This is a genomic window from Streptomyces sp. NPDC090442 (assembly GCF_044769405.1).
Classification (GTDB): domain Bacteria; phylum Actinomycetota; class Actinomycetes; order Streptomycetales; family Streptomycetaceae; genus Streptomyces.
In genome coordinates this window covers 1-56,504 of the sequence record NZ_JBIVXW010000046.1, presented here as the reverse complement: position 1 = coordinate 56,504, position 56,504 = coordinate 1, and the positions used below count along the sequence as shown (strand labels likewise).

At 69.2% G+C, this 56,504-nt stretch carries 49 protein-coding genes and 3 pseudogenes (1 of these 52 running past the window's edge); 26 read left to right on the top strand and 26 right to left on the bottom strand.

Features of this window, described 5'->3' with window-relative positions; all coding sequences use genetic code 11:
• From ACIQU6_RS28695 to ACIQU6_RS28685, 3 genes are all read left to right on the top strand, one after another.
• A protein-coding gene (locus tag ACIQU6_RS28695; RefSeq protein WP_403484583.1) for a DUF2180 family protein crosses the window boundary here: on the top strand, positions 1-130 show its 3' portion. It extends 107 nt beyond the left edge of the window; 130 of the gene's 237 nt are visible here — the last part of the coding sequence; its start codon lies beyond the left edge, outside the window; it ends in the stop codon at positions 128-130.
• A gap of 269 nt (positions 131-399) precedes the next feature.
• On the top strand, positions 400-762 hold the full coding sequence (locus ACIQU6_RS28690) for a DUF488 domain-containing protein (RefSeq protein ID WP_403484582.1): 363 nt from the start codon (positions 400-402) through the stop codon (positions 760-762).
• Positions 763-822: 60 nt separating this feature from the next.
• On the top strand, positions 823-1,410 hold the full coding sequence (locus tag ACIQU6_RS28685; protein ID WP_403484581.1) for a MarR family winged helix-turn-helix transcriptional regulator: 588 nt from the start codon (positions 823-825) through the stop codon (positions 1,408-1,410).
• Positions 1,411-1,458: 48 nt separating this feature from the next.
• Here the strand turns inward: ACIQU6_RS28685 and narI are convergent, their stop codons facing one another.
• The 4 genes from narI to ACIQU6_RS28665 are packed head-to-tail and all read right to left on the bottom strand — an operon-like array spanning position 1,459 to position 8,144.
• Positions 1,459-2,208, bottom strand: a complete 750-nt coding sequence (narI, locus tag ACIQU6_RS28680) for a respiratory nitrate reductase subunit gamma (protein WP_403484580.1) — start codon at positions 2,206-2,208, stop codon at positions 1,459-1,461.
• Positions 2,205-2,798 (bottom strand): nitrate reductase molybdenum cofactor assembly chaperone, encoded by a 594-nt coding sequence (gene narJ / locus ACIQU6_RS28675; RefSeq protein WP_403484579.1) that lies wholly within the window; start codon positions 2,796-2,798, stop codon positions 2,205-2,207. The genes narI and narJ overlap by 4 nt, the downstream gene beginning before the upstream one ends.
• Positions 2,798-4,441, bottom strand: coding sequence for a nitrate reductase subunit beta (gene narH, locus ACIQU6_RS28670; RefSeq protein WP_403484578.1), 1,644 nt, complete (start codon positions 4,439-4,441; stop codon positions 2,798-2,800). Before narH ends, narJ begins: the two co-directional genes overlap by 1 nt.
• Before the next feature lie 4 nt (positions 4,442-4,445).
• On the bottom strand, positions 4,446-8,144 hold the full coding sequence (locus tag ACIQU6_RS28665) for a nitrate reductase subunit alpha (RefSeq protein WP_403484603.1): 3,699 nt from the start codon (positions 8,142-8,144) through the stop codon (positions 4,446-4,448).
• Between the two features lie 511 nt (positions 8,145-8,655).
• Here ACIQU6_RS28665 and ACIQU6_RS28660 point away from each other — a divergent pair.
• Positions 8,656-9,168, top strand: a complete 513-nt coding sequence (locus ACIQU6_RS28660; RefSeq protein WP_403484577.1) for a DUF488 domain-containing protein — start codon at positions 8,656-8,658, stop codon at positions 9,166-9,168.
• 87 nt (positions 9,169-9,255) lie between these two features.
• Positions 9,256-9,522, top strand: a pseudogene (locus ACIQU6_RS28655) (SRPBCC family protein); the annotation flags it as partial.
• A 1-nt stretch (position 9,523) separates the two neighbouring features.
• Here the strand turns inward: ACIQU6_RS28655 and ACIQU6_RS28650 are convergent.
• On the bottom strand, positions 9,524-9,949 hold the full coding sequence (locus tag ACIQU6_RS28650) for a heavy metal-responsive transcriptional regulator (RefSeq protein WP_403484576.1): 426 nt from the start codon (positions 9,947-9,949) through the stop codon (positions 9,524-9,526).
• A gap of 130 nt (positions 9,950-10,079) precedes the next feature.
• Here ACIQU6_RS28650 and ACIQU6_RS28645 point away from each other — a divergent pair, with 130 nt between their 5' ends.
• Positions 10,080-11,231, top strand: coding sequence for an alkylmercury lyase family protein (locus tag ACIQU6_RS28645; RefSeq protein WP_403484575.1), 1,152 nt, complete (start codon positions 10,080-10,082; stop codon positions 11,229-11,231).
• Positions 11,232-11,351: 120 nt separating this feature from the next.
• Here ACIQU6_RS28645 and ACIQU6_RS28640 read toward each other — a convergent pair.
• The 6 genes and pseudogenes from ACIQU6_RS28640 to ACIQU6_RS28615 form a co-directional block, all read right to left on the bottom strand.
• Positions 11,352-12,341, bottom strand: a pseudogene (locus ACIQU6_RS28640) (PLP-dependent cysteine synthase family protein); the annotation flags it as partial.
• A gap of 284 nt (positions 12,342-12,625) precedes the next feature.
• Positions 12,626-13,420 carry a VC0807 family protein gene (locus ACIQU6_RS28635; RefSeq protein WP_403484574.1) on the bottom strand — a complete coding sequence of 265 codons (795 nt, stop codon included), beginning with the start codon at positions 13,418-13,420 and terminating at the stop codon, positions 12,626-12,628.
• Between the two features lie 184 nt (positions 13,421-13,604).
• Positions 13,605-14,078, bottom strand: coding sequence for a DUF3291 domain-containing protein (locus tag ACIQU6_RS28630; protein WP_403484573.1), 474 nt, complete (start codon positions 14,076-14,078; stop codon positions 13,605-13,607).
• 32 nt (positions 14,079-14,110) lie between these two features.
• Positions 14,111-14,755 carry a helix-turn-helix transcriptional regulator gene (locus ACIQU6_RS28625; RefSeq protein ID WP_403484572.1) on the bottom strand — a complete coding sequence of 215 codons (645 nt, stop codon included), beginning with the start codon at positions 14,753-14,755 and terminating at the stop codon, positions 14,111-14,113.
• Between the two features lie 217 nt (positions 14,756-14,972).
• Positions 14,973-16,103 carry an FAD-dependent oxidoreductase gene (locus ACIQU6_RS28620; protein ID WP_403484571.1) on the bottom strand — a complete coding sequence of 377 codons (1,131 nt, stop codon included), beginning with the start codon at positions 16,101-16,103 and terminating at the stop codon, positions 14,973-14,975.
• 488 nt (positions 16,104-16,591) lie between these two features.
• Positions 16,592-17,329, bottom strand: coding sequence for a phosphotransferase (locus tag ACIQU6_RS28615; RefSeq protein WP_403484570.1), 738 nt, complete (start codon positions 17,327-17,329; stop codon positions 16,592-16,594).
• Positions 17,330-17,767: 438 nt separating this feature from the next.
• On the opposite strand from ACIQU6_RS28615, the gene ACIQU6_RS28610 reads away from it, so the two are divergent.
• Positions 17,768-18,325, top strand: coding sequence for a GNAT family N-acetyltransferase (locus ACIQU6_RS28610; RefSeq protein ID WP_403484569.1), 558 nt, complete (start codon positions 17,768-17,770; stop codon positions 18,323-18,325).
• A gap of 322 nt (positions 18,326-18,647) precedes the next feature.
• Here ACIQU6_RS28610 and ACIQU6_RS28605 read toward each other — a convergent pair whose 3' ends face one another.
• Positions 18,648-19,475, bottom strand: a complete 828-nt coding sequence (locus ACIQU6_RS28605) for an ATP nucleotide 3'-pyrophosphokinase (protein WP_403484568.1) — start codon at positions 19,473-19,475, stop codon at positions 18,648-18,650.
• Positions 19,476-19,840: 365 nt separating this feature from the next.
• Here ACIQU6_RS28605 and ACIQU6_RS28600 point away from each other — a divergent pair, with 365 nt between their 5' ends.
• Positions 19,841-20,794, top strand: coding sequence for an aminoglycoside phosphotransferase family protein (locus tag ACIQU6_RS28600; RefSeq protein ID WP_403484567.1), 954 nt, complete (start codon positions 19,841-19,843; stop codon positions 20,792-20,794).
• Between the two features lie 94 nt (positions 20,795-20,888).
• On the opposite strand, the gene ACIQU6_RS28595 is transcribed toward ACIQU6_RS28600, so the two are convergent.
• Together ACIQU6_RS28595 and ACIQU6_RS28590 are read right to left on the bottom strand one after the other, a co-directional pair.
• Complete coding sequence (locus tag ACIQU6_RS28595; protein ID WP_403484566.1) at positions 20,889-21,251, bottom strand: VOC family protein; 363 nt, start codon at positions 21,249-21,251, stop codon at positions 20,889-20,891.
• A gap of 414 nt (positions 21,252-21,665) precedes the next feature.
• Positions 21,666-22,454 (bottom strand): thioesterase II family protein, encoded by a 789-nt coding sequence (locus ACIQU6_RS28590; protein ID WP_403484565.1) that lies wholly within the window; start codon positions 22,452-22,454, stop codon positions 21,666-21,668.
• 1,084 nt (positions 22,455-23,538) lie between these two features.
• Here ACIQU6_RS28590 and ACIQU6_RS28585 point away from each other — a divergent pair.
• The 6 genes and pseudogenes from ACIQU6_RS28585 (at position 23,539) to ACIQU6_RS28560 (ending at position 29,453) form a co-directional block, all read left to right on the top strand.
• Positions 23,539-24,357, top strand: a complete 819-nt coding sequence (locus ACIQU6_RS28585) for a class I SAM-dependent methyltransferase (RefSeq protein ID WP_403484564.1) — start codon at positions 23,539-23,541, stop codon at positions 24,355-24,357.
• A 19-nt stretch (positions 24,358-24,376) separates the two neighbouring features.
• Positions 24,377-24,547 carry a hypothetical protein gene (locus tag ACIQU6_RS28580; RefSeq protein ID WP_403484563.1) on the top strand — a complete coding sequence of 57 codons (171 nt, stop codon included), beginning with the start codon at positions 24,377-24,379 and terminating at the stop codon, positions 24,545-24,547.
• A 78-nt stretch (positions 24,548-24,625) separates the two neighbouring features.
• A complete protein-coding gene (locus tag ACIQU6_RS28575) occupies positions 24,626-25,750 on the top strand; it encodes a SagB/ThcOx family dehydrogenase (RefSeq protein ID WP_403484562.1) in 1,125 nt (374 codons plus the stop codon).
• Positions 25,751-26,360: 610 nt separating this feature from the next.
• A pseudogene (locus tag ACIQU6_RS28570) lies at positions 26,361-27,484 on the top strand (lipid II:glycine glycyltransferase FemX).
• A 506-nt stretch (positions 27,485-27,990) separates the two neighbouring features.
• Positions 27,991-28,839: an oxidoreductase gene (locus ACIQU6_RS28565; protein ID WP_403484561.1), complete on the top strand. Its 849-nt coding sequence runs from the start codon at positions 27,991-27,993 to the stop codon at positions 28,837-28,839.
• The gene (locus tag ACIQU6_RS28560; RefSeq protein ID WP_403484560.1) at positions 28,836-29,453 is read left to right on the top strand and encodes a TetR/AcrR family transcriptional regulator; all 618 of its coding nucleotides are present in this window, start codon (positions 28,836-28,838) and stop codon (positions 29,451-29,453) included. The genes ACIQU6_RS28565 and ACIQU6_RS28560 overlap by 4 nt, the downstream gene beginning before the upstream one ends.
• A 172-nt stretch (positions 29,454-29,625) precedes the next feature.
• Here ACIQU6_RS28560 and ACIQU6_RS28555 read toward each other — a convergent pair whose 3' ends face one another.
• Complete coding sequence (locus ACIQU6_RS28555) at positions 29,626-30,426, bottom strand: alpha/beta fold hydrolase (RefSeq protein ID WP_403484559.1); 801 nt, start codon at positions 30,424-30,426, stop codon at positions 29,626-29,628.
• Positions 30,427-30,524: 98 nt separating this feature from the next.
• On the opposite strand from ACIQU6_RS28555, the gene ACIQU6_RS28550 reads away from it, so the two are divergent.
• The 3 genes from ACIQU6_RS28550 (at position 30,525) to tpg (ending at position 34,540) form a co-directional block, all read left to right on the top strand.
• The gene (locus ACIQU6_RS28550; RefSeq protein WP_403484558.1) at positions 30,525-31,517 is read left to right on the top strand and encodes a MerR family transcriptional regulator; all 993 of its coding nucleotides are present in this window, start codon (positions 30,525-30,527) and stop codon (positions 31,515-31,517) included.
• Between the two features lie 200 nt (positions 31,518-31,717).
• Positions 31,718-33,973 carry a telomere-associated protein Tap gene (tap, locus tag ACIQU6_RS28545; RefSeq protein WP_403484557.1) on the top strand — a complete coding sequence of 752 codons (2,256 nt, stop codon included), beginning with the start codon at positions 31,718-31,720 and terminating at the stop codon, positions 33,971-33,973.
• Positions 33,974-33,982: 9 nt separating this feature from the next.
• Complete coding sequence (gene tpg / locus ACIQU6_RS28540; protein ID WP_403484556.1) at positions 33,983-34,540, top strand: telomere-protecting terminal protein Tpg; 558 nt, start codon at positions 33,983-33,985, stop codon at positions 34,538-34,540.
• Positions 34,541-34,699: 159 nt separating this feature from the next.
• On the opposite strand, the gene ACIQU6_RS28535 is transcribed toward tpg, so the two are convergent.
• Entirely contained in the window at positions 34,700-35,665 is a 966-nt protein-coding gene (locus ACIQU6_RS28535) for an Lrp/AsnC family transcriptional regulator (RefSeq protein WP_403484555.1), read from the bottom strand.
• 131 nt (positions 35,666-35,796) lie between these two features.
• Here ACIQU6_RS28535 and ACIQU6_RS28530 point away from each other — a divergent pair, with 131 nt between their 5' ends.
• Complete coding sequence (locus ACIQU6_RS28530) at positions 35,797-37,233, top strand: FAD-dependent monooxygenase (RefSeq protein WP_403484554.1); 1,437 nt, start codon at positions 35,797-35,799, stop codon at positions 37,231-37,233.
• A gap of 180 nt (positions 37,234-37,413) precedes the next feature.
• Here the strand turns inward: ACIQU6_RS28530 and ACIQU6_RS28525 are convergent, their stop codons facing one another.
• A complete protein-coding gene (locus tag ACIQU6_RS28525; RefSeq protein ID WP_403484553.1) occupies positions 37,414-37,581 on the bottom strand; it encodes a hypothetical protein in 168 nt (55 codons plus the stop codon).
• An 86-nt stretch (positions 37,582-37,667) separates the two neighbouring features.
• Here ACIQU6_RS28525 and ACIQU6_RS28520 point away from each other — a divergent pair, with 86 nt between their 5' ends.
• Positions 37,668-38,003 carry a cyclic-phosphate processing receiver domain-containing protein gene (locus ACIQU6_RS28520; protein ID WP_403484552.1) on the top strand — a complete coding sequence of 112 codons (336 nt, stop codon included), beginning with the start codon at positions 37,668-37,670 and terminating at the stop codon, positions 38,001-38,003.
• A gap of 139 nt (positions 38,004-38,142) precedes the next feature.
• Here the strand turns inward: ACIQU6_RS28520 and ACIQU6_RS28515 are convergent, their stop codons facing one another.
• From ACIQU6_RS28515 to ACIQU6_RS28500, 4 genes are all read right to left on the bottom strand, one after another.
• Positions 38,143-39,093: an NADP-dependent oxidoreductase gene (locus ACIQU6_RS28515; RefSeq protein ID WP_403484551.1), complete on the bottom strand. Its 951-nt coding sequence runs from the start codon at positions 39,091-39,093 to the stop codon at positions 38,143-38,145.
• 288 nt (positions 39,094-39,381) lie between these two features.
• Complete coding sequence (locus ACIQU6_RS28510; protein ID WP_403484550.1) at positions 39,382-39,972, bottom strand: snapalysin family zinc-dependent metalloprotease; 591 nt, start codon at positions 39,970-39,972, stop codon at positions 39,382-39,384.
• 297 nt (positions 39,973-40,269) lie between these two features.
• Positions 40,270-40,689, bottom strand: a complete 420-nt coding sequence (locus ACIQU6_RS28505) for a hypothetical protein (RefSeq protein WP_403484549.1) — start codon at positions 40,687-40,689, stop codon at positions 40,270-40,272.
• A gap of 199 nt (positions 40,690-40,888) precedes the next feature.
• Complete coding sequence (locus ACIQU6_RS28500) at positions 40,889-41,518, bottom strand: DUF1963 domain-containing protein (RefSeq protein ID WP_403484602.1); 630 nt, start codon at positions 41,516-41,518, stop codon at positions 40,889-40,891.
• Positions 41,519-42,073: 555 nt separating this feature from the next.
• On the opposite strand from ACIQU6_RS28500, the gene ACIQU6_RS28495 reads away from it, so the two are divergent.
• Positions 42,074-42,832 (top strand): amidohydrolase family protein, encoded by a 759-nt coding sequence (locus ACIQU6_RS28495; RefSeq protein ID WP_403484548.1) that lies wholly within the window; start codon positions 42,074-42,076, stop codon positions 42,830-42,832.
• Positions 42,833-42,989: 157 nt separating this feature from the next.
• Positions 42,990-43,265 (top strand): hypothetical protein, encoded by a 276-nt coding sequence (locus ACIQU6_RS28490; protein WP_403484547.1) that lies wholly within the window; start codon positions 42,990-42,992, stop codon positions 43,263-43,265.
• 201 nt (positions 43,266-43,466) lie between these two features.
• On the opposite strand, the gene ACIQU6_RS28485 is transcribed toward ACIQU6_RS28490, so the two are convergent.
• From ACIQU6_RS28485 to ACIQU6_RS28465, 5 genes are all read right to left on the bottom strand, one after another.
• Positions 43,467-44,900 (bottom strand): FGGY-family carbohydrate kinase, encoded by a 1,434-nt coding sequence (locus ACIQU6_RS28485; protein ID WP_403484546.1) that lies wholly within the window; start codon positions 44,898-44,900, stop codon positions 43,467-43,469.
• A 147-nt stretch (positions 44,901-45,047) separates the two neighbouring features.
• Entirely contained in the window at positions 45,048-46,505 is a 1,458-nt protein-coding gene (locus ACIQU6_RS28480) for an FAD-binding oxidoreductase (RefSeq protein ID WP_403484545.1), read from the bottom strand.
• An 88-nt stretch (positions 46,506-46,593) separates the two neighbouring features.
• Positions 46,594-47,370, bottom strand: coding sequence for an SDR family oxidoreductase (locus tag ACIQU6_RS28475; protein WP_403484544.1), 777 nt, complete (start codon positions 47,368-47,370; stop codon positions 46,594-46,596).
• A gap of 47 nt (positions 47,371-47,417) precedes the next feature.
• A complete protein-coding gene (locus ACIQU6_RS28470; RefSeq protein WP_403484543.1) occupies positions 47,418-48,680 on the bottom strand; it encodes a nitrate/nitrite transporter in 1,263 nt (420 codons plus the stop codon).
• 276 nt (positions 48,681-48,956) lie between these two features.
• Positions 48,957-49,523, bottom strand: a complete 567-nt coding sequence (locus tag ACIQU6_RS28465) for a glycerol-3-phosphate responsive antiterminator (RefSeq protein ID WP_403484542.1) — start codon at positions 49,521-49,523, stop codon at positions 48,957-48,959.
• Between the two features lie 407 nt (positions 49,524-49,930).
• On the opposite strand from ACIQU6_RS28465, the gene ACIQU6_RS28460 reads away from it, so the two are divergent.
• The 5 genes from ACIQU6_RS28460 to ACIQU6_RS28440 all read left to right on the top strand — a co-directional run.
• Positions 49,931-51,412, top strand: coding sequence for an alanine/glycine:cation symporter family protein (locus tag ACIQU6_RS28460; protein WP_403484541.1), 1,482 nt, complete (start codon positions 49,931-49,933; stop codon positions 51,410-51,412).
• Positions 51,413-51,894: 482 nt separating this feature from the next.
• Positions 51,895-53,334: a condensation domain-containing protein gene (locus tag ACIQU6_RS28455; protein WP_403484540.1), complete on the top strand. Its 1,440-nt coding sequence runs from the start codon at positions 51,895-51,897 to the stop codon at positions 53,332-53,334.
• On the top strand, positions 53,331-53,588 hold the full coding sequence (locus ACIQU6_RS28450) for an acyl carrier protein (protein ID WP_403484539.1): 258 nt from the start codon (positions 53,331-53,333) through the stop codon (positions 53,586-53,588). Before ACIQU6_RS28455 ends, ACIQU6_RS28450 begins: the two co-directional genes overlap by 4 nt.
• Positions 53,585-54,811, top strand: coding sequence for a beta-ketoacyl-[acyl-carrier-protein] synthase family protein (locus tag ACIQU6_RS28445; protein ID WP_403484538.1), 1,227 nt, complete (start codon positions 53,585-53,587; stop codon positions 54,809-54,811). Before ACIQU6_RS28450 ends, ACIQU6_RS28445 begins: the two co-directional genes overlap by 4 nt.
• A 731-nt stretch (positions 54,812-55,542) precedes the next feature.
• On the top strand, positions 55,543-56,504 hold a 962-nt coding region (locus ACIQU6_RS28440), incomplete at its 3' end, for an aminoacyl--tRNA ligase-related protein (protein ID WP_403484537.1).

Genomic DNA, 56,504 nt, shown 5'->3' with positions numbered 1-56,504 from the left:
GCCCGGTCACCGGCTGGCCGGCGTCGGTCAGTCGACGCTCTCCCGACCGGCCCGCGAAGTCACCTGCCTGACCTGTCATGCCTCCCAGTCGCTACCTGCTCGGGTGGCTACCAAGGGAAACGCGCGGTGACGCTGCGGAGGGACTGGCGAGCGGAGGCACCCGGTCGCGAACGCCAGTCACCCCGGGCGTCCCCCGCGCGCCGACAGGCCAGGCAGGCGCATGCTCGGACAGTGGTCAGAGGACTGCCACCGGGCCGGCTGGCGTCGACGATCCCCGATAAAATGAGCCCTCGTAGCTGTCGCACCCGAACGTGCACGGGTAGTTGCCGGCGCGGCGCGGAGCAAGGCATGGCTGGCCTCCGGGGGTAGGCCCGTGGCGGCCGGCCGGGAAGGACACCGATGGCCACACAGATCACCTGCCGCAGGGTTTACGAGGAGAGCACGGCACGGGACGGCAAGCGGGTGCTGGTCGACCGTGTCTGGCCGCGCGGCATGCGCAAGGAGGACCTGCACCTCGACGAGTGGCTGCGCGAGGTGGCCCCCTCCACCGAGCTGCGCAAATGGTACGGCCACGACCCGGACCGCTTCGCCGAGTTCCGCCGCCGCTACCTCGGCGAACTGCGCGATTCCGAACACCGGGAGGCCGCTGTGCACCTGCGCGACCTCGCGACCCACGACACCGTCACGCTGCTGACCGCCACCAAGGACATCGAGCACAGTCAAGCGGCGGTGCTCGCAGAATGGCTGGCCGAGAAGCGGTGAAGTAGCAAGAACCTCGGCAAAGCGGATCACCGCGGAGGATCGGACGGTATAACGGTCCCCATGTCTCCGCACCCACCGGCATCACCCGAGCCCGCCGATCAGCCTGCCGACCCGCCCGCGACGGGTCGCCTCGACGAGGAGGCGGAGGAGGTCACGGTCGCCGTCATGGCGGCGTCCCGCCTGATCATGGCCGTCTCGGCGCGCGCCCTGGCCTCGATAGACGACGCCATGACGCTGCCGCAACTGCGGGCCCTGGTCGTGCTGGAGAGCTGCGAACCCCTCAAACTCGCGGCCATGGCCGCTACATTGGGCGTCAATCCCTCGACCGCCATGCGGATGGTCGACAAGCTGGAAGCCGTCGGACTGGTCGACCGCAAGCCCAACCCGGAAAACCGCCGCGAGGTCGTGCTGCGCCTCACCGCGGAGGGACGGACCATGGTCGAACGGGTCCTGGCACACCGCAGGGCCGAGGTCCGCACACTGGTCGGCCGGCTGCCGAACCAACAACGGGCCGAGCTGGTACCGGCGTTGCGGGCGCTCATCGAGGCCGCCGGCGAGCTGGCCGTCGACCCCTTCGACGAGGTGCGGCGGATAGGTGGGATCGTGGCGGACCCGCTCGCCCCGGGCGGCCGCGACGGTCTGGTGTGACAAGCGCGACCGGCCCCGCCGACGGAGCGGGACCGGCCGTCGTCTCGGTCAGCGCGGGGCGCCGGCCCGCCTCTGCCGCGTGGCGGGGCGGGTGGTGGCGGGATGCCGATAGGGGGTGGTGCGGGCGCGGGAGCGGTACACGACGTACGGCCGGATCAGATAGCCGACGGGTGCGGTGAAGGCGTGCACGAGTCGACTGAACGGCCACAGGGCGAACAGGACCATGGCGAGCAGGGCGTGGCACTGGTACACGAGCGGGGCGTGCGCCATCGCCGGGACGTCCGGGTCGAGTTCGAACAGGCTGCGGAACCAGACGGCGACGCCCAGTCGGTAGTCGTAGGGGTTGGCCACCGAGGACGCGGTGGCGGTGAGGCCGGCCACCAGGACCAGGGTCAGCAGCGGGTAGACCAGGCGGTCGCTGCGGCTGGTCGCCTGGCGCACCGCGGGCACCCGCAGCCGCCGCCACAGCAGGATGCCCAGACCGCACGCGGCCGCGATGCCGGCCGCGCCACCCATGGTGAGGGCGACCGAGTGGTACATCTCCTCGCTCACCCGGAACCGTTGGGTGAGCGATTCGGGCACCAGGAGCCCCATCACATGACCGCCGGCGACGAACAGCAGCGCGTAGTGGAACATCGGGCCGCCGATGCGCAGCAGCCGGGCCTCGTGGAGTTGACTGGAGCGGGTGGTGAAGCCGAAGCGGTCGTGGTGGTAACGCCAGAAGGTGCCGGCCACCAGGATGGTCAGGGAGAGGTAGGGCAGTACGCCCCACAGGGCGATGCGGAGGTGGGTGGTCACCGGCGGACTCCTTCGTCGCCCGGGGTAGCGCGGATCGGGAATGGCACGGGGGGCGCCTCGCTGGGTACGGGGGCCGGCCGCGGTCCGGCGGCGGGCAGGGTGTGTTGGAGGGCGCGCAGCACGTCGGCGTACGGGCTGCGGTAGTCCGCCAGTGCCCGGGCGAGCAGGTCCACGGCGCCGCGGTAGTGATGGAGCACCGGGATGCCCGCCTGGGGACAGCGGGCGGCGAACTCCAGCACGACGGGCAGGAAGTCGGGCAGCTCGCCGTCGTCGGGTTCCCAACCGTGCTCGCGGTAACGGGACTTGAGCGCGGCCAGGGCCGCCCCGCGGCGACGGGTGTCGCCGTCGGTGTAGTGGGTCAGATGGAGGGTCCGGCGTCGGCTGCGGTCGAAGGTGATGACATAGCGCGAGGCCAGGTCCAACAGCGGGGCGCTCGCCGTCTCGACGCAGAAGCCGAGCAGTAACTCGACCTCCGGACCCTTGAGTTGGGTGAGTGCGGCGGCAACCTGGGGGAGCCGCTCGGCCCAGACCGGGTCCGGGTAGGACAGCAGCAGGGCGGTCGCCTGGTGAACGGCGCGGTGACGGTTCATCAGCTGCTGCCCTCCCCCTGCTGCCGCGGCGGGAAGAGGCCCTGCGGCTTGCCGCGCCCGTTCCAGTTGAACAGGTTGACCCGGTCCCGGAGCCGACCGGTGGACGCCGCGGTCCCGGCCAGGGGAGGCGCATGGAACGCCTCCGGGTCGTACATGCCCGGCCCGCCCTGGCCCTCCAGGCTGCACCCGTGCGCGGTCGCGTCGTCCTCCCGGTCCCGGCCGACGGCGTAGCCGGTGGGAATGACGTAGCGGTCCTCGTACTTGGCCACGGCCAGCAGCCGGTACATCGCCTCGATCGAGTGCTCGTCCAGGCCGACGCCGCGCGCGATCGCCGGATCCTGCTCCTCGCCGAGGTTGATCCGGCGCATGTGCGCGCGCATCGCGGCCAGTCGGCACAGCGCGTCCTCCACCGGCGCCCGGTCCCCGGCGGTGAACAGGCCGGCCAGGTAGTCCAGGGGGATGCGCAGGGTGTCGATGGCGCCGAAGAGGTTCGCCGGGTCCTCGCCGTCGTGACCGCCGCGGGTTAGGGCCTCGACGACGGGGGAGAGCGGCGGGACGTACCAGACCATGGGCAGCGTTCGGTACTCCGGGTGCAGCGGTAGGGCCACCCGGTACCGGGTGATGAGGTCGCGCACGGGCGAGCGGCGGGCCGCCAGGATCCAGTCGTGCGGGATGCCCGACTCCTCGGCGGCGCGGACCACCTCCGGGTCGTTGGGATCGAGGAAGCAGTCGAGTTGGGCCTCGTAGAGGTCCCTCTCGTCCGGGACGGCCGCGGCCCGGCCCGCCTTGTCGGCGTCGTAGAGCATGACGCCGAGGTACCGCAGCCGACCCACACAGGTCTCCGAGCAGACGGTCGGCTCACCGGCCTCGATGCGCGGGTAACACAGGGTGCACTTCTCCGCCTTGCCGGTGGAGTGGTTGAAGTACACCTTCTTGTACGGGCAGCCGCTGACGCACATCCGCCAGCCGCGGCACCGGTCCTGGTCGACCAGGACGATGCCGTCCTCGATGCGCTTGTAGAGCGCGCCGGAGGGGCAGACCGCCACGCACGTCGGGTTCAGGCAGTGCTCGCAGATCCGCGGCAGGTAGAACATGAACGCCTGCTCGTACTCCAACTGCACCTGCTCGTTCATCCGGCGCAGCACGGGGTCCCCGGCCAGGTGGTCGGGGCCGCCGCCGAGGTCGTCGTCCCAGTTGGGGCCCCAGGTCACCTCGGTGGGCCGCCCGTCGATCAGTGAGCGGGGCCGGGCGGTGGGCAGGTCGTCGCCCAACGGCGCGGAGATCAGCGTCTCGTAGTCGTAGGTCCAGGGCTCGTAGTAGTCGCTGAGGGTGGGGAGTTCGGGGTTGGCGAAGAGGCGGGCCAGGCGGCGGGCGCGGCCGCCGGTGCGCGGAACCAGGCGGCCGCGCCCGTCCAGGCGCCAGCCGCCCTTCCACGTGTCCTGGTCCTCGTGGCCGCGGGGGTAACCCTGGCCGGGACGGGTCTCGACGTTGTTGAACCAGGCGTACTCGGTGCCCTGCCGGTTGGTCCAGGTCTGCTTGCAGGTGACCGAACAGGTGTGGCAGCCGATGCACTTGTCGAGGTTCATGACCATCGCGACCTGTGCCATGCAGCGTCCGATGGAGGTGGCTTTGCGACGGGGCATCTCTTCAGTACTCCACGTGCTGGTCGCGACGGCGGATGACGGTGACCGCGTCCCGCTGGTTTCCGGTGGGACCGTAGTAGTTGGGCGCGAACGACAACTGTCCGTAGCCGCCGATGAGGTGGGTGGGCTTGATCAGGAGGCGGGTGAGGGCGTTGTGCACCCCGCCGCGGCGCCCGGTTGCCTGGGAACGGGGGACGTTCACCAGGCGTTCCTGCACGTGGTACATGAACACCGTGCCGGGCGGCATGCGGTGCGAGACCACCGCCCGCGCGGTCACCACGCCGTTGGGGTTGACCGCCTCGATCCAGTCGTTGTCCGCGGCACCGATGGCCTCGGCGTCGGCCAGGCTCATCCAGATCACCGGCCCACCACGCGCCAGGGTCTGCATCAGGAGGTTCTCCTGGTACTCGGAGTGGATCGACCACTTCGAGTGCGGAGTGATGTAGCGGACCGTCACCGAACGGGCGTCGTCGTCGACCGGATCGCTGCCGTGGACCATGGCGCGGTCCAACGGGGGCCGATAGACGGGGAGTTGCTCACCGTATTCGGCCATCCAGTCATGGTCGAGGTAGAAGTGCTGCCGCCCGGTGAGGGTGTGCCAGGGTTTGCGGTGCTCGGTGTTGACGGTGAAGGGGGCGTAGCGCCGGTCAGGGGCCTCCTTGCCGGACCACTCGAAACTGGTGCCGACCTGGACCGGCCGGTTCTGGGTGTCGGAGAACACCACCCGGCGTTCGTGGACGGAGGCGGCTAGCTCGCTGAACCCGGCGACCGGCCCACAGCGCTCGGAGAGCTGGTCGAAACCCTCGGCGGCCAGGCGCCCGTTGGTGGTGCCCGACAACGCCAGGATCGCCTCGCAGAACTTCACGTCGGTGTCCAACAGCGGACGACCGCGCGCCGGACCGGACAGGGCGGTCCCGCACCGCTCGGCCAGCCAACGGGACTCCGGACCGGGGTGGACGGTGAGCCCCTTGACCGTCATGCCCTGCTGCTCGGCGAGCGGGCCGAACGACGCCAGCTTGGCCGCCACCGCGGTGTAGTCCCGCTCGACCACGCTGAACAGGGGCATGTTGCGGCCCGGCTCCGGACGGACGCCGGGCTCCCGCCAGTCACACACCGTCCCGCCGGGCTGCGCCGTCTCCCCGGGCGTGTCGTGCTGCGGCACGGTGGCCACCAGGTCGTAGGCGGTGTCCAGGCGTCCCGCCGCCAACTCGCTGAACTTCGCGGCCAGTCCCTGGAAGATCTCGAAGTCGGTGCGGGCCTGCCAGGGCGGGTTGATCGCCGGCGAGAAGGCGTGCACATAGGGGTGCATGTCCGTGCTGGACAGGTCGTGCTTCTCGTACCAGGTCGCCGCCGGCAGGACGAGGTCGGCCATCAACGTGGTCGAGGTCATCCGGAAGTCCAACGCCAACAGCAGATCGACCTTGCCGCGCGGCCCGTCCTCGTGCCAGGCAAGGTCACGCGGCCGACTCCCGGGCGGGACCTCCTCCGCACGGGCGTTGTCGCTCGCCCCCAACAGGTGCCGCAGGAAGAACTCGTTGCCCTTGGCCGAGGAACCGATCAGATTGGCCCGCCACACGGTGACCACCCGCGGCCAGTTCGCCGGATCGTCCGGATCCTCACAGGCGAACTTCAGGCGCCCGGCCGCGAGTTCGGACGCCGCCCAGTCACCCGGCTCACGCCCCGACTCGTGCGCCTGCCGACCGAGCTCCAACGGATTGGCGGTGAACGCCGGAGCGGAGGGCATCCACCCCAACCGCATCGACTGCGCCACCAGGTCCGCGGTGTGCCGACCGGCGAACGCACCCTCGCCGGTCGGAGCCGTCAACGCATCAGCGTCCTGCGCGTCGTACCGCCACTGGTCGGTGTGCAGATACCAGTACGGCGTACCGGGCACCTGCCGGGAGGGGCGCACCCAGTCCGCGGCCGACTGCAACTGCTGCCAACCGGTATACGGGCGGACCTTCTCCTGCCCGACATAGTGCGCCCAGCCACCGCCGTTGACGCCCTGACAGCCGGTGAGCAGCAGCAGGGTGAGAAACGAGCGGTAGATGGTGTCGGAGTGGAACCAGTGGTTGGTGCCCGCCCCCATGACGATCATGCAACGGCCGCGGGTCTTCTCCGCCGTGTGCGCGAACTCGCGCGCCGCACGCACCACGGCGCGGGCCGGCACCGAGGTGACCGTCTCCTGCCACGCCGGGGTGTAGGGGAGCGAGGCGTCCTCGTAGTCCTCCGCCCAGTCACCCGGCAGCCCCGACCGCCCCACACCGTACTGGGCCAGCAGCAGATCGAACACGGTGGTCACCCGACGCCCGCCGAACTCCCGCACCGGCACACCACGCCGCACGGTGCCCGGCGCATCGAACCGCGGCAACAACACCGTCACCCCGGTGCCGTGCTCCCGGTGGAAGGTCAACGCGGGCTCGATCCCGGCCAGATCCAGGTTCCACCGCCCGGTGCCGCTCTTGGACCAGCGGTCGCCCAGCGTCCCGTTCGGCACCACCGGCCGGTCGGAAACCGCGTCGAGCAGCACCGGCTTCCACGCCGCGGTCGCCTCCTCCTCCGACGCGATCCCCAGATCCGCGGCCGTCAGGAACTTCCCCGGCACGAACCCCTCTTCCCGCTCCTCCAGCGCGACCAGGAACGGCAGGTCCGTGAACTGCTTGACGTAGTCGGTGAAATAGGGGACCTGGCGCTCGACGAAGCACTCCCGCAGCACCACGTGCCCCATGGCCATCGCCAGCGCACCGTCCGTCCCCGGATGCGGATGCAGCCACTCGTCCGCGAACTTCGTCGCGTCCGCGTAGTCCGGCGAGACCACCACCACCTTCTGCCCCCGGTAGCGCGCCTCGGCCATCCAGTGCGCGTCCGGGGTCCGGGTCACCGGCACGTTCGAGCCCCACAGCATCAGGTAGGCGGCATCCCACCAGTCACCCGACTCCGGCACGTCCGTCTGGTCCCCGAAGACCTGCGGCGAGGCGATCGGCAGATCCGCGTACCAGTCGTAGAACGACACCATCGGCGCGCCGATCAACGACATGAACCGCGCACCGACCGCATGCGACGCCATCGACATCGCGGGGATCGGCGAGAAGCCGGCGATCCGATCCGGCCCGTGGGCGGCGATGGTGTGCACATGGGCCGCCGCGGCGAGCTCCAGTGCCTCGTCCCAACCGATGCGCACCAGGCCGCCCTTGCCGCGCGCCGACTGGTACCGCCGCCGCTTGGCCGGATCGGTGGTGATCTCCGCCCAGGCCGCCACCGGGTCCCCCAGGCGCTGACGCGCCTCCCGGTAGAGCTCCAACAGGACCCCGCGCACATGCGGGTAGCGCACCCGGGTCGGCGAGTAGGTATACCAAGAGAACGAGGCCCCGCGCGGACACCCGCGCGGCTCGTACTCCGGACGGTCGGGCCCCACCGACGGATAGTCGGTCTCCTGCGTCTCCCAGGTGATCACGCCGTCCTTGACGTACACCTTCCACGAGCACGAGCCAGTGCAGTTCACTCCGTGAGTCGAGCGAACCACCCGGTCGTGGGCCCAACGCTCCCGGTACGGCGCGTCGTTCACACCTTGATCGGTCCGGAAGACCGCCCTCAGGTCCGGTGTGGTGGGGGCCCGCCGCAGGGCCGTACCCACTTGCAACAACTGATCTGCAGCCTTCGCCGCAACGCGCTCGGCTTCTTTCCGGGCGCCGCCTCGTACCACCACCGTCGCTCCTTTCACAACACGCGATGAGCGGCACCGACCTCTCGGGGCCCCGTACCCGGGCGGTCGCGTTCCACCGGAACCAGCTTCACCATGCGGAGTCCCTGCTGACACACCATCACGACAGGCTTGATGAGAGTTATACGTAGTTTTTCTTGCGCTTTGCAATACTTGCCAATGGCATGCACTTCGCTGTGAGTGACGACCCGTCGGTCACCCGCACAAAGACCGGCCTGACAAGGCGCAATCCTCCAGAGGACGGAGAGCGGGGGAGGTGTTCCACGAGGCGAACGGGGGCCGCTCGACGCCCGCCACGGTCGCGGAACCGCCGCGAAACGGGCGCCGATCGGCGAGCGGAGGGAAGGTCCTTCGGCGAGCGAAACGGAAGCTGTTCGATGAGTGGGGAGGAAGCGGTTCGACGGGCGGAACGGAACGGGCATCACGAACGTCACCGGCGGGACCGGCGGGCCGGACGGCCGACGCGGCACCGCACGGAGTCCGGACGGAATCGGTGTACGGGTCCGGACGCCCCTGGCCCGGCACGCGCGTACTGGTCGACCGAAGACTGACGCTGACGTGCGTGCCCCTGATCGTGCGCCCCGACATCTGGATGCCCGGGGTCGCCCCCTCCGCCGCCCTCTGGCGCTGGTACGACCTCGACGAGGCCAACTACCCAGCCTTCGCCCGCCGCTACGCCCGGGAACTCGCCGAGGATCCGTCACGCGCCGACGCCCTGCGCCGTCTCCGCCAACTCGCCCGCACCGGACCGCTGATCCTCCAGACCGCGGCGACACCGCTCCACCTCGGCCACGCCAGAGTCCTGGCCCGCCAGTTGGCGACCGACACCACCGACCGTCCGCCCGAGGGCGCCGGCGACGCGGCCTGCTGGCTGAGGGCGGTCTGCCCCCCACTGCGGCCGGGTCCCGGACGAACCGATGAGCGTCTGCCCGTCCTGCGGGATGCCGCTGCCACGGCCGGGGGAGGGGTATTGACGGTCGTCGGAACGGCCGCCGCTACTTTTTAGTCCACTGGCATATGTGTCGGCGGCGATCGTTCGCAAGACTGCGGGCGTTGGCCGCGTCGGCCGGAAGCCGGATGTGAACTCCCCCTGCTGGGAAGGGTGGTCGTCACCTTCGCCCCGCCCAACGACCTGGGCGTACTCGACCACGACGGCACACCGCCCACCGGGGAGACCGTCCACAACCCGCTCCGCGCGATCACCGACAGCACCGGGAGCGGCAGCGAGGTGGTGTTCACCCTCCGCCGTCAACCGGGCATGAGCGACGCCGACTTCGAGCGGGACGACGCCGGCATGGTCGCCGCCGACCTGGCCCGGCTCAAGGAGTTGTTGGAGTCCTCCGCCCGCCGGCAACGGTGAGTCAGCCGGACTCCTCGCTCGCCTCCCCTTCGGCCCGGTTGATGATGCGGCAGATGTGGGAGCCGGTGCAGGTGGCCGGTTCGGTGGTGGCGGCGCGTCGGGCGAGGACGCGGAGGGAGGCGCGGGTCTCACGGAGCTCGGCCATCCGGCGTTCGATCTCACCCAGGTGCTGCTGAATGAGCGCGCCGACGTGGTCACACGGGGCGTGCCCGCTGTCGCGCAGGGTGAGGATGCCGCGGATGTCGGCGAGGGTGAGCCCGGCGCGCTGGGCGTCGCGGATGAACGCGAGGCGGGTGACGGCCTCGGGCGGGTAGTCGCGGTAGCCGCCGGGGGTCCGCGGTGGTTCCAACAGGAGACCGGCCTGTTCGTAGAAGCGAACGGTTGTGGTGGTCACCCCGCATGCCGCGGCGAGCTCCCCGATGCGCATACCCCCAGGCTAACCCTTGACCTTCCAGTGCACTGGAAGGTCTACCGTCATGGCATCGGCACAGGCATCCATCGCCGGCACAGGCTTGGACGCACTGCGAGACGGGCGTGGGAAGGGAAGGGTGACTGCGATGCGGATCACGGTACTGACCGTGCCTGAGTGTCCCAACGGCCCCGTCGCGCACGAGCGGATCCAACGCGCGTTGGCTGGGCGTCGGGTCGAGGTGACATCGGTGACGGTCTCCGACGAGAGGGAAGCGGCCCGGTGGGGCATGACCGGATCACCCACCGTCCTTCTCGACGGCATCGATCCTTTCGCCCCGTCTGCGGCGCCGCCAAGCGTGTCGTGCCGCCTCTACCACCATGGCGACGGCACCACGGACGGCGCCCCGAACGTCACCGAACTCCGCCGGGCACTCAGCGCGTTCGAACTGGACGGACCGGATGGACCGGGCGGACCGGTCGGACCGGACGCGCTCGGCGGACTGAAGGGACTGGCCGGAACGGAGGAGCGGGGCGAGGAGCAGGGGCCGGCCGACGCCGATGACGACGCCTGCTGCGAGAGCGACGCGTTGGACCTGGTAGGAAGGGGCGGACGCGGCCGGTTGGCGCCGGAGGAGCGGGGCTTGCGGGCCGTGCAGCAGGCGGTGCTGCGCCACTTCGCCACCACCGGCCGGGCGCCGGACACCGCGAGGCTGGAAGCGGCGACAGGCGGCGCCGCAGACACTGCCCTCCGTCCCGTGAACGAGGTGCTGGCCGAACTGGCACGGGAGGACTTCCTGACCCTGGACGAGAACGGACGGATCGCGGCGGCCTATCCGTTCTCCGCCACGCCGACCCGCCACCGAGTGGTCATCGATGGCGGGACCCGGGGAACCCAGGGGATTCACGCCTGGGCGATGTGCGCGATCGACGCCCTCGGCATCCCCGCGATGCTCGGCAAGGACGTCGTGGTCCACTCCTCGGACCCGGTCACCGGCGAGCCGATCACCGTCACCCTCGCGGCGACGGACACGGCGACGGGCACCAACCAAGACAGTCACGCTATTTGGGAGCCGTCCACGGCGGTGGTGTTCGTCGGCCGCCGCTCCTACTCGGGCCCGGCGGCCGCGGTGTGCTGCGACGCACTGAACTTCTTCGCCTCCGGCGCCACCGCCCGCGCCTGGAAGGCGGACCACCCCGACGTGCACGGCCGACTCGTGGACCAGTCCCAGGCCGAGCACATCGGGCGACGCGTATTCGGTCCGCTGCTATCGAACGTCCCCCGGTATGACGGAAATTGAGGGGACGTCAGCGGGCCGAAGCGGCGTGTTGGACCTGTCCAGCGCCGCGCAGTCTTCGCCCCCAACGGCCCCAAGCCGCCGTACCGGTCGTGTCGTTGCCGGATCGGCCTATTGCGCTCCGCCGGCCGGAAGGTGGTCGCCGACCTGCTCGCGCAGCCACTCGTCGTCGAACACCTTGCTCAGGTAGTTGCGGCCGGAGTCCGGAATGACCACGACCACCAGGTCGTCCGGGCCGAGCTCGGCGGCGACGCGTAGCGCTCCGGCCACCGCGGTGCCTGCCGAGGCGCCCACCAACAGCCCCTCCTCGCAGGCCAGTCGGCGGGTGGTCAGCAGCGAGTCGCGGTCGCTGATCCGTTCGAAGTGGTCCACCACATCGGTGTGGAACGACTGCGGCCAGGAGTCGTCCACCGTCTCGGGGTGGCGGAACAGGCCGATGCTCTCGACGGCGTACGCGGTGCCGGGCCCGCCCGAGTAGACGGATGCCTCCGGGTCGGCACCGATCACCCGGACCCGGCCGTCGCTGACCTCCTTGAGGTAGCCACCGGTGCCGCTGATCGTGCCGCCGGTGCCGACGCCCGCCACCAGGTGCGTGATCCGGCCCTCGGTCTGCCGCCACAGCTCCGGACCGGTACTGCCCTGGTGCGCACGGGGGTTGGCGGGGTTGTTGTACTGGTCGGCCAGCCACGCGCCGGGAGTGGTCCGGGCGATCCGCTCCGCCGCGGCCCTCGGGTGCTCGGGGTGTTCGCGGGGTACGTCGCCGGGGCAGATCACCACTTCGGCACCGTAGGCGCGCAGCACCGACACCTTCTCGGCACTGCTCTTGTCCGGCAGGGTGAAGACACAGCGGTAGCCGCGTTGCGCCGCCACCATGGCCAGGCCCACCCCGGTGTTGCCCGAGGTGGTCTCCACGATGGTGCCGCCCGGCCGCAGCAGCCCGGCGTCCTCGGCGGCCCGCACCATGGACAGCGCGATGCGGTCCTTGACGCTGCCGCCCGGGTTGACGTACTCCAACTTCGCGTAGATCGGGGTCGAAAGGCCCGTGGTGATCCGGTTGAGCCGTACCAGCGGGGTGTTGCCGACCACGTCGACAAGGGATTCGTAGACGTCCATCGCAGCAGTCTGCCGGAAAGATCGAGGCCCGGGAGCAGCCTCCCGGGCCTCGGACCCGAAACGCGTCAACCGCGCCGCGTCGACAGCGCGGTACGGCGACGCAGTCGCGTCGGGGCGGCTACGTTGTCACGGCGTTCCACATTTGAATCGCGTACCCGTACGGCCACGGGGCCGTGGCAAGTAGGCCGCCCTGGAGCGGTGTTGACCGCGAGCACGGGATGGATGCCCCGTCGGTGCGGCGGTCCGTGGCGTCAGAGGGGGCCCGGTGGTTGCGGTGGCCTCGCTCATCGTGTGGCACCGTTCAACGCCTCGTCCGCCTTGCGTGCCTCGTTCATCCCGTGCGCCTCGTCCGCCACGGTGTCGGGCTGGTCGGCGTCGGGGCGCGGGCCGATGACGCCCTCGGCGGCCAGTTGGTCGTGGACCGCGTCGACGAGCCCGTGCAGCACCCTGATCTGGGACTTGGTGAACAGCAGCACCGCCACGATCAGCACGATGCCCGGCAACTGGGACAGCAGGAACGACTCGTTGAACCTGTCGACATCGAAGCTGTAGACGACGATCACGCGCAGCACGGAATCGACCAGCGCGGCGAGTCCGAACGCCGCCGTCACCATGCGCTCCCGGGTCCGGAACGGCCGGGAGCGCTCCCACGCCTGCTCGTAGGCGACGGTGCGGTCGGGATCGCCGTCGGTGGCCATCGGGGTGGCCGCCACATAGACCAAGGGCCGTCCCGCGACGCAGGTGAGGAGCAGGTAGACGGCCGCGAGCAGGGTGTAGAAGGACGGCTTGGCGGCGACCAGGCGCGGGTCGTCGGAGACGAACAGCAGGGCGACGGTCAGCGCCATTTCGAGGACGACGAGCAGGCCGATGACGTCCAGCTTGCGGCGCCGAATGGTGTGTATCAGTGCCCACAGGCCGCCCGCGGCGCCGGCGAGGGTCAGCGCCCAGACCTGGCTCAGGCCGACCAACTGGTGCAGGACGTAGAAGCCCGCGATCGGGATGACCAGGTCGAGCACCATCGGGGCAAGGGCCCGGAACTTCTGTGTCGGGCCCGGGGACTTGACTGCTGGGGTCTTCACGCGAGGGCTCCCTTGATGAGTGTTTCTGGTGGCAGGCTGCGGCATATCCGGAATGCGCAGTCATTACCTAGAGTTATCACGGAAACCTGCTGGTCAGAGCCGTGCGAGCGCGTGAGGGGCGTACCGGGACCGGGCCCAACGCCGAGGGGAGGAGGCGCGGCTGAGTGCCCGTCGGACGCTTCGGCTAGACCTGTGCGGCCCCGACGCCCGGTGCCGGGTGAGGGTCGCGGAAGGTGAACGCCATGGGCCCGGGGCCGTGTTCGCGCACCCGCGCGACCCGTTCCATCGCCTCGGCGATGCTCGGGCGATGGCCGACCGGGATCCACCACAGGGCCTGGTGCGCGTCGGTCATGCGGTGGAACCACTCGCGACGGCGGCTCAGTACGCGAAGGTGGTCGGTGTGGTAGGTGAAGTTCCGCAGATCCTCGACCGACTCCCAGACCGAGCAGTTGATCAGGAGCAGGTCGTCGCCCTCGTCCGGGCGGAACCCGGTCGCGTCCTCGCCCGCGTCGTCGACCATGCGCCAGACGAACCCCGGGCTGGACTCGGCGAGCGCGTTGATCTCGGGAAGCTGAGCGACGAAGCCGGCCAACTCCGGCCCGTCCAGCGGGCCGACGATGCGGCCGATGTTGACCTGCGCGAGGTGAAAGTCAGTCATGAGCCCAGCATGGCCCGGCCCGACTTCTATCGTCAATGTGTTTTGTTTTTAGAAAGCGCCACGCAACACCCGCCGGGACACGGGTCCATCGACGGCGACCACTGCTCCGGCGCCAACCCCTCCAGCAGCGCGAGATTCATCCCGCAGACCAGGGCCGGAAACTCCTCGGCCAGCGCGTGGAAGGGGCAGTTGCGCAGCCGCAACGTCCCCCCGTCCCAGAAGGGCTGATAGCCGCGGGCCCGCAACACCTCGACCAGGTCGTCGGCGGTCACATCCGGATGCGCCGCGCCCGCGGCCCGCGCCGCCGCCTGCAACTCCCGGTCCAGGCCAGCGTTCTCCACCACCTCGGCCAGCAGCCGACTGGCCGCGTCGTACGACCGGGGCGGAACGGACACGACATGCTCACCCTCGGCACGCCGATACACCTTCGCCGGCCGCCCCGCTCCCGGCCCCGTGCGCCCGGAAAGCCGCCGGAAGGACACCGCCAGCAGACCCGCCTCGACCAGCTTGTCCAGGTGGAAGGCGGCCAACGACCGGGAAATCCCCACCGCTTCCGCGGCCGCATCGCGCCCCACCTCCTCCGGAGCGGCGGCAACGTGTCGATAGAGCCGGCGGCGCACAGGGTCACCCAACACACCCAGCACCGCGAATGCGGAATCGGAATCCTCAGCAGTCACGCGCCGAGTCTATGACCAATGAAAGTACGCAGAACAGCGCCGAGCCCTCGCCGCAAGGCCCCCTGCCCACGGCCCCTGACGAAGGCCGTGAGCAGGGTCTTTGCCGAAGCCCGGCCCGGTCGCGCGGCGGCGGCCCCACGGAACCACGCGCCCCGGCAGGCGACACCGGGCCCGGCCGGCGTACCGATCCCCGCAGGCCCCCGCGACGAGCGACCCCTCACCTCTCCTTCAGCTCACCAAAGATCTCGATCAGCCGCTGGGCCGCGTCGTCGTCGAAGACGGTCTCGTAGAAGAGGGCACCCTCGGCGGCGGCCGCGGCGCTACGCGGGAACATGGCCTGCTCGTACTCGCTGAGCGCGGCCTCGACGTCGCCGGGGTACGCGGCAAGGGCCTTGCCGAGTTCGGCGCCGTCGAGCATGGCGAGGTTGGCGCCCTCGCCGTTCGAGGCCGTGAGGTGGGCGGCGTCGCCGAGCAGAGTCACCCCCGGCACCCGATCCCACCGGTGCTCGTTCGGCAGGGCGTTGGCGGGGCGCAGGACCGGTGCGGTGTCGCCGTCGGTGATCAACGCGGTGAGCTCCGGCGCCCAACCGTCGAACTCCTGCGCAATCCGCGCGGCCGCGGAAACGGGATCGGTGAAGTCGATACCGGCGAACCACTCCAACGGCTTGAAGAGCATCACATAGCTGTGGAGCGTCTCGCCGCTCTCCCGGTGCGCCCCGAGCAACTTCCCCGCCGCTGGCGCGAACATGCCCCCGCCGCCAACTGCCTTGGCGGTAGCGGGGTGGCGGGTGTCGCTGTCGAACAGATAGGTCTCGACGATCGACACACCAACGTACTCGGGTACCGCATCGGACAGCAGCGTCCGGACCCGCGACCATGCGCCGTCCGCGCCGACCAGCAGACGCGTGGCGACGGTGGTGCCGTCGGCGAAGGTCACCTCGTGACGGCCCTCGCCGAGGGCACGGACGCCGCTGACCTTGTGCCCCCACCGGACGGTGCCGGCCGGGAGCGAGTCGAGCAGGATCTGCCGCAGGTCGCCGCGCTGCACCTCGGGGCGCCCACCCGTGCCGTCGTCGGCCACGTCCAGCAGCACGGTCCCGTCCGGGTCGAGGACCCGGTACTGCTGGTGGCCCTCCAGGATGAGGCCGCGGAACTCGTCCATCAAATCCGCGTCCCGGAGCGCCAGTTGGCCGTTGTAGTCGTGGATGTCGAGCAGTCCGCCCTGCGCGCGTGCCGTGGGGGAGGACTCCGCCTCATAGACGGTGGCAGGGACGCCGTGGAGGTGCAGGACGCGGGCGAGCGTGAGTCCGCCGAGTCCGGCGCCGATGATCGTGACATGAGTGGTCATGGTGATTCCTTGCAGATCGCACGCCTGCCGAGCGGGCACCCGGCAGGAACCCTGACAACGTGCCAGCCCCCGCCGACAACCCACCGACATCGGACCGACAGCTCTCCGATCCACGCCTACAACTTCTTGCCCGTTGTTCTTTCCTTGCTCCTTGCTCCTTGCTCCTTCTCCTGTTCCTTGCCGTGCTGCTTGCCGTGGCGCAACGTCGTGTCGGCTGGGCCCAGTTGTTGGCGCAGGCGAGGCCGATTCGGATTCATGGAGGCCGGGACGCTCGTGCATGGCAGGATCGCGTCATGGGTGCCGCGACTCCGGCCTGCCGGACGCCGCACCGCCCCGGATCGCCACGGGAGTCGTCCCACCGACCGTCAGCCGCATCTCACTCGAAGTCGGCTCCACGAAACCCGAGTTGACGCTCCCCTCGGCCCCGCCGCACTCGCCGTCCGGGGCCGCGTCAAGCAGGGGTGAGGCGGATGGTGCATGCCTCGCGGTCAACGCAGGGCGCAATCCAGTTCGCCCCGGTGCTCGTTGACCCACCGATACGCCGCCTGTACCTCACCCACCGCCCCGGCCGCCCGGAGACGGGTCATCGCGGGTTCTCCGGAGTCCGCAGCCGCCTCAATACCGCGCCAACACCTGTCCTGCCACCACAAAATCACGGACACGAGATCACGCCGTTCGGCCAGCCCGTAACTGTCGGCGATCAACCTCAACCGCCGCGCAGCCTCGGGGACATCTTCGACACCCGGCCCGAGCCCGAGATACTGCCAACACGCATGGGCGACGTCATGCATGCGCGCACCCGGCGCGGCCAAGTCCCAATCGATAAAGGCCACGGGGCGCAGGGCAGCGCGCACGGTCCGGTAGACGGTGTTCTTGGGCGCAAGGTCGTTATGACACACGACCTCATGTGATCCGGCCAGTCCCGTGCCTGCCGTCAGGTCGTGGAACTCCCGCACGAGTTCGGCAACCCGCACCAGACTTTCGTCGGAGTACACGGCCGGTGGCTGCTGGGGTTCCCAGGCCACATGCCCTGCGAGATAGGTGAGAACCTCGCGCCCCTCCTCGTCGATACCGCGATAGCGCGGCGCACCACCCCATCCTGCGGCCTCAAACATCCGCAGCAGGTCACCGACGAAGCCAGTACGGTCCGACACGGGCCGACGCACGGTGCCGCCAACACGCACAACGCGACCATCCGACCCGCCAGACAAGGAAGCCTCCGACATCCCTCCATCGTGCACGATCGCCACGTCGAATCTCAGCACTCAGCACTCGGCAATCAGTACTCGGCACTCGACGCGCTGCTCAAGGCGTCCGCGCCCGTGCCACGAAAACGAGCCGGAAGCCTGCAACGGGCGGCGCTGGTTCGCCCCAGCGGACGGTGTGTGCAGTCGCCGGTGTTCGATGCCGGATGAGCGTCGACTGGCGTGCCGAGCTCCTTGGCGGACCTGGGCACCCCGCCCATGCCCTGGGGTGCGGCACGAAGGCCGCATCAAAATCGGATGCCGTGTACCGCAAGCGGGCGTAATGTGCGCTCCTTGGCAATGTCTATTACTTGGCTGGTGATGCGGCCGCTGTTTCGGGAGGGCTTGATGGTTGCGGACATAGTCAGGACCTGGGTGGCGGGCTGGGCTGTGTCACGGCGGACTCCTCCGCCGGTCGACATGCCCTGGGGTCTCTACATCGAGGTGGCCGATAGCCCCGCCGAGAGGGGACGCCATGTTCTGCCGGAAGTTGACGAGGCGTTGGTCCGCAGCGCCGCTGCCTCGGTGGACGTGCCGCGGACTTGGATGAAGATGCCCGCGGAGCCTGAGGAGATCGAGCCCTGGCTACCGCAAGGGTGGGCCTGGGAGGAGAGCGGGCATCTGATGGCCGTTGACTTGGTGGCCTCGGCCCCGGTCGCACCTGAGGGATACACGGCAACCGTGGAGGTCATCGGCGCTGTCGTGTACGTCCGGGTGTTGGACGCGACGGGCGAGCCGGCGGCCCAGGGACAGATGGCGCTCCTCGGGGAGGCCACGGTGGTGGACCGGGTGGTGACCGAGGAGGCTCATCGGCGGCGCGGACTGGGCAACTTCGTGATGCGCACGCTCGCCGACCACGCCTTGGACCAGGGCGCGGTCCTGGGCGTTCTCGGCGCGACCGACGCCGGACGTGCGCTGTACGAAACGCTGGGGTGGAAGAAGCACGCGACGCTCGCGGAGTGCGTCTACCGGCCCTGAGAAACAGAAGCGTTGGCCGATCGAGAGGCCGGTGCGTGGACCGCCCCACCGGCCGTTCTTCAGAGGCTCCGGCTGGTGCCACGGCGCCGCCGTATGACGCGTGGTGATCTGGACGATGGCGAAGGGGAGTTGACCGGGTCGCATCTCCCGCTGGGGGCGTCCGGGCCAATTCCTGACCCGTGCGGCTCCTTCAACGCGGCGATGTGAGGGTTCCGCCTCGGCAGCCCCTGGCGGGAGCTGCCGAGGCGGCGGCACGGTGCGCACCGGGCTCTTTCGGAGCGCAGGGCCACTTGGCGTGCGGCGCCGAGCCGTCTCCTGAGGGCTATGCGGTTGCCGGGCGGACGGGAAGCGGTTCGGGGTGCCGGCGGGTTGGGGCGGTGAGTTGTACGGCGCCGGCTGGTACCGGCACCGCGGCGAAGATCGCGTCCTGCTGCGCCTGGAGTTCGCGGCGACGCTCGGGCGGGGTGCCCGGCAGCCGCTGCTCCTCGTAGATCTTGTGGGTTTCCAGTTGGGCGGCCTTGCTCTCCGGGGTGTGGAACTGGACCTCGAAGACCTGGCCCGAACGCGGCGCGCGCCAGGCGGAGTTGACGGCCTTGTAGCCCTTGGGATGGCCCCAGGTGTTGGACCAGCGCTTGGTGTCGTTGCCCCAGGAGGAGAGCATCCCGGCGGCCACGGTGACGCCGTGGATGTACTGCCCGGTCGGCCACTGGAGGGTGTAGCGGACCGAGTCGTTGAGCGTGGCGAGTGAGGACTCCACGCTCTGCCCCGGGACCTCCTTCATCTTGGTGGCGATCTTCCGCTTGAGCGAGTCCGGGGACTTCAGTCGCTGGTCGAATCCGACGAGCTGCGCGTGGGTGAGCAGTGCGACGGTGCGGACCTGAGGACTGATGGACCGTTCCGCCCGCCGTGCCCGGGTCAGGTAGGCGTCCACTTCCTTGTTGTCATGGGCGTTGAGGTGCAGCCCGTCCTGACTCCAGCCGCCGTCGGGGGTGGTGACGCGGGGCTGTGCGGACGGGGCGAGGGCGGTGGCACGGGACGGGAGGGCCGGGGCGGCGCTGGCGGTCTGCGCCGCGCCCGTACCCAGGGCGGCGGCGAGGGCGGTGGCCAGCGCAGCCCGGGTGAGGGAGCGGCCGGTGGGGTGGTGGGACATGGGAGCGCGAAGTTCCTCTCTGCTGGACCGTATCGCTACGGCCGCCGCACCCAGCCTGCCGGATGCTCGCCGGGCTCGGTGCGGCCGTATGACATGAAGTGCAACGGGCGGCGCGCGCATCGGTGGCCATCTGCGCGGTCATTGGTCAGTACCTGGCCGGAACACTGCGCAGGAAGGCGCGAATCGGACGTCACGCAAGCCGGGCAACAGGCTCGGACGGCTACGGGAGGAGCGGCCTGGAACGGTTCAGGCCATGCATCCCGTGAAGCTGGTAACGCCACGTCACTCCCAAGCGGGCAGCGCGGCCGCCATCGCCGTCAACAAGGGCTTTGCGCCTGTCGCCGGCCGAATGCTGAGATGGCACCGTGCTCAACCACGATGAGGCGGCGACCGTCCGACCGTTGACACTGGCCTGGGTGAGCCGGCACCTGGAGGACGGCGAACGGATCGTCAGAACCGAGGCCCTGCTCGGCGGCATCACCGCCGAAATGCGAAGACTGACCATCAGCACCCGGGACGGAGGCACCCGTGACCTGGTGCTGCGGACCTTCGTCGACGTGGAGCACGCCGAGGACTGGCTGAACAGGGAGGCGCGCACCCTGCCCCTGCTGAAGGAGACCAGCGTGCCGGCTCCCGAACTGGTCGCGGTCGATCCGACCGCCGTGCACGGCGAGCATCCATCGCTCCTGATGACGTATCTCGCGGGCCGGACGGTCCTCGACGATGAGGGACTGGAGACGCGCGTCCCTGCGCTCGCCCGTCAACTCGTGGCGATCCACGCGCTGCGACCCGCCGTGCGGCCCCGGGAATATGAGACGTTGACGACCGCCGACACCGTCATCGTTCCGAAGGGCGCCGACGTGGCGGCATGGACCGCGGCGATCAACGTGATCCGCAAGCCCGCGCCGCCCTATGAAGGGCGGTTCCTGCACCGGGACTTCCAACCCGGCAACGCGCTGTTCGACGTGCGGCTCCGCACACGGGCAGGTGCGCGGATCACCGGCGTCGTCGACTGGGTACGGACCTCATGGGGCCCGGCGGATTTCGATGTGGCGCACTGCTCCACCCATCTCGCGCTGCTGCACGGCCCGGAGTGGGGTGTGCGGTTCGCCGAGGCGTATGAGGAGGCCGGTGGAGTGCTGGCCGCGGCGGCGGGCGAGCGGCTGTACTGGCGGGTGCGGGACGCGCTGGCGATCTCCGAAGAAGTGCAGTGGGTGGCGCAGCCATGGCGGGAGGCCGGGAGGGCAGAGCTGACGACGCGTGCCGTGGAGAGGCGGCTGGACGCCTATGTCACCGCCCTGATGGACGCGCGGGGCTGACCCAAGGCGGTCCGGGGCACGGGCCCGGCGGCGAGTGCCGGACCCGGCTTCCACGTCCGGCAAACGCCTGCCGGCACCTGGCTCCGGCGGCCTCCTACTGCACTGGCTCCAGGAATTCGAGCCGGTTGCCTACCGGGTCTTCGGAGAAGAAGCGCTTGTGGCCCGGCAGGTTGTCGTCCCAGACGACCAGAGCGCCGTGTTCCTTCAGATGGGCGGCGTACTCCTCGATCTCGGCGACGCGCAGCCCCGGATGGGCCTTCTTCGCGGGCCGGAAGTCGGTCTCGATTCCCAGGTGGAGTTGGACCGGACCGGCCTGGAACCAGCAACCGCCCCGCACCGCGAGGGCCGGCGGTTTGGGTATCTCGGTCATGCCGAGCACCTCCCCGTAATACCTCCGCAACTGGTCCTCGCTGCCGGGCGGGGCGGCGAGTTGTATGTGGTCGACGGCAACGAGCATGGTTCTCCCTCTCGTCGGTAGACGGCCATGGCATGCATGGCCGTGGGGCGCGTACAGGAGGTGAGGTGCGGTCGTCCGTGGCATGGGCCGGCCAGTCGGGTTCTCAGGACGTGCACCACCAACCACTCCGCACGCAGCGGCACTCTTGCCCATCCTGCCGTCACCGGGCTCTCCTGCCAACGCTTCGACGGCCACGGCCGGGTGGGACAGCGCACAGGGTGACCATGTCGCCTGGTCGTCCGCCCTGGCCGTTCAGCAATCGGGTCGCCGACTGGTCCACAGACCACGGCCCCGGAGGGCGTGCGTGCTCGCTTCGCTGCCCAGGGCCCTCGCGCCGGGCGCGCATTGCCCACTGCAAGGTCAACGTCCGCCAGGCAACCTCAGGCAGGGCCAGACATACCCCGCAGTACATCGTCAGTGGTGGGCACGGGCATCAGCCTCCTCTCCCAGCACCGCGTTCGGGAGTGCCAACCGGTCCATCCACTGCCAGAACTCGCCCGCCCGCTCAGGGGTCAGCAGCCCCAGATGACCACCGCGCACCACACACGAGGCGAAGGGACTTCGGGACCAGACAGCCCACGCGCCCGTGGCGTCATCCTCCACATACCGGGGATCGTCCTCGCCGCACAGCGCGGCGATCCGGCAGGGAGCACCGTGCCGCGCAGGTCCGGTGTAGCGGCTGACCAGACGCAGGTCCGCCCGCAGCAGCCCCCGGACATGTTCCCGAAGCACACTCTCCCCCCAACCGCCGTCGTCCACCATCCGGTTCAACTCGGCATCGGCCGGCAACCGGTGACGGGGACCCCGTCGATGCGGGGCGGTCGCGCCGACGACGACCAACCCACAGGGACCGCAGCCATGCCGCCAGTCCCACTGCAGAGCCGTTTCCAGCGCGAGCAACGCCCCCATGCCGACACCGATCAGCACGGTCCGCGTCCTTTCCGACGCCGGGGCGGCTACCAGCTCGTCGGCGCATCGCTGGGCCAACTCCTCCACATTGCCCGACAGTTGTGCGCCGAGGCGGTCGGCTCGTGCCGGGTACTGGACGACGAGCAACTGGGCCCCGGGTCGAGCGGCAGCCAGCGACCGGAACATCGCGGCCGTGCCGCCGGCGGGCGGGAAACAGACATACCGGGGGCCGGGCGGATCCGTCCCGGTCGCGACGGTGAGCGCCCTGAGGGGAGAGTTGACGACCGTATCCATGAGAGAGAGCACCCCGCATCCGGGCTGAGGGTTGATGGATCCAGCCGGCAGAAGCCGCAGGCGAACCGAGCGCATCACTCACCATGGCGCACACCGAACATCGCAGGGCCACAACTGCCGACAACGACTCCAACCGAGCCGTGAGTTTCACGTTGCCTGGCAGCGCCCTGCCGAGCAGCGGCACATCGATGCCGCAGAGGGCTGCCTGAGCCGTCTACACCTCTCTCCCCTCCACTGCTCGCGGGCAATGCCCAATGGTCACCTGAAGGTTGCCTGATACGTCTCACCAACACCATGGGGCGGGTGGTCCGCCCACACCCGGGGTGTTCTCTCAGGTGCAGGCGGCCCTTCCAGTACGCGCCTACCGTGCCGGGTAAGGCAACACGTCTCCGCTGCGGAGAGCGTGAACGTGTTGACCGTTCCCGTGCCGGTGATCGGTTGACGCGCTGCCGGCATCGCCTACGGCACCGTCGTCGACCAAGCCCAACGTGGCCACCGGGCATCGGATTCAAGAAACGCCCGGTCACGAGAGGCACGACGGTCCCCGCCGGACTCGACACGCTTCTCGTGACAGTTGAGCCGCTCACAACACCCCCGACGCCAAGGGGTGACTGAGCCCGCATCTGCGACTCCGTCTTCCGCACGAACTCCACCCCACCCGGATCTCTCCAGGACCAACCAGGCGCTAGTTGATGGCATCGGTTACGGCGGGGTGGCCGCTGCGACAGACGACGGCGCGGCGTGCTGCGGTGGGGCGCGCTGGGCGTTCGGCCGCCGTTGTGTGGCGTTGCCGGGGTTTCCGGGAGATGGCCGAAAGGTTGCTGTTTCTGACCATGTCCGTGTCAGCGGACGATCTTGTCCGCAATGTGGAGATCGTGTCGGCGGGGGAGGGCAGGGTGTCGGAGCATGCCGTTCTCGCGTGAACCTTGATCAATTACCGTTAAACGCAGCGGAGTTGCTCGCTGCGTATATCAAGTCATTCGTGACGCGTTGCTTGACCGGTCGCTTTTGGGATCTATATGTTCGTCCGTGTTCGAACGAAGGCCGGAGATAGGCGAATTCTTTCGATTGAGGAGTTGCTGCCGTGGCCGCGGATGCCGCTGACATACGTTTCGACCAAGCTCTCTCGGCTTATGAGACGGTCGCCGCTGACTATGACTCACTCGCTATCGACCCGCTCTTCTCCCGCTGGATTTCCTTCTATCAGAGGCTCATCGAGAAGTACGGTTCGGGTGGCAAGAAGCTACTCGATGTGGGATGCGGAACGGGAAACAGCTCGGTCGCTTTTCGCGACCTCGGGTACGAGGTCACGGGCTCCGATCTGTCCCCCGCGATGATTGACCGTGCTCGGGCGAAGCCGCACAACGAAGGCATCCCCTTCGTGGTCGGCGATCTCCGAGACCTTCCGGACCTGGGCGCCTTCGACGCGGTCACCTGCATGGGCGAGCCGCTCAGCTATCTCACTGACGACCAGCAGCTTTCCGGGGCATTTCGCAGCGTGGCCCGGCAGTTGGCCGATGGCGGGGTATTCGTCTTCGACATGAACACCCTGGGGAGCTATCAGCGGGCCTATGCGGTGACACGCATCATCGACGAGGACGGCCACTTCGATGTCTGGGAAGGCGGGCCGGTGCCCGTGGAGCCCGATGCCGTCATCGACGTCACTCACACCTATTTTCGGCGTGCGGGAGAAGGGGAGCGAGCCGAAGATGCCGACGCGAACACCTGGCGGCGCGTCACCTCCCGGCACGTCTACCGGCACCATTCCGACGCCACAGTGCGACGCCTGCTGGCGGATGCGGGACTGCGCCTGGTCGCCGCGCACGGTCTCACAGCCGGTGAACTGACCGATTCCGGTGATGAGATCCGCGGCCGCAAGATCCTCTATGTCGTGAGCCGCTAGCATCGCGCGGCTCCGCCCCATGAGCCGGCTGACCGATCCGGTTGTGCTGCCTGCGCCCGGACGGGGATTCCTCCAGGTCAGCCGTACCAGAAAACAACTCTCATTAAGGAGGTGGCTCATGCGCAAGATGACGGTGAACGTGAAGCCGGTTGTCACCGAGGAGAAGTACCTCGTGCTTCACTCCGCGTGACGTTGCTGCGGCCGGGCTCTTTCTGGAGCCCGGCCGCGGGCCACAACCAGGAGAATGTCCACGCCAAGGGGAGCGAGCATGCCCATTCGCCGGGCCCGCAGTATCGTCTGCTACTGGCACGACGGTGCGTTCGTCGTGGAGAATTTCCGCACCCGTATCACCGTTTCTCTCGACCCGGTGGCCGCGGAACTGCTCAACGAACTGGGCGACTGGACGGAACCGGAGGAAGTGGCAGCCCGTTTCCCGGACTTCGACCCCGAGTCCGTCCGGCAGTCGCTCGCCGACCTCGAAGAGTCCGGCCTCGTCGTGCGCCAGGGGCAGTCCGCCGCCGAGCACGATGAAGCCGTGGGGACGAGCTGGCCCGAATGGAATATGAGCGCCCGCTACCTCCACACCATGACGAAGAACGCTCCGTACACCGAGGACACACCGGAACTGCGGGAGGAGTTGGCGGCCCAAGGCGGGCGGCCCGCGCTCTTCAAGTCGTATCCGGACGCCGATGTCGTCCTCTTGCCCCGCATTCCACGACCCATCGGCGCGTCCTTCGAGGAGGTCCTCTACGGCCGGCGGACCCACCGCGCTTTCGCCGACGAGGCCGTCCCGCTCGTGGACTTCGCGGCACTGCTCTCCTCGACGTTCGGGCCCGCGCAATTCATCGACGCCGACGCCTACGGAAGCCTGATGCAGCGCACGAGCGCGTCGGGTGGAGCACGTCAGGAGATCGAGGCGTATGTCCTCGTCCGCCGCGTCGAGGAGTTGGCTCCCGGCATTTACCACTACAACGGGCTCGTTCACGGCCTCGAATTCCTCGGCGACGGTCCGCCCTGGCAGGACGTGGCCCAACTGAGCGTCAATCAGCGCGGGATAAAGGACGCCGCCTTCGCCGTCGTGCTCACGTCGCTGGTCGAGCGGATGCGGTCCAAGTACCGCACGGCGCGCACCTACCGGATCATGCTGATGGACGCCGGCCACCTCGCCCAGACCTTCGCCATGGTGACAACTGCCCTGGGGCTGGGGCCCTTCCAGACCGCGGCGTTCGCCGACACCGGCGTCGAGGACCTTCTGGGCATCGACGGAATCAACGAGACCGCGCTGTACCTGCTCAGCGCCGGGGTGCCGGCTGACCCGCAGCAGGACGGCACCAACGGACTGAAGACGCCGGCCAGTCTGGCCGCCTTCCGCCGAAGCCGCATCGGACGCTGACCAACGAAAGCGGACGCAACGGAGCCCCGTTCCACACGCGTGCGGGGACCCGTCGGCGCCTACCGTTCCGGCATGCCTCTCCTCCACCGAGCCTGCCGGGCGGAGCCACCCTGTCCGGCAGGCCATGACAGGGGCGGCCCCCCAACTCACCCCCGATACGCCACCGCCGGAACCGCTGCCACTCGGCTTGTCCGCCACCTTCTGGCTCGGCCTGTGTGCCCACGCCCGGCGCCTGTGGCGGCCCGACCGATCGTGCCCCATGCGCGAGCGACCAGGAGGCAAGCGCCCAGCGGCGTCAGCGGCACCCGCCGTCGGCTGCGCCTCGCCTCCGGCGCCCGCGTCGCAGCGGGCGCCGGCCGTCGTCGCCACGGCCGGCACCATGATGTGGGTGTTGCCACGGCTCGCGCGAGTCGGCAATTCCTTGCCCTGCGGCGAACGGCCAGGGAAACTACAGGTCTTGACAGACCTTGGTGGCAGTCGGGATCCGACGGCAGCCTGCTGCGCGAAGGAACAGCGGTTGGGTTCGTCCGTCCGGCGGGTCGGGTGCAAAGTGCCCGTGCGAGGCAGCGTCCTCAGTAGGGTGATGCGCTGATCAAAGGAGGCGCCGCACATGAGTTTCCGCCTGAAGGCGATCACCCGCGAGGAGCATCTGGCCTTCGTCACGGCCCTGCCCTCGGTGAGTCACATGCAGGTTCCCGCCTGGGGGGATGTGAAGCCGGACTGGCGGGCGGAGAGCCTTGGTTGGTTCGATGACGATGGCCGCCTCGTCGGTGCGGGGCTGGTGCTGTTCCGGTCGTTGCCGAAGCTCAGGCGGTACCTTGCCTATCTGCCCGAAGGGCCGGTCGTCGACTGGGACGCACGGGACCTTCAGCCGTGGCTGGAGCCGATGCTCGCCTATCTCAAGGCGCAGGGGGCCTTCTCGGTGAGGATGGGTCCCCCCGTCGTCGCCCGTCGCTGGAGCGCCGAAGCGGTCAAGGACGCGATCGCCGACCCCCAGGCCACGCGGCTGCGCGATGTCGAGGCCACCACGTACGAGCCACACGCCGGCGCCGTCGCTGACCGGCTGCGCCGGATGGGCTGGAGGCGGTCCGAGCCGGGAAGCGAGCACGGGTTCGCCGCGGGTCAACCTCGCTATGTGTTCCAAGTCCCGTTCGCTGGCCGGTCATTGGAGGAGATCCGGCGTGGCCTGAACCAGCAGTGGCGCCGCAACATCAAGAAGGCGGAGAAGGCCGGCGTCAAGGTTGTTCACGGTGGCTACGAGGATCTGCCCGCCTTCTACGACCTCTACGTCGAGACTGCTGAACGCGACCGGTTCATTCCCCGCCCGCTGCCCTACTTCCAGCGCATGTGGACCGCGCTGACAGCCGAGGACCCCAACCGCATGCGTCTCTACCTCGCCCAACACGAGGGTGAAGTAGTCGCGGCGGCAACGATGCTGACCGTTGGCGAGCACGCCTGGTTTACTCCTACGGGGCGTCAACCAGCCGGAAACGCGAAGTCCAGCCGAACAACGCGATCCAGTGGCGGATGATGTCCGATGCCCACGCACTGGGGGCGAGCATCTACGACTTCCGCGGCATCACCGACACCTTGGAGGAGAACAACCACCTCCTGGGCCTGCTCCGGTTCAAAGTCGGCACCGGCGGCCAGGCCGTGGAGTACCTCGGTGAGTGGGACCTCCCGCTCAACAGGATCCTGCACAAGGCTCTCGACCTCTACCTGTCCCGCCGCTGAGTGCGAAAGACCGCAGGCACCGTCTCTGCGGAGTCACTGGTCGCACTCGGCCCCCGTCGTCGCAGCCGTAGGAGACGCGGCGATGGCTGTCGTCGCCGGCCGGGAGCGTCAGTGGGGTGGCGATGGGTCGGCGATTCGAGCATGTCGAGGGTTTCGCGGAGCCAGGTCAGTTCTGCGGAACTGGTTGCTCGGGCGATGGTGAGCATGCTCTGACTGCAGGGGGCGTCGGAGTACCGCGGATTCCTGGGCGGGGTTGGCTCCAGCAGGTGTCTCACTGTTGGCCACCCACTGCACTCGCAGTCAGTCGACCGTTTCCCGGCGGGGGAGCGGCTGCGAGTCCTGGTGGCGGCGTCGATCCGGGTGGTGCGCAGCGCGCGGCCGGCCCTGAGGATGCCTTGTCGCGTGTACTCGCGGAATCTACGCAGCGATGGTGAAAATTGACGTGGTGTAGATTATTTGGGGATGGGGGGCAGCACGGCTCCTCGCCGGTCTTCTCAGGAGGGGCAATGCAGCAGCAGAACTGGCTCATCACCGGGGTCAGTACGGGCCTTGGACGCGCCTTCGCCCTGGCCGCCCTGGCCGCCGGCCACACCGTCGTCGGCACGGTCCGCTCCGAGAAGGACCTGCGGGCCTTCGAAGAGCTCAGGCCCGGTCACGCTCACGGTCGCATCATGGACGTGACTGACGACCAAGCCGTCTTGAGCGTGGTCGAGGAGGTGGAGCGAGGCGTCGGGCCGTTGGACGTCGTCGTCGCCAACGCCGGCTACGGTCTGGAGGGCACCCTTGAGGAGACGCCGCTGGCCGCGGTGCGGCGGCAGTTCGAGGTCAACGTGTTCGGGGCGATGGCCACGTTGCAGGCGGCGCTGCCCCATATGCGCCGGCGCCGCCGGGGGCATCTGATGGCCGTCACCTCCATGGGCGGGCTCATGGCCGTGCCCGGCATGTCCGCCTACTGCGGCAGCAAGTTCGCCCTGGAAGGCGTCCTTGAGGCGCTGGGCAAGGAGGTCGCACAGTTCGGGATCCACGTGACGGCGATCGAGCCCGGCTCCTTCCGCACCGACTGGGCCGGACGGTCCATGACGCGCGCCGCGCGGACCATCGACGACTACGACGAGCTGTTCAACCCCCTCCGCGAAGCGCGACAGAAGGCCAGCGGGAACCAGTTGGGCAATCCGGCCAAGGCCGGGGACGCCGTCGTGCACATCGCGTCGGTCGACCAGCCGCCCGCCCACCTCGTCCTGGGCTCGGACGCGCTGCGACTGGTCACCGCCGCGCGCACGGCCGTGGACGAGGACATCCGCGCATGGGAAGGGCTCTCCCGTACGACCGACTTCGCCGAGGGCGCTGCGCTGTGACGCCCGGTCACCACCCCACGCGGGGCCGCCGCGCCACCGAACGCAAGGGCGACGTGCGGGAACGGGCCATTCTGGACACCTGTGAAGCTCTGTTGGCGCACAAGGGCTACGACGCTATGACCGTCGGCGACATCGCCCAGGGCGCCGGCATCACGCGCGGCGCCCTGTACTTCTACTTCGGCTCCAAGCAGGAAGTGGTTGCGGCGCTCGTGGCCCGGACCGTCGAGCACCTGTGGGAGCGGTCCCGAGCCACTGCGCAGACCGAGGAGCCGCGCCAGGCCATCGCGGCGGCCATGCAGCGCACGGTCGAGCTGTGGAACGCGCACGGCCTGGTCATGCGCACCGCGATCGACCTGTCGTTGACCGTGCCGGAGATCGGCGAACTGTGGAGCCACACAGCCGAGTTGTTCGTCACGGCCATCACCACTGTCCTGGAACGCGCCGGCATTCAGGCCGGCGCCGAACCAACCCGGGCTTCAGCGATGGCACGGGCCCTTTGCTGGATGATCGAGCGAACCTTCTACCACGCCTCACAAGAGTCCCGCGAGAAGCTGCAAGAGGCGTCCGCAACCTGCGAACACATCTGGCTGACCAGCGCCGGCCTGACCAGCTGAAGCCTGACTGAGCCATCCGTGGTGGACGGCGGAGCGCGGAACCGACCGCACCTCGTGCTTCCGCGACCCGCCGTCCACGGCACTTCACCATCGATCGGTACGGAGGCATCCCTCGCGATCGCGTCGGCCGAGGGTGGTTCCGTCCGGCGCCCGTCTCGACCGACGGGCGACGTCACGCAGCCGTCACCCGCTGCCCCTCGCCCGCGGCGGCCCGAGTCAGTACCCGGGCGAGTTCGTCGGGGACGGAGAGCATCGGCCAGTGCCCGGTGTCGAGTTCGAAGAACCGCACCTGTGGCTCGGTGAGGACCGCGAAGCGCGGGTCTCCGCTCCGTACCAGGGACTCGACCGCGGCCACGTTCATTCCGGTCCTGGTGCCGAAGATACCGGTCAGGGGCAGTTTCGCGGCGGCTCCCGACAGGCGGAGCGGTTGGGTGAGGGGGCCCAGTGGTTGCGGTGCGGCCAGGCGGGCGAGTCGGACCAGCGCGCTCGCGGGGACGCCGGCGAGCCTGTTCTGGGCTTGCGGGTCGGAGCCGTCGTGCACGGGTGGGGGAATCCGCCAGCCGTCCTCGGCCTGCTCGGCCCGTCGCCGCCAACCCTCGCGGACCGCCGGGTCGGGCTCGAAGTCCCGGACCAGGCTGTGCACCGAGTAACCGTCCATGGGCATGGGCGCGTTGACGTACACCAGCCGGGAAACCCGTTCCGGCCGCCGGTCAGCGGCTCCCAACACCGGAAAGCTGCCGTGACAGTGCGCAACGAGCACCACCTGCGGCTCCTCCAGGTGATCGATGAGCTGCACCAGGTCCTCGATGTGGGTCTCCAAGTCCGTTTCCGGACCCGCCAGGTGGCGGCGCTCACCCAGTCCCGTGAGCGTCGCCGCGTACGCCGCTTCCCCCAAACCCCTCAGTCGTGCCACGACTTCGCTCCACAGCCAGCCACCCATATGTCCGCCCGGTACCAGCACATACGCCGTCATCAACGCCTCCTTGCACGCTCGGTTCGCGCGGCCGGCCCCCGTTCGTCCGGCCGCGCTTGCCGTTACGGTAGGAACTCCCCTTAAGGGAGGTTCAAGGCATGACCGCACCCGCATCCGCTTCCGCGTCCTTCTCCGACTCCGAGCCCGTCTCCGTGCCTTGCGAGGGCACGTGGAGCATCGGCGAACTCGCCCAACAGGCAGGCGTCACCGTCAAGACCGTCCGTTTCTACTCGGACCGCGGCCTGTTGCCCGCAGCCTCCCGCAGCACCGGCGGCCACCGCCGCTACGGCCCCGAGGCCCTGGACCGCCTCCGCCTCATCCGCTCGCTGCGCGCCCTCGACCTCCCCCTTCCACAAGTGGACCGCGTCCTCGCCCACGACGACGCGGGCACGGATCCCGACACCGCGCTTCAGGACGCCCTCGCCGACCAACTGAGCGCACTGGGCACGCAACTGACCGCCCTGCGCTGGCGCGAGGCCGCCCTCCACCTCCTTCACGACTGCACCACCGCGGAACGCGCCGACCGTCTCCGCCTGATAGGCGCCATGACCACCCCGCCCAACACCACCGCCCTGGCCCGGTTCTGGCGCCACATCCTCCCCCCGCGCCTGCCGGCCCGACTGCTGTCCACGATCCTCGACGAGGCCGTCCCACAGCCCCCCGCCGACCCGACCCCGCCACAGGTCCTGACCTTCGCCCGCCTCCACGCCGTTGTCACCAACCCGCACGTCCTGGACATCAGCATCTGCGGCCCCACCCCCCGCCCTCCCAGCGGCCCCTGCCGCCCGGCCGTCCTCTACGAAGGTCTGCGCGAGGCATACGAACTGGCCGCGACAGACGTACGGACCCAACAGACCCCACACGCCGGGGAAGCCCTCGACTGCTTCGTCGCCGCCCACGCCGGCCTCCGCGACACCCCAGACACCCCGGCCTTCCGCCGCCAACTCAGCACGCAGTTGGCCCACATAGCCCACCCGCTGATCGACCGCTACTGGCAACTCGCCGCCGAAGTCCCCACCCCCACCCCGAGACCCACCATCGGCGCCTGCGACGACTGGCTCCGCACGGCACTGGATAGGCAACTCGCGTAGGGCGCGCCGACCCGGCCTTCGAGCGGTGCCTCGACGAGCTCCGCGATCTCGGCCCCATCGTCACCCGGCGCACCGATTGGTCACCGCACCCCGTCCCTGTTCGCGCTCGGTGCGGCGGCGAAACCAAGGGAAAGGCTGCGCCAAATCCAAAGGCAAATTGATGGGTAAATTTGCTGTAGTGTCTGGGGTGGAGGTGGATCATGCCGACCGAAGATGAGCTGTTCGCGGCGGTGGACGCACTGTTGGAAGGCGAGCCGGAGATGCCGCCCCCGGCAGAGCGGACGCGGCTGCGCGAAGCGGCCCACATCTCGCAGGTCCGGCTCGCGCAGGCGCTGCGGACGTCCACGCAGACGGTGAAGAACTGGGAGGCCGGCCGCTCGGAACCGCGGCCGCCACGCCGTCAGGCATACCAACGGCTGCTGGACGGATGGGCGGAGAAGTACCCGAGGCCCGTCGACACCGAAGGCGCGCAGCCGCCGGGGACGCCGACCGACACGTCCGCCACCGACGCATCCGCCACTGACACGCCCGCTCAGGCCGAGGCGCGAACTCCGTTTCCCCCAGAGCCCGAAGCGGTGGCCGCGCCGGCCGAGGAGAACGCTGAGCCGAGTGCCACCCCGGCAGCCCCGCAGCGCCCGACGCACGCCGCCCGTCCCTCGTCGACGTCGGGCCGACCGGGCACGAAGAAGGCGCCACCGGCCAAGACCCCGGCGGATGGCATCGACCCGCGCTTCGAGAACGGGCCGCTCGCCGTCGTCGACGTCGACGACAGCGGTCAGGTGTTGGCGTACTGCCCCGGTGGCCTGGTCCTCGACGTCCCGGCCAAGTCCGTCCCGTCCCTGGTGGATTGGACGCTGAGGGAAGCCAGGCTCGGGCAGCCTAGGCTGTCCGGCCCGGGCAAGGACGCCGACCCGCTGCTCGTGCTCACCGAAGCCGCACTGGAGCGCTACGGCCTGCCGGTCACCCTCACGGATGACGAGCGGGTCGCCGGGCGGATCCCGGAAGGCCACAAGGTCGTCAAGCAACTGGCTCGCGCGGAATGGAAGTTGACCAAACGCGGGTTCGGGCCGTGGGCGCGGATCTACCGCCCGGCGCAGGGCTCGGAACGGGCCTGCGTCCAGCTGTGCATCCCGTCCTGGCACGCGCTCGACTCCCGCCACTGGGCCGACGCCGCGCACCTCCCGCCGGCGGAACTGGCCCGGCTCCTGGGCGTGTACGCGTCCCGGGTGATGACGCCGCGCGGTTCCACGGCCGTGACCGGCCTGGAGCTGATGACGGTCCTGCACCCACCGACCCGCGCCTCCGCGCCCGACGCCGACGGCAAGCGGCACTCCGAGCACAACCCCGGCAGCCTGGGCAAGGACCCGGTGGACTGCGCACCCTGCGAAGCCCCCGACGGGCACCCGTTGCTCAAGGACCTGCCGCGCTTCCACGTTCGCGGCCCGTCGGAGAAGCTCTTCGAAGAGGCGTATGACTGGGCGCGGCCGCTCACCGACGCCGAAGCCACCAGGCGTCAGCACCTGGTCGGCATCGACGTCAACATGGCCTTCGCGGCCGGAGCGAACGGGCTGCCCGTCGGCCTCGGCGCACCGACGCACGTCGTGAACCCGGCGTTCGACCCGAAGTTGCCCGGCTCGTGGCTGGTCGACCTGTCCCACGTCGACCTGTCGAGGGTGAAGGTCGGCAAGGAGCGGGTGGAGCTGGACGGCAGTCTGCTGCCGAGCCCGTTCACGCCGAAGGGCGAGCGCCCCGAGGGCCCGGCCTGGTACGCCACGCCCACCGTGGCGTACGCGGTGGAGCTGGGCTACGACGTCGCCCCGATCGAGGCGTGGGTGCGCCACGGCAACGGCCGTTACCTGGACGCCTGGTACAACCGTCTGCGCGACGCCTACCTGGCCACGATGGCCGATCTCGGCGTGGCCGCGGACCTGGTGCCGGCCGACTTCCTGAGGGCGATGGACGGCTACCGCCAGCGCGATCCCCACCTGGCGATCGTCGTCTCGGCGATCAAGGCGACGGTCAAGGGCGGCCTGGGCAAGCTGCGCGAGCGCCCGCGCGGGGAGGGCTGGCGGCCGGGCGAGCCGTGGCGGGCCCTGTCCCGCCCGACCTGGCGGCCGGACATCCGCGCGGCGGTCATCTCCCGCACGCGGATCAACATGCACCGAAAGATCGTCAAGCACGCGGCGTTCACCGGCCAGTACCCGGTCGCGATCCTCTCCGACTGCGCCGTCTACGCGACCGACGGGACCTCGCCGTTGGACTTCCTGCCCTACCGGGACGGTAAGCCGCTGCCGGGCGGCTTCAAGTTGGGAGTGAACCCGGGCCTGGTCAAGCACGAGGGCACCCAGTCCGTGTTGTGGGGCGAAGAGGTCCGCGACCGGTTCGACGCCCCCGAGCTCAACCTCGCCCGGTACATCAAGGACGGCACCGTCACCGACGTCGACAACGGAGAGTAGGAGAGGGACATGGACATCTTCGGGGACGGCCTGGACAAGGCGGTGCAGAAGTCGTTCACCCGCCCTGCACCGAAGTCGGCCGGCGCGCAGATGCGGTACCTGGTCAAGCAGCTCAAGGGCACCAGGCGGGTCGCCGAGCTGTTGCGGGTCTCCCAACGCACCGTCGAACGGTACGTCAAGGACCAGCTCAAGAAGCCGCGACCGGACCTCGCCGCACGCCTGGAACGCGAGGTGAAGAAGCGGTGGCAGCCGCAGATCCGGGCCAAGGCCCGGGAACACGCGGCGACCACCGGTGGCATCGTCATCGACACCCGCGCCCGCCTCGGTTACACCGCACCGATCGGCTCCACCGACCAGGACCGCATCCGCCATCTGACCGTCGCCCTCCCACCCCGCCACGCCGCCCGCCTCTTCGACGCCCAACAGACCGGCGCCGGCGACCAACAGCTTCGGGAGATCGCGGCCGAGGCGCTCAAAGAGGTGTACTTCCAGGACAACGGCCGCCGCGCCGGGAGCCTGGAGGAGGTGCGCTTCACCGACGTCGAGCACGTGGAGTTCGACCTGTAGCGGTCACGCCCGAACGGCTCGCGATCCGGGACCAGTTGGGTCGAAGCGCGAGGGGCGTCAGCAAGGCGGGGTGGCATCACGAGGACCGTCGCGAGGTGCGGGCCTGCTGACAGGCAGCGTGCCGCGCGCGATCGCCACGGCAGGGGCGCTGGTCGGCCGCTATGCCTGGTTCGCTGCCTTCTTGACGGTCCTGATCACGGGTGCCGTTTCGAGGTGTGTGACGGCGGGGAGCGCGGCGACCCGGGTGGTCAGGTACCGATACAACTCCCGTTGGTTCGCGCACACCACGCTCGCGTACACGTTGGTCGGGCCGGTCGTGGCGGCGGCGAACGCGATCTCCGGATGCCCGGCCAGCGCCTGGCCGACCTCCTCCAGGTACGCCGGGGCGACCGAGAGCCAGAGCAGCGTTCGGGCGTGCACGCCGAACATGCGCCAGTCGACGTCGATGTCGAGGTAGAGCAGGCCGAGTTCGCGCAACTCCGTCATTCGGCGCCGGACCGTCGTCGGCGACCAGCCCGTCGCCGCGGCCAACTGCTCGAACCCGGCCCGGCCGTCGGTGGCGAGCAGGGCGAGGAGCTTGCGGTCACCGTCGTCGAGCCGCACCGGTCCCCGTCGGTGCGGCACCGGAGGCGGGCGCAGTCGCGCGATCGCCGCCTCGTCCAACGAGCCGAGTTTTCCCACCAGGTTGTCCGGGCCGCCGTAGAAGGCGTGCAGCACGGAGTGCGCGGTCACGCCCTCCACGCGCGGGGTGTGGGGGAGTTTGGCCAGCAGCAGCGCCTCGCTGTCCGTCTCGTTCTCGGTTCGGACCACGCAGGTGATCTCGGTGCCGCCGGAACTGAGGCTCACCCAGGACGTGTCGGGGCGTCTGGCCAGCGCCTCGGCGACCGGAAGCGACGCAGCGGGCGCACATCGCACCCGCAGAAACCACAGGACGGCGCCCAGCGCGGTCGGGTCGACCCCGCCGAGCACCCGTACCGCCCCGGCCGACCGCAGCCGGGCGTAGCGGCGGGCGACGGTGCGATCCGATACGCCGAGAACCTCGGCGATGGTGCTGAACGGGGCACGGCCGTCGATCTGCAGGGCGTGCACGAGCCGCCGGTCCAGCTCGTCGTAGTCGGATTCCACCGAGCTGAGGCTAGACCGTGTCAGATGCCAACGCAATCAAGCCGGATTCTGGCTCGGGCGGCCCGGCCGACGGACCGTTGATCCTGTCCTGGTCGACACCGACAGGACCGACACAGACCCAAGGAGAGTCCGTGGACACCGATGTGCTCATCGTCGGAGCCGGCCCGACCGGAATGACGCTGGCCAACGAACTGCTGATGGCGGGGGTTTCGACTGCGTGGGTCGACAGGCTCCCGCAGCGCAGTGACCTGTCCAAGGCGGGCGGCGTGCAGTCCCGCACACTGGAGGCACTCGACCAACGAGGGCTGCTGGAACCCTTGTTGGCCACCGGAGACCACCCCGTCACCACGGGCCACTTCGCCGGCATACCACTGCCACTCCACTCCAACAGGCACCGCCTGCCATGGCGGTCCGTGCCACAGGTGGTGATCGAGGGATTCTTCGAGAAGCATCTCGCCGCGCACGGCCTCCACCCCCGCAGGGACCACGAACTGGTCGGCCTCGCCCAGGACGACACCGGCGTCACCGCGACCTTCGCCGACGACGCCACCCTCCGCTCCCGATACCTCGTTGCCGCCGACGGCGCACACAGCACCGTACGGTCCCTGCTGCGGGCCGAATTCCCCGGCCAGCAAGGCACGTTGACGGTCATCGCCGCCGACGTGCGGCTGGGCGGCACCGATCCGTCCACGTCACACACTTGGAACGAGGACGGACACTGGGCGGCACTGTTCCCGCTCGGCACCGATCCGCAGGGCAGGCAGCTGCGCCGACTGGTCCTCGGCGGGCCGGGCCAGTCACTGCCGAGGGAGGTCCCGGTCACCGAGGACGAAATCCGACACGGCCTGAGCACCGTGTTCGGAACCCGGGTGCACCTGCTCGAACTGCGCTACGCCCGCCGTATCACCAACGCGTCGCGGCAGGTCGCGCAGTACCGGCACGGGCGGGTGTTCCTCGCGGGCGATGCCGCTCATGTCCACCTTCCGCTCGGCGCACAGGGCATGAACACCGGGATGCAGGACGCGCTCAACCTCGGTTGGAAGCTCGGCGCCGCCGTGCGCGGTTGGGCACCGCGGAACCTGCTCGACACGTATCACGCGGAACGGCATCCGGCCGGGGCCGCCGTACTGCGCAACGTCCGGGCACAGAGCCTGCTGATGGACTGGGCCGGCACCCGCGATCCGGAGGTGCTGGCCGCCCGGGAGATCTTCACGGCCTTGGCCCAACTGCCGGACGTCCAGCACCATCTCGCCGACCTGATGTCCGGGATGGCCATCCGCTATCCGATGCCGGGCACCGAAACCCATCCGCTCGTCGGCCGGCCCGCACCGGACCTGGACCTCGGCCCGGCCCGGGTGCACGAACTGCTGCGTTCCGGGCACGGCATCCTGCTCGACCCGGCCGACGCATTCGCCGGGATCGCCGGCCCCTGGTCGGACCGGGTGGACCGGGTGGGCCGGGGCGCCGACACCGAACCGATGCTCATCCGGCCGGACGGCTACGTGTGTTGGGCCGGCGCGGACGCCCTGGAACCGGCGCTGCACCGCTGGTTCGGCGAACCCCGCTGAGCCGACGTTCACGGAACCGGCCGTCGCGGAGAGGCCGGTGGTCATCAGCGCGCGTCGACGGTGACCACCATCGCGCTCCGGCCCGACCAGTCGGCCCGGCCCGCCCGCCTCTCCGAGTGCAGCCACCCTCGGACGCCGTGGCGTCGTACGTCCACCGACTGGGGCGGGTGGCTGCCGGGTTCAGGTGCCCATGGCGTACATGCCGATCATGAAAGCCAGGTAGAGCAGCGGGAGCCCTCCTGCTACGGCCGCTACGAGGAGGACGGCCTTCATCGCCTTCTCCGCTGCCTGACGGTCGGGGACGGGGCGTGCAGGAGGGGCCTGGTCATTGCGTTCGTCTTCGATCACGGAGACATCCTGCTGGTCTCAGCGCCGTCGGACATCGGTTGACATACTCAAACGCGCTCGCCGTCGCGCTCTGCGACGATGAACGGATGACAGACGCCACCACACCGCAGCCCGTCATCCTCGGCATCGACGACCTCCGGCCGCTGCCCAGGGCCACGCGGACAGCCCGCACCAGCCGTGAAGGTATCCAACTCCTGCAAGAGCACCGTGACGGCTTCATCGACGAACTCTGGCTCGACCACGACCTCGGGGGTGAGGACGGCATCATGCCTGTGGTGGCCATGATGGAGGAAGCCGCCTTCAACGGGCGGCCCTTCCCCATCGGGATGGTCTTCGTCCACAGCGCCAATCCCATCGGCGCCGAAACCATGGTCCGAGCGCTCAGGCGCTGGAACTATCCAGTGTGTCGGGCAGCGGCCTAGACCGGGCGAGGTCCTGAGGAGGAGGGCCCCGGGACCTCGCCCGGTGGATGCCCCAGCGCATTGCACGCCGCATCGCCTCGTCTCGCAGACCCTGCCGTTGGCGGGGAAGGCGGTCGCGTGCTCTGCGGCCGCCAGGCCGTCACACGGCGGTGAAGTCCAGTACGAGTCGGCCCCGCAGCCCGCCCTTGGCCAGTCGCCGGTGCGCAGACACCGCTTGGTCGGCGGGCATGACGTCGGCCACGCGCAGCGTCAGTTCGCCCGCCTCCGCCTGGTCGCGCAGCCGGAGCAGCCGGGCGTGGTCGGTGGCCGCCTCGTTGACCCAGACCGGATGCACCCGGATACCGCGGTCCACCGGGCCGTCCCAGCCACGGATGACGGCGATACCACCACCGTCCCGGATCGCCGGGAGGACCAACTCGTGCAGCATCGCTCCGTCGAGGACGCCGTCCACCCCGTCGGGCGCGAGCGCACGGAACCGATCGGCGACGTCATCACCGCGCGACACCACCTCGTCGGCGCCGAGGTCTGCCACCAACTGCGCGTCGGCCGGCGCGGCGTCGGCCAACACCCGCAGCCCCTGGCTCTTGGCCAGTTGCACCGCATACCCCCCGAAGGCCCCGGCCGCTCCGGTTACCGCGACGGTGCCGCCGGCCGGCACGTCGAGCCTGTCCAGCCCGACCCGGGCGGTGAGGGCGTTCATCAGCAGCGTCGAGGCGGCCGGGAAGTCCACGCCGGTGAGCATCGGCACCACCGACTCCACCGGCACCACGACGAATTCGGCGTAGGCGCCGCCGTGCGGCTCGTAGGGGCGCACGATCGCGATCACTGCGTCCCCCTGCCGGAGCGGGGTGGCGGTGTCCGGTCCGATCGCGTCGACCACGCCGGCCGCGTCCATGCCCGGTACGTACGGCCCCGGGCGGCCGTTGAACCGTCCGCGGGTGGCGCCGGAGCGGAGCAAGGTGTCGGTGGGGTTGACCGAGGCGGCGTGGACGCGGATGCGCACTTCGCCGCGGCCCGGCACCGGATCCGGCAGCTCGATCACCCGCAGTACTTCGGGACCACCAAACTCCGTCAGACCGATCGCACGCATAGCTCTCACCTCTTTGTACGTCAACTATCGAACTAACCCTAAGGGGCGCGTGCTTGACGTACAACCCCGGCTCGCGAGCGGCAGAGAGCCTTCTCCGTGCTTCGGGGCTTGTGCGGTGTCGCGTCTTGGTCGCCGGCGCACCGGTATTGATGGGAATCGGCCCCGCGACGTCCGTAACCGTGCTGACGGTCGGCGTTGCCGCTGTGCTGACAGTCGGCGCCGGGGCGCTCGCCGATCGGCCCGCCCTCTGCCGCAGCCGTCCCCTGCGGCAGGTGGGCTGACGGCCGGTCAGTGCGAGCCGGCGGGAACCCGGCTGGACCAGATGTCGATCACCACCTGGTGACGATGCGGGCGCACCGCCGGTCCGCCGGCGGCGTAGTTCTTGTCGACCTGCGCCGCCTCGGCCGCGTTCGGCTTGGCGTTCGTGCAGGACGTGCCGGGGCCGTGGCCGGACATGAGCTCCGAGCAGGGGCCGCTGTAGTCGTCGGGCAGCCCGAGGATGTGCCCGGTTTCGTGCGCCGCGATCCGGGTCGTGTCGTAGCCCTCGTCCACCGCTTGCTGGCCCAACTGCACTTCACCGCTGCCGCCGGGGAAGATCGGCCCCAACGTGGTCTGCGGCCAGCCGCTGGTCGCCGTGTAGACGTAGTCGGCCGAGGCGCCGGTGCCCGCCGGCTCCAAGCGCACGTTGTGCACCGCGGCGTTCCAGTTCTGCACGGCCTGCTTGATCGGGTCCGCCCACTGGCCGGCGCCGCTGGCGTCATAGGTCAGGGTGACCACGGCCGAGGGTGCGTGCGGCGAGGAGTGCGCCGAAGCGACACCGACCGTGGGGCTCAGTATGGCTGGGACAAGCGCCGCCAGGGCGGCTAGTTGCTTGATCATGGGACGGGTGCGCCTCCTCGTGTCTCAACTGGTGCCCGCAGTAAACGGGGTTCGTCGCGAACACGACAACCTCTCCGTCGGCAATCGCGCCCCAGTGGCTTCAAGTTGGCTCAAAGCGCACAGGAGTTGACGACGGATCGGGTGGGAGGTGCCGGGCGCCGGTCGTGGCCGGAGGGGGCTGAGTGACGCCAGGCCGCTGCGCGCACGCAAGCGTCCACGCGCGGTGGCCGACGCCCCCTCTGGCACGGCTGGGCCGACCTGCTACACATCGCCCCCGCTTGGGACACGGCGCTGGCCCTACGCTGACCAACCCTCGCCCCGCCGCGCCCCACCGATGCCTTGGTCCCGTAATTCGGAGAAGTCCATGGTGGTGGTCGTCGCGCCCTGCGGCGTCTTGACGTCCATGCCCATCTTCACCGGGTAGTCGTCACCGTTGTCGTCCTCATGATCGAGCGGACACCACGGAATCTGCAACAGGTCGGGGCCGGAGGGGAAGACGAGGGCGGGCACGTCCCGCGCGTAGAGCTGGCCCACCGGGACCATCGCGACCGGTGCGGGCCCGACGGGCGTGCTGAGCGGCTCGTAGTGATCCGGTTCGGCGCACACGGGCCACGGCTCGGCCACCGGCCACAGCGGGGCGACCCACCGAGCGAACTCTCCTGCGGTCCCGGCTGCTCGGCTCGGGGAGGGGGAGAGGAGGGTGACGTCGCGGGCCATCCCGGTTCAACTCCGGGAGGCGCGCTCTTCGAGGAGAAGGAGGGGAGGGAGTGGGTGGTATCCCGCGACGCGACGTGACGGGCCGGCATCTCATCGAGCAAGGCGGCACCCCTGCACGGACTGCGGCGTCGCGGCACGGCATCGTCAACGGCGAAACCCACTCGTCGACGCCAAGCTCCTCACGTCTGTTGAGTCCGACTCAGCACTGCCACAGGAACCTCGCACGGCGGCACGGCTCGCAGGCGAACGCGTAGGCGCCGCCGCCACCGCCGAAGTTCATGGCGGTGCTGTGGTCGGGGCCTTCTTCGAGCTGGACGATCAGTGGCATGGGGGAGGCGCATGAGGGACAGGACGGCGTCTCATCACCCTGAAGCCAGGCGGGACTTCCGCCGAGCTGGCCGAGCACGGATGGCGCGGTGCGGTCGTCCCCCGCTGCCCACTCTCCGCCGGCCTGGTCGTAGTTGGGCTCGTCCACGTGCACCAAGCTGACCCCCCGAACGGAACCGAGCACAAGCAGGGCCTCGTCGACACCGCCTTCGGGCCGAGGCAGTGGCTCAAGGCCATCCGCGGGGAAGAGTGATGCCTGGTTCCCGCCGGAGTCCGGATCCCAGTCGTCGCACATGCCCGGGTCGTTCTGGCACGCGAACAGGGCGAGGATTCCCCGGTTCCCCACTCCGTCTCCGAGGTCATCCAGGACCACCTGGGCGAGGAACTGCATCGGGCCCTCGCACGAAGCGCAGCAGGGCCACGGAGCACCAGCCGGAGCCAGAGGCACTCCACCGGTCCGGGTAACCAGAGTAGTCGGTGCGACCGGACCCGCATCAATCATCAAAGTCGTCATAACCAGGACTCTAGGACACACCACTGACATCGCGAGAGCGAGCCGCCCCCGACCTCCCGCCAGTACCCTGACCGACGTGCCTTGCTGCCACACAAGCGCCTGATCTGCGAAACGATGCCCAGCGTGTGAGCGGGCCCCCGTGCGTCGCCTGCATCGAGGCCCAACCGCCCAACGAGCCCTCATGCCAAGCTCCTCGCCCAGCCCAGCGCCGATCATCAACCCACCATCAACCATCCATCAACCCACCATCCCCCTGCACGCTGCACGCTGTGCTGTCAGGCACGGCGGCGGTCATGCGGCGGTGTCCCGGTGCTCTTGGCCTGGCTGCTCGCCGGTGGCGTGCAGCGGGATGTCAGTGGCGGGTGCGAGGATGTGATCCATGACGGCGATGGGGGACAGTACGTCGAACGGTCCGGGGGCGCTGAGGTGCGCTGGTACAGAAGAACGGCCTGGTAAGGAAGGGGAGTTGGGGAGCCGGTCGAGTTCGGCAAGGTCCCGCGGACAGCACCGCGGACGCGTAGAAATGAAAGGAAACCCCAGTTCATGAGTGCACGTGTCTTCGACGCCCACTTCCACATCATCGACCAGCGCTTCCCGCTGGTGGAGAACGACGGCTATCTGCCGCCCGAATTCACCGTCACCCACTTCCGCGAGCGGGTCGCCGCTCTGAACGTGACCGGCGGAGCGGTGGTTTCCGGATCGTTCCAGGCGTTCGACCAGAGCTACCTGACCGACGCGCTGCGGCAGTTGGGCCCGGGCTTCGTCGGTGTGACGCAACTGCCTGCCACGGTCTCCGACGAGGAGATCGCCCGACTGGACGCCGCAGGGGTACGCGCCGTGCGGTTCAACGTCCGCCGTGGCGGCTCCGAGACTCTCGACCAACTGGACACCCTCGCCCGCAAGGTGCACGAGGTCGCCGGCTGGCACACCGAGCTCTACATCGATGCCGCCGACCTGCCCGACCTGTATGCGACGCTGAGCGCACTGCCCTCGGTGAGCATTGACCATCTCGGCCTGACCGCCGAAGGGTTGCCGCACCTGCTGCGCCTGGTGGACACCGGTGCGAGGGTGAAGGCCACCGGTTTCGGTCGTGTGGACCTCGACGTTGACGAGACGGTCCGGGCCATCGTCAAGGCCGACCCCACAGCCCTGATGTTCGGTTCCGACCTCCCCTCCACCCGAGCCCGCCGTCCCTTCGAAGACGCCGACCTGTACCGCCTCGCCGACCTGGTGGGCGCCGAGCACGTCGAGGCCGTCCTCCACGACAACGCCGCCGCGCACTACCGGATCGGCAGGAGCTGATCCTTCGCCGGTCTGCGACTGCAACGGCAGGGCACCACTGTGGATCTACTGAGCAGACGTCAAATCTCCATGAATGGCCACGAGTTGCGGGAACGTCCTGCTGTGGTGGGGCGTGGTGAGGGAAGACGGCGTCGGGGAGTGAGGAGTGAGGTTGTCCATGGCGAAGTGGCTGATCGTGGCCGAGGAGATGGTCGAGGTGGAGGGCGGACCGGCGCAACGCCGGGTGAAGACCCTCCAACCACTGGGGGAGTTGGATCGGACAGTCGCGCAGAAGCGGCTGCGCGAGGAGGCACAGAAGTACACCCCCGAAGCGCTGAAGGGTGTCCCCACGGCCATCTGCTGCCGCTTGGGCGTCGACGACGAGGTTCTGATAGTCGCCACCGACCGCACATGGCATGCGTCCTGCACGGTGCGGCTCCTGGAACGGTTGTAGACCGCCGAGGTCGGGGCGCCTTCGACGTCCCGGCGTGTGGATGTGCGAGGGCGGCGGGTTGGGTCAGTGCCGCACCCGCCGCCAGGTGATGACAGGGTGAAATCGGCGCTGCCGAGAGCGGTAGGAGCGTCGGCGTCGGGGCAGCGGTTGACGTGCTCAAGCGCGCTCGCCGCCTCCGCCGAGATCGGCCGCGGCGTTGGTTCAGTTGAAGATGCCGTAGGTGTGCTGGTAGATGGCGTCGGTGTGGTTGCGGATGTTTCGGTATACCTGGTCGAGGCGTTGGTAGGTCGCGTGGTTGGCCTCGTTGGGTTCGAACACCGTGCCTGGGCGGGTCATGTGGGTGAGGGCTTCGTCGGTGTTCGCGTAGGTGCCGAGGGCGACTGCCGTGCAGATGGCCGCGCCGAGGCCGGCCGTGCTGGTGGCGGTGGCGCGGTGAGTGGGGAGGCCGTGGACGTCGGCGTGGATCTGCATCATGAGGTCTGAGTGGGAGCCGCCGCCGGTGAGGATGACTTCGTCGAAGGTGGTGCCCAGTTCGGTGGCCATGCGGGCGGAGGTGTCGTGGATGGTCAGGGCGAGTGCTTCGAGGATGGAGCGGTAGATGTGGAAGCGGCCTTGGCGGCCGTCGAAGCCCAGGAGGGTGCCCTTGCGGAAGGGCGCGGTGGACGGGGCGAGCCAGTCCAGGACCGTCATGAGGCCGTCGCAGCCGGCGGGGACCTTTTCGGCTTGGGCGTTGAGGTAGTCCTCGACGCTGAGTCCGGCGGCTCGTGCGTGGAGGGCCGCTTCTTCGCCGAGGAGGTCGCGGTACCAGCTCACGGTCCACATGCCGCGGCGTACGCCGGTGGATTCGTAGAGGTAACGGCCGGGCTCGCTCGCGTAGTTGGTCCAGAAGTCCCGGGCGGCCGGTACGTGGTGTGTTCCGGTGGTCATGCCGGCGACGTAGGTGCCGAGTGAGATCAGAAGGGTGTGGGGACTGCGCAGTCCGCAGCCGAGTGCCTCGACGGCCTTGTCGTTGGCGGTCGCTACGACGGGGATGCCCGCGGGGATGCCGGTGTGAGCGGCGGCCTGCGGGGTGACCTGGCCGAGGATCTCGCCGGGCTGGACGAGGTCGAACAGCATGGACCGCGTGACGCCGAAGGCTGCCAACTGCTCGTCATCCGTGGACCAGTTCCAGGTCCCGGGGTCGACGGGCCATCTGCCTGCGTAGTTGGCGGCGGTGTCGCGGAAGGTGCCCGTCATGCGGTGGGTGAGGTAGCCGGAGGACGTGGTCACATATGCCGCGTCCGGTACGGCGTGTGGTTGGGAGACGCGTTGGTCCATCCAACTCATGACGGGCTGGGCCAGTGTGCCGTCTGCCTTGAGTACCGCGCGGCAAAAGCGGATGGTGCACAGGCCGACTCCGGCGATGTCTGCCGGGTCACCAGGGAAGGCGGCGAGCGCCGCCCGGCTCGCCTGGCCGATGGTCGTCCACAGGTCGTCGTCGGGGTGCTCGACGATGCCGGGGCGGGGGGTGTGGTAGGGGCGGAGGGCGGCGCGACCCTCGCTCACAGCCCGGCCGCGGGTGTCGAAGACGGTTACCTTCGAGGACTGTGAACCGTTGTCGATGCCGATGAAGTAGCGGGGACGGGTGCTGGTCATGCCGACTCCGGGGTGCGGGCCGGACGGCGCTGTCCGGCGGGGGGAGAGGAAGAGGCGGCCCGCCGCGCGCCCGGGCGCGGCGGGGCCGTGTGCACAGCGGTGTTGCGCGGTGCGGGAGGGGCCTCTGGTCCTAGAGGGGCACTGGCCCTAGAGGGGGAAGATCGTGCCCTTGTTCATGATCCCGTTCGGGTCGAACGTCTCCTTGAGCTTGGCCAGCAGGTAGTACGCGCTGCCGTGCTCCTCACGTGTCCACGGTGCCCGGTACTTGCCGATGCCGTGGTGGTGCACGATCGAGCCGCCGACCTTCAGGGCCTCTTCGACGATGATGGCGTTGAGGGGGATGTGGTACTTGTCGATCTCCTCGCGCGGCGCGCAGTTGATCTGGTAGTCGTAGACGAAGTACAGGTTGGTGCCTGTTTGGTAGCTGTGCGAGGAGTGGGCGCCCAACATCACCAGGTCGTCTGCCGCCGGGAAGTGGTTGCGGATGCGGTGCATGACGTTGTCGTAGAGCTCCACGGTGCGAGACCAGTCCACGGACACCTCGGTGGTGTAGCCGAGTTCGGCCTCCTTGAGCATGTGCTCCTTCTCGGCCTCGATCTTCTCGACGCCCCAGTTGAGGTTGGCGAACCACTCCTCGATCAGTCCAGGGTCGACCGCGGTGTGCGGATACTGGGCCGCGACGCGCGTGATCTCCTCGCTCGTCGCGTGCACCAGGCCCTTGGGACCTTCCGCGACGAACACCACGACGACCTTCCCCTGGTAGAAGTGGTCGAAGTGTTGGCGGGCGTCCTCGGGGGAGTAGACGCGCACCACCGAGGGGCGGTAGCCGCCCGTGACGACCTCGCGGATCATCGCGACACCGGTGGCCATGTCATCGACGAGGAAGCCGTGGAACTCGTTGTTCTCCGGCTGGTACTTGAAGACCTTGACCGTGACCTCGGTGAGGTAACACAGCGCGCCCTCGTTGCCGATGACGATGTGTCGGATGTCGGGGCCGGCCGCGCGACGCGGAACGTTCTTGACGCGGGTGACGGTGCCGTCGGCGAAGACCGCCTCCAGACCGACGACCATGTCCTCGATCGCGCCGTACAACGTGGAGAGTTGGCCGATCGAGCGGGTGGCGACCAGCCCGCCGTACTGCGCCAGCGGCTTGGATTGGGGGGAGTGGCCGGTGGTCAGGCCCTGCTCGCGCAGGCGGTCCTCCAGGAGTTGGAGGGGCACGCCGCACTCCACGGTGACCTGCATGTTGTCGCTGTCGATCGCGAGGATCTGGTCCAGGCCCGAGCCGTCGAGGACGATCGTGTCCTCCACGACGGTCTCCAGCCCGCCCTCGGTGCCGGTGCGGCCGGTGCGGGCGACCACGTTGATGCCGTGGGCGTTGGCGAAGGCCAGGACGTGTGAGACGTCCTGGGTGGAACGGGCGTTGACGATCGCCGCGGGCAACGGGCCGTCGTAGATGCCGTGCACGGACTGGTACTTCTTGAAGCGGTCGACGCTCGCCTGCCGGAGCTGCTCCGGGTCGGTGACGATCTGCTCGGCGGCGACGAGGTCGGCGAGGCCGCTGAGGATGTCTGCACGGGTGAGCGTCGAATGCGACTTGGCCATGATGGTTTCACCTTCGGGTGTTGCGATGTCAAAAGTGCGACGAGGGCAAGGAAGAGGGAGGCTGTGCGCCGGGGGAGGGGGGGACGGGTCAGCGGACCAGATAGCCTCCGTCCACCGGCAGCACATGGCCGTTGACGTAGTCCGAGGCGCGCGAGGCCAGGAACACCGTCGTCCCCATCAGGTCGGCCACATCCCCCCAACGCCCGGCCGGGATATGGGAAAGGACGCGGCTGTTGCTCTCCGGGTCCGACCGCGTCTCCTCGGTGATCTTCGTGGCGAAGTAACCGGGCGCGATCGCGTTGACCTGGATGTTGTGCGGGGCGAGCTCGTCGCAGTACGCCTTGGTCAGTCCTGCGATGCCGTGCTTGGTCGCGGCATAGGCAGGGGAGCGCTGACCGCCCAGGAACGAGAACATCGACGCGATGTTGATGATCTTCCCCGAGCGCTGCGGAATCATGAACCGCGCCGCCTCGTGGCTGAGTTCGAAGGCCGCCGTCAGATTGACCGCGACCATGGGGTCCCATTCGGCCCGACCGAACTCCTCCACAGAGGCGAGGTTGCAGATGCCCGCCGAGTTCACCAGCACATCCACCGCACCGAACGCCTCCACACACCCCCGAACGATCCGCCGCGGAGTGCCCGGCGCCGTCAGGTCGGCCTCAAGGAACTCCATACGAGCCCCGGTGTCCTCGATGAGTCGACGCGTGGTGCCGTCGTCCTCGGCGACGGAGGGGATGAAGACGTTCGCGCCGGCCTTGGCGAGGGCCAGTGAGAACGCCTGGCCCAAACCGGTGTTGCCACCCGTGACGATGGCGTTCTTACCCGCGAGGGAGAAGAAACCTGAGTGGAAGTCCGTGATGTCCATGGGGTTCTGCCTTCGGTAGTACGGGTCAGGAAGACGGGCCGGGCGACTCAGGCGGTCACGGGGACCGCCGGAGGGGTCGGGGTGGGCCCGGGGCGGGAAGCCAGGTCCCGGGCGCGGGCACGCGTGGTCAGGGTCGTCACCAAGATCCCCAGCAGCGCCATCGCCAACAGGAAGACGAACAGGGTCGTGTAGCCACCGCCCTGCTCCGGTACGGCGGGCGTCGCTGCGGGGTCGCCGATCCACCAGGCGCACAGCGAGGGCAGGAACGCGTCGGGCAGGAACGCGATACCGGAGGCCAGTCCGATGACACCGCCCCGCTCGTTCTTGGGGATCTCCACCTCACCGACCGTCGCGAAGTAGACACCTCGGCTGGTGAACACGAACAGGCAGAGCAGGAACATCAGGCCCAGCGCCACCCACTTATAGGCGGGCTGATGCGGCAGTACCAAGAAAACCAGGGCAACGGCGGCGCTGCCGACGAACATCCAACGCAGAAGGCGCGGCGAGGACTTGGTGACCTTGTCGACGACGACACCACCCGCGGGGCCCGCCACGAACTGAAAGACATAGGTGCGGATGACGCCGATGACGCCGATGAGCCCGGCGGCCATACCGAAGCGGTTTTCCAGCAGTGGCGAGAAATAGCCGAGCGTCGTGTAGAAGCAGTACATCAGCATGGCGGTGATGCCGATGAGCCACGTGTACTTGTTCCGCACCGCCCGCCACAACTGACGCAACGTCACCGAGGACGAACCAAGCTCCGCGAGCCTCCCCGCGTCACCCTTCACAAAGAACCACACCAGCGCGGCGAAGACGAAACACAGCACACCGTAGAGCCGGATCAGCCAGATGACGCCCGCCGACTGTGCCACGGCCATCGCGACGATAGCGGTGCCGGCGAACCCCACCACGGTGGAGGTGACGCCACGTGTCCCTTCCAGGAACCCGAAGAGGCGCCCCTGCTCGGAAGAGCTCCCGAGCATCCCGATCGCCTTGACCAGCGCCGGCCAGTACAGGCCCATCCCCATCACGGCCATCACCACATGGGCGGCCAGCGCACCCCAGTATCCGGGCGCCTGCGCGAGATACAGATCGGCGGCGCCGGTTCCGGCCAGCGCCACAACGATCAGCGTCCGCGGCTCGAACCGGTCGGCGAACCAGCCGCCGAGAAAGTACATGAACACCGCAACGGCGCCGAACACCGAAATGATGTTGCCGTAGTCCTGCGCCGACAACCGCAGTGCCTCGGTAGTGGGTCCGAGGAACACAAAGCGAATGTAAGCGACCTGGAAGATGATCCCGCCGGACATTGAAAGGACCAGAAAGCTGACCCATCTTTGCAACGTGGACAACGCACAACCACCTCTTCGTGGAAGTCCAGAATCCGAGAAAACTGGATACAAAAAAAGAACAGTAACCCTCTATGGCGAGGAGTTACTGTTCTCTGGTCTCTAGTAACTGCTCCGGCGCAGAGCCGGAGCCGGTATGAAATTATTCGGCCCTCATCGGTCCGTTCATGAACAGTACGAGCGAACGTTTCCCGCTGTCAACCACTTCTTTGCCTCCACCACATGCGGACGCGCAGCTCACATGGCCCAGACGTCCCGATTGGACGAGGCGATCGCGCACGCACCCGCCTTCAGGGCCGCGAACACATCGTCGCGATCACAGACCAGCCCACCGGCGATGAGCGGCACACCGATGTCCGCCACAACCCACGAGATGACCCGCGGCATACAGCCGGGCAGGATCTCCACACAGTCCCGCTGCGACCTACGCACCTGCGGCGCGAGATTGTGGTACGAGAGCGAATCGATGAGGAAGAAACGGTGCACCGCGAACAATCCCAGCTCGCGAGCGGCCCGCACCATGAACGCCTTCGAGCTGAGAATCCCATCGGCAGCGGTCCGCTCCTTGACGTACCGCACCACCACCTCTTTCCCGGCGAAACCATCGAGCAGATCGACGTTCACCAAGACGACGCGCCCATCGTCCTTCAGCCGCTGCACGATGTCCGGGAGGTCGAGGACCGAGCCGTAGAGCAGGAACACGATCCGGCAATCGGAACGCAGTACCGCCCGCAGCCCGGCCTCGTCCACCACGCTGGCGACGACCGGATGCTCTTCCAGTAGCTCTGCAAGGGCAGTAGCCATACTCAACTCCCAGACACATAGCAGCGGCATGCGGCAGCAGGCTCCACCAACGCCCAAGCGCACGGAAGACGCCGGCACTTCACCACCCCTGCCACCTGCCCCCAGTATGCGCGCCGCGCCCGGGAGGGCCCCCAGCCAGCCCCCCGGCGAACCCCACGACCAACCCCATCACCAGGCCCCAACCAACGCCACGACCCGGCTCCGTGACCCCCGTCCTCCGCCGACCCCGCGCGGCCCCCGGACAACCGACGTGCCAGCCCCGACCTGCGACGGAACCCAAGACACCGCTCCCCGAACACCACCGCACGGCGAAAAGGACCAAAGACGCAAACCCAAGGTCCAGCGACCTGCGAGCGATGGACTTTAGTCCCTGTCGAGGGCTCCTCGCCCCCCGGGACACTTCCGGCATGGAGAACCTGGACACGCTGATCGTTTCCCTGAGCGATCACCTGTGGACCTGGCTGCTGATCCCCCTGGTCATCGGCGCCGGTCTGTATTTCACGATCCGATCGAAGGCCGTGCAGCTGCGCCTGCTGCCCGAGACCTTCCGGGTGCTCAGGGAGAAGACCTCCCCGCGGGCTGACGGCCGTAAGCAGGTGTCCGCCTTCGGCGCCTTCACCATCTCGGCGGCCGCCCGGGTCGGGACCGGCAACATCGCCGGTGTGGCCACCGCCATCACCCTCGGCGGGGCAGGGGCCGTCTTCTGGATGTGGGCGATGGCGATCATCGGCGCCGCCTCCGCCTTCGTGGAGTCGGCCCTCGCCCAGCTCTACAAGGTGCGCAGCGCCACCGGAACCTACCGGGGCGGCCCGGCCTACTACATGCAGCGGGCCCTCGGGAAGCGCTGGCTCGGCGTCCTGTTCGCCGTGGTCATCACCGCCACCTTCGGCTTCGTCTTCAACGCCGTGCAGGCCAACACCATCACCACGGTGATCGGCGGCTCGCTGCCGGAAGCCGACAGTTCCTGGTTCAGCCCGGCCACCGGCCTGCTGCTGGCCGCCCTGCTGGGCCTGGCCGTCTTCGGTGGGGTCCGCCGACTCTCCTCCGTGACGAGCGTGCTCGTCCCGGTGATGGCCATCATCTACCTGGTCCTCGGCCTGGCCGTGGTGCTGCTGAACATCACCGAGTTCCCCCGCGTCATCGCCGACATCGTCGGCGGCGCGTTCGGCCTGCGCGAGCTCGCCGCCGGCGGGATCGGCGCGGCCATCCAGCAGGGCATCCGACGCGGCATGTTCTCCAACGAGGCCGGCCTGGGCTCGGCCCCCAACGCGGGCGCCGCCGCCGAGGTCTCCCACCCGGTCAAGCAGGGCCTCGTCCAGTCCCTGGGCGTCTTCTTCGACACCCTCCTGGTGTGCACGATGACCGCCTTCATCGTCCTGGTCACCAACCCCGAGCTCGCCGGCCGGCAGGGCGCCGACCTCACCCAGAACGCGCTGAGCGGCGCCCTCGGCTCCTGGGCCGGCCACGTGCTCACCGCCGTGGTCTTCATGCTCGCCTTCAGCTCGATGATCGGGAACTACTACTACGGCGAGACCAACATCCAGTTCATCACCCGCAAGCGCTGGGTGCTGTCCTCCTACCGAACGCTGGTCCTGGCCGCGGTGGTGCTCGGCTCGCTGGGCTCCGTCTCGATCGTCTGGAACCTCGCCGACGTCTCCATGGGCATCATGGCCCTGATCAACCTGCTCGCCATCATTCCCCTCTCCGGCATCGCCTTCCGCCTCCTGGAGGACTACCTCGCCCAGCGCCGAGCGGGCCTGGACCCCCTCTTCACCCGGGACCGCCTGCCCGGCCTGAAGGGCATCCAGTGCTGGGACGCGCCCAGCACGCCCGGCAACCCCCAGCTCTCCCTGGCCGGCACGAGCCAGCCGGACCCCCAACGGACCTGACCGACCTGCCAGAACCCCCTCCAACCAGTCACCCCTCGGCCCGGCCAGGTGGACCGCACGGATCCGTGCGGTCCACCTGGCCGGGCGACGATGCGTCCCTTGCTGATCAGTCCCTCTCGCGCGGCGGGGGAATCCCGCCGACGAGCCAGGCCGGGTCGGGAACGTCCGGGTGGCGAGAGCCGCGTCACGCATCGGATGTCCGAGTGCCGCTTTCGGCGCTGGCGGGTGCGCCATGGTGTCCGCAAGGCGCACCACCCACCCGCGGGGGCGCGCGGGTGGGTGGCAGCAGGCGCAGATACATTCAAGAAAGTCCCAACTTTGCCTCTATGGCCATGAGTTAACGTTTCGCCACTGTAGGCGGCGTTTGCGTATGCCAAGCCAGGGGATGTTTCGGGTGTCCCGGTCAGAGAGGGGCACTCCATGGGCAATCTGCTCACCATGAACACCACCGCCAAGCCCGGGACACGAGCCGGGGTGTGCGGATGTTGATCACGACGCTCGCCGAGTACCACGTGGCACCCGGGCTGCTCCGGGAGTGGACGCTGGAGGGGCGGCCCTTCGACGAGGCGGCAGGTTCGGCAGAGGGGGCCACGCCGCTGTCGTACAACCAGGAATGGCACCTGAAGTTCCTCGCGAAGCTCGCGGAGCGCGGCGCCACGATCCCGATGTGGATGGGGTTCGCGTTCGAGATCCCCGGACCGCTGGACGTCGAGGTGTTCCGCGAGACGCTCCGTGTGTGGGTCGAGCGTCACGAGACGCTGCGCAGCGCATTTCGCGCGGTGGGCGCGCGGACGGAGCGCTTCACGGTGGCCCCCGACCGGGTGTCCGTGAACGACGCGGTGCTGGGCGGTTTCGCCGGCAGCGACGGCATGAGCGCCTGGCTTCAGGAACGTATCGACGACGCAACGGGCGCGTTCCGCTGGCCCAGCCATGTGGTGGAGACCGTGGAGCGTGCGGATTCCACCACGGTCATCGTGGCGCTTGACCACGCGCACACCGACGGACTCTCCGTCATGACGGCCGTCAAGGAATGGCAGGAGTTGTACGCGACCGTCGCCGCCGGCCGTCGGATCGACCATCAACACGTGGGCAGCTATGTGGATTTCAGCGTGGCGGAGCGTGCGGCTGCCGACCGGATCGGTGCTGACCATCCGGCCGTCGGGGCCTGGGAGCGATTCATCGAAGCGGGCGGAGCGAAGCTGCTGGAGTTCCCGCTCGACCTCGGTGTTGCGGAGGGGGAACTGCTCCCGCACACCAAACTCGACACGCGGCTGCTTGACGCACGCGCGGCCGAGGCGGTCGAGGCGGCCTGCCACTCGGTGGGCGGCGGCTTCCTCGCCGGCCTGCTCGCGGTCTTCGCGGTCGTCGCCCACGAGATCACAGGCGAGCCGGTCTACCGGACGGTCATGCCGCTGCACACCCGCTCCCGGTCGGAATGGCTGCATTCGATGGGGTGGTACATCGGCATCGGCCCGGTCGAGATCGAAACCCCCACGGCGCACAGCTTCCGCGATGTGGTTCCGCTCGCGCACCAGTCCGCGCGGACGGCACTGCGCCTGAGCCGGGTGCCGATCGTGAGGATCGCCGAACTCCTGGGGATCGAGGAGGAATTGGAGCGACGGATGCCCGAGGTCTTCCCGTTCGTCTCCTACACCGACACGCGGGTGATCCCCGGGGCGCAGCGCTGGCCCGAATGGAACGCCCGCCCCGTGGTTCGGATGAAGACCCGTGGGAACCGAGTGAACACCTGGGTCCACCGCACCCATGAAGGAGTGTGGATGACCGTGCGCTACCCCGGCACGGAGACCGCCGACGTCGGCATCGCCGGCTATGCCGACCATGTCCGGGACGTGTTCCGGAGCGTGGCGAGGACCAGTGACTACGTGTACGGCCGGCCGAACACTGCAGGAGAGGCGATATGACCTGTGCGCGCGAGACCGTGGAAGCCGTCTTGACCGAAACGTTCAACGTGCTTCCCCAAGAGATGAAACCCGAGGCGGTCCTGTCGTCGCTCGACATGGACTCCCTGGCCGTGGTCGAGCTCCTCTTCGTCCTGGAACGGGAGTTGGGAGTGAAGATCGGAGAGGACGAGGTGACCCCGCGCAACACGGTCCGTGAGCTGGTGGCGACGGTGGAGGCGAAGCTCGCGCGGCGGTCAGCGGGGCCGGGGCGATGACCCGCCCTGAGGTCGTCGTGACCGGTCTGGGCATGGTCACCCCGGCTGGGATCGGGGTGGAGACGACGTGGCGGGCCATGGTCGTGGGGCTGCCGACCGCCGCACCCGACCCGGCACTTGCGGGCCTGCCCGTCGACTTCTCCTGCCGCGTCCCTGACTTCCGACCGGAGGAGTTTCTCGGCCGCCGAGCCTTGTGGCGCACGGACCGTTGCTCCCAGTTCGCCGTCGCCGCGGCGTGCGAAGGCGTACGGGACGCGCGCCTCGACCCCGAGACCTGGAACGGAACCAGGGTGGCCGTGATCATCGGCACCTGCTTCGGCGGCCAGTGGGCGTGCGAGAGTGCCCATCGCGGCCTCCTTGAGGACGGGCACGATGCCGTCCCACCGACCCTGGTGCCCAAGATGCTCCCCAACATGCCCGCTGCCGAGGTCTCCATGGCCCTCCGGGCGCGCGGTATCAGTATGGGCATGTCGACAGCGTGTGCCTCAAGTGCCAACGCCGTAGCGCTCGGCAGGGACCTGCTCGCGTCCGGCGCCTACGACGTGGTGATCGCCGGCGGCGCCGATGCGGCTGTCACACCGCTGATCGCTGCGGGGTTCCACCGCATGGGGGCACTGTCCGGCCGCCGCGACGCCCCGGCCGCGGCCTCACGTCCGTTCGACGCCGACCGCGACGGGTTCGTCATGGGGGAGGGCGCCGGCGTCCTCGTCCTGGAGCGCACGGAAGACGCCCTGCGGCGCGGTGTGGTGCCGCGGGCAACGCTGGCGGGCTGCGGATCCACCAACGACGCCCTGCACGCCACCGCCCCGCACCCCGAACACCGCGTTGCCGAAGCCGCGTTGCGTGCCGCGCTCGCCGAAGCCGGCGCCGCTCCCGAGGAAGTGGGCCACGTCAACGCGCACGGCACCTCGACCTGCCTCAACGACGTCACCGAGGCCGCGATGATCGCCCGGGTCCTGCCGCACGCCCCCACCGTGACCTCGGCCAAGGGCGTGTTGGGCCACTCCTTCGGCGCCAGCGCAGCGGTGGAGGCGGCGCTCACCGTGCTGACGCTCCAGGAACAACGGGTCCCGCCGACCGCCAACCTGGAGAAGGTCGGCCCGGACATAGAGCTGGACCTCGTCTCCAAGGTGGCCCGGCCTCAACGAATCGACCTCGCGGTGAGCAACGCATTCGGCTTCGGTGGACATAACGCGGTCCTGGCACTCCGGCGGTGGGCGTAGCCGCCACGAGCACCGGTCGGGGCCGGGGCGGGCCCGGTGGCCCGGCCGGTGTCTGCGGTGGAGGCGGCACTGGCCTGGCCGGCGAGTGGCGGGGGGAGGGTCCATGCCGCCACGGCCGTCGAGAAGACCTACGTCGTCGCCCGCACGGCCAAACTGACCGCAGGGAAAGGCCGTTCGGCATCCCCGACGTCATGCGGCACCCGTGCCTTCACCGGCCCGATGCGCACATCATCGCCATCGGCTCGTGCGAGAACGGCGGGGTCGAGCGGAAGCCCCGGGCCGCACGGGACCCTTACGGGCCGACGGAAGCGGTGCACCGGGCGGGATGGCTGCGGGCGAGGACGATCACCGCGCTTTGGGCTCCGCGCGGGTCTTCTGTTACCCGTCGATCTCGGCTGATACCTTCTCGCTGTGCCTGCTCGAAGCGCTGGCCGGCGGTCAACCGGCCGTCTGTTACGACGTCCTGTTCGCCCGCGTCGTTCACGGTGCCACCCCGGCAGTGCGCCGGGTACCGTTGAATTCTCCACCGGCCATGGCGGCCGAACCGAACGAACTTCCCGCAGAGCACGCTGGGTTCTGCCAGCGCCGCGTTCCCAGAGCCCGTCACCCGCTACAGCACCTGGCGGGCCGTGGCCGACGCGGAAGTCGCCGCCTACCGACTTTCTCGCCATGGTGCATTCTGCTGCCCATGGCGAAACAACGGAACATCGTTAGGGTAAACCGTGCTTGATGTGAAGTTCATTCTGGAAAACCCCAAGGCCGTCATCGAGAATTGCGCTCGTCGGGGTTACGACGTCGACATCGAGCGGATCGTCTCGCTCGACCGTGAACGGCGCGAAACCATCACGCGACTCGACGAAACGCGGCACGGCATCACCGTGTTGGGTCGCGAGTGGAAGAACGCCACCGACAAGGACGAGCACCGGCGCAAGGCCAACGCGCTCAAGGAGGACCGAACGCACCTTGAGACGCAACTGGAGGGCATCGAGACGACGTTGCAGCAGATCCTGGAACGGCTGCCCAACATGCTCGACCCCCGGGTTCCGGTCGGCGGCGAAGAAGAGAACGAAATCGTCCGCACCGTCGGCACCCCACCCTCCTTCGATTTCGCCCCGCGTTCCCACGAGGAACTCGGCCGCCTCACCGCGACCATCGACATCCCGCGTGGCGTGAATGTCGCGGGCTCGCGGTTCTACCTACTGATGAACGAAGCCGTCCAGATCCGCTACGCCCTGACGGACCTGTTCATCAAGCGCGCCAGGGAACAGGGCTTCGACCTGGTCTCGCCCCCCTATCTCGCCCGCCGGGAGACCCTGTTCGCCTCCGGCTACCTGCCGTTCCAGGACAAGGACAACTTCACGGTCAACGACTCGGACCTGTCCCTGATCGGCACCAGCGAGCAGGCGCTGCTCGGCATGCATGTCGGGGAAATTCTGCCCCGGCTTCCGCTGCTGTACCTCGGCGACTCGATGTGTTTCCGCACCGAGGCGGGAAGTTACGGCCGCGACACCGCCGGGATCCTGCGGGTGCACCAGTTCTACAAGCTCGAACAGTTCGTCTACTGCCACCCGTCCGAGAGCGAGCACTATCACCAACTGTGCCTGGAGAACGAGGAATGGCTGATGCGTGAGCTCGGCATTCCCTACCAGGTGGTGCTCACCGGCTCGCAGGACCTGGGTGCGCCCGGCCGCAT

Coding starts and splice junctions, on each gene's coding strand:
- ACIQU6_RS28690 (WP_403484582.1), top strand. CDS start 400: ATGGCCACACAGATCACCTGCCGCAGGGTTTACGAGGAGAGCACGGCA.
- ACIQU6_RS28685 (WP_403484581.1), top strand. CDS start 823: ATGTCTCCGCACCCACCGGCATCACCCGAGCCCGCCGATCAGCCTGCC.
- narJ (WP_403484579.1), bottom strand. CDS start 2,798: ATGAACCGTCACCGCGCCGTTCACCAGGCGACCGCCCTGCTGCTGTCC.
- narH (WP_403484578.1), bottom strand. CDS start 4,441: ATGCCCCGTCGCAAAGCCACCTCCATCGGACGCTGCATGGCACAGGTC.
- ACIQU6_RS28650 (WP_403484576.1), bottom strand. CDS start 9,949: ATGCGCATCGGGGAGCTCGCCGCGGCATGCGGGGTGACCACCACAACC.
- ACIQU6_RS28645 (WP_403484575.1), top strand. CDS start 10,080: ATGCGGATCACGGTACTGACCGTGCCTGAGTGTCCCAACGGCCCCGTC.
- ACIQU6_RS28630 (WP_403484573.1), bottom strand. CDS start 14,078: ATGACTGACTTTCACCTCGCGCAGGTCAACATCGGCCGCATCGTCGGC.
- ACIQU6_RS28620 (WP_403484571.1), bottom strand. CDS start 16,103: ATGACCACTCATGTCACGATCATCGGCGCCGGACTCGGCGGACTCACG.
- ACIQU6_RS28615 (WP_403484570.1), bottom strand. CDS start 17,329: ATGTCGGAGGCTTCCTTGTCTGGCGGGTCGGATGGTCGCGTTGTGCGT.
- ACIQU6_RS28610 (WP_403484569.1), top strand. CDS start 17,768: ATGCCCTGGGGTCTCTACATCGAGGTGGCCGATAGCCCCGCCGAGAGG.
- ACIQU6_RS28605 (WP_403484568.1), bottom strand. CDS start 19,475: ATGTCCCACCACCCCACCGGCCGCTCCCTCACCCGGGCTGCGCTGGCC.
- ACIQU6_RS28595 (WP_403484566.1), bottom strand. CDS start 21,251: ATGCTCGTTGCCGTCGACCACATACAACTCGCCGCCCCGCCCGGCAGC.
- ACIQU6_RS28590 (WP_403484565.1), bottom strand. CDS start 22,454: ATGGATACGGTCGTCAACTCTCCCCTCAGGGCGCTCACCGTCGCGACC.
- ACIQU6_RS28580 (WP_403484563.1), top strand. CDS start 24,377: ATGAGCCGGCTGACCGATCCGGTTGTGCTGCCTGCGCCCGGACGGGGA.
- ACIQU6_RS28575 (WP_403484562.1), top strand. CDS start 24,626: ATGCCCATTCGCCGGGCCCGCAGTATCGTCTGCTACTGGCACGACGGT.
- ACIQU6_RS28565 (WP_403484561.1), top strand. CDS start 27,991: ATGCAGCAGCAGAACTGGCTCATCACCGGGGTCAGTACGGGCCTTGGA.
- ACIQU6_RS28555 (WP_403484559.1), bottom strand. CDS start 30,426: ATGACGGCGTATGTGCTGGTACCGGGCGGACATATGGGTGGCTGGCTG.
- ACIQU6_RS28550 (WP_403484558.1), top strand. CDS start 30,525: ATGACCGCACCCGCATCCGCTTCCGCGTCCTTCTCCGACTCCGAGCCC.
- tap (WP_403484557.1), top strand. CDS start 31,718: ATGCCGACCGAAGATGAGCTGTTCGCGGCGGTGGACGCACTGTTGGAA.
- tpg (WP_403484556.1), top strand. CDS start 33,983: ATGGACATCTTCGGGGACGGCCTGGACAAGGCGGTGCAGAAGTCGTTC.
- ACIQU6_RS28520 (WP_403484552.1), top strand. CDS start 37,668: ATGACAGACGCCACCACACCGCAGCCCGTCATCCTCGGCATCGACGAC.
- ACIQU6_RS28515 (WP_403484551.1), bottom strand. CDS start 39,093: ATGCGTGCGATCGGTCTGACGGAGTTTGGTGGTCCCGAAGTACTGCGG.
- ACIQU6_RS28510 (WP_403484550.1), bottom strand. CDS start 39,972: ATGATCAAGCAACTAGCCGCCCTGGCGGCGCTTGTCCCAGCCATACTG.
- ACIQU6_RS28505 (WP_403484549.1), bottom strand. CDS start 40,689: ATGGCCCGCGACGTCACCCTCCTCTCCCCCTCCCCGAGCCGAGCAGCC.
- ACIQU6_RS28500 (WP_403484602.1), bottom strand. CDS start 41,518: ATGATTGATGCGGGTCCGGTCGCACCGACTACTCTGGTTACCCGGACC.
- ACIQU6_RS28495 (WP_403484548.1), top strand. CDS start 42,074: ATGAGTGCACGTGTCTTCGACGCCCACTTCCACATCATCGACCAGCGC.
- ACIQU6_RS28490 (WP_403484547.1), top strand. CDS start 42,990: ATGGCGAAGTGGCTGATCGTGGCCGAGGAGATGGTCGAGGTGGAGGGC.
- ACIQU6_RS28485 (WP_403484546.1), bottom strand. CDS start 44,900: ATGACCAGCACCCGTCCCCGCTACTTCATCGGCATCGACAACGGTTCA.
- ACIQU6_RS28480 (WP_403484545.1), bottom strand. CDS start 46,505: ATGGCCAAGTCGCATTCGACGCTCACCCGTGCAGACATCCTCAGCGGC.
- ACIQU6_RS28475 (WP_403484544.1), bottom strand. CDS start 47,370: ATGGACATCACGGACTTCCACTCAGGTTTCTTCTCCCTCGCGGGTAAG.
- ACIQU6_RS28470 (WP_403484543.1), bottom strand. CDS start 48,680: ATGTCCGGCGGGATCATCTTCCAGGTCGCTTACATTCGCTTTGTGTTC.
- ACIQU6_RS28465 (WP_403484542.1), bottom strand. CDS start 49,523: ATGGCTACTGCCCTTGCAGAGCTACTGGAAGAGCATCCGGTCGTCGCC.
- ACIQU6_RS28460 (WP_403484541.1), top strand. CDS start 49,931: ATGGAGAACCTGGACACGCTGATCGTTTCCCTGAGCGATCACCTGTGG.
- ACIQU6_RS28455 (WP_403484540.1), top strand. CDS start 51,895: ATGTTGATCACGACGCTCGCCGAGTACCACGTGGCACCCGGGCTGCTC.
- ACIQU6_RS28450 (WP_403484539.1), top strand. CDS start 53,331: ATGACCTGTGCGCGCGAGACCGTGGAAGCCGTCTTGACCGAAACGTTC.
- ACIQU6_RS28445 (WP_403484538.1), top strand. CDS start 53,585: ATGACCCGCCCTGAGGTCGTCGTGACCGGTCTGGGCATGGTCACCCCG.